Here is a 57,671-nt window from a genome sequence, read left to right as displayed (position 1 = left end):
TAGTCTTTGGCCATGTTCAAACCTCTGCGCATGTAACCGTGGCCCTGTGCACTTTGCGCCAATGAGTAACCGACATTACAAGCGTAGAACGGGAAACGAGACAAATTACTGAACGATATGGTGCCTAACATTTCATTAGAGTCAGCGTTAATCAGTAAACAGTAATAGCCTAGCCCCATTTTATGAAGCTCGTTTAACTTGATCAGTCGCTGCGCCCAACTCGCTCTATCAAAGAACGCGTCTTCGCGAATCGGTTCCCAAGGTTTCAGATACTCTCTGTTAACCTGAAAGTACTCGCTGATCATGCCAGCATCATCGATTTCAGCCGTGCGTAGAATCAGATTACCATCATGCTTATAAATGCGCTCTGGTGTGCTCAAATCTTCCATAATCTTGTTCTTATTCGATCAGTTCTTTCTGATACCGTAATCACGAAGCTTATTCGCAATTGAGGTATGAGAAACATTCAAACGTTTTGCTAGCTTACGGCTTGATGGGAAAGACTGATAAAGCTTCTCTAGAAGCTGAGATTCATAGTCTTTCATGATCTCATCGAGCGAGCCGTCTAAGCTCAGGTTCGCCATTCCAGCCGTCATTGTTTCAAGCTGTGGCAAGTGGAATTGCTCAACCGTTAGCGTGTCTGAATCCAACTCTGTTAGTGCGCGTAGAACCATGTTGTCTAACTGACGAATGTTGCCCGGCCATTGGTAATTACCAAGCTGGTCGACTAACTCTTGAGTCAGTTTTGGTTTTAACATACCTAACTGCTGCGCGTACTTTGCAACGAACAGTTCCAACAGTGGCGCTACGTCGTTTGAGCGTTCACGCAATGCAGGGATAGACAGAGTCAGTACATTCAAGCGGTAAAACAAATCTTCACGGAACGAACCCGAGTCGGCTAATTCAGAAAGACGGTGGCGCGTTGATGCAATAATACGAACATCCGCGTGCATCTCTTCTTCTTCACCAACACGACGGAATGAACCATCTTGTAGGAAACGCAGCAGCTTGATTTGAAGATGCGGGCTCATCTCGCCAATTTCATCTAAAAATACGGTACCGCCATTCGCTTGTTCGAAAATACCTTTATGACCTTGCTCATGGTTGAATGAACCCGGCGCATGACCAAACAATTCCGTTTCCGCTACGTCATCAGGCATCGATGCACAGCTTAGAATCAAGAATGGGAAAGACGATCGATTTGAACGGTTATGACACGCTTTCGCCAGCATCTCTTTACCCGTACCTGTATCGCCTTCAATTAATAGAGGCTGATCCAGCATAGCCAATTTCCTAGCTTGGCTGATCAAGGCTTTATGGCGATTAGAGACACCAACAAAGTGTTCAAAACCCAGGTTGTTCTGTTCTGGGATTGAATCTGGCGAGTTCATCTCTTGATTACAAGAGCGAATCGTCATTACTGCGCTTGCCAGTACCGCTTCGTTGACATCACCACCAAGGTAAATCGGCAGGATCTCAATAGAGAAATCTAAACCATCTAACACGACAACTTCACGATGACGCGTTACATCGCCTTCGATCCAGCGAGCAAAGTTAAAGCTAGGAACAAACGTCGCTAGCGGTTCACCGATGACTGCGTCTTCTTGCTTATTAAAAAGGTTCAATGCAGCGTGGTTAGCCATATCGACTGAGCCTTTAAGGTCAATCGCAATCACAGGATCAGGTAGGTTTGCCAGCAGAGCAATCAGCTCTGTGTTATGCCTTTCGCTTGGCATAAATTGGATTTTACGTACATCCTTCACACCTGAAATTCGGCGAATTTCAGCCATAAGTTCACTAAAAGCATCAAAATCAATATCAGGGCAGTTTAGATAAATAATACCTTTAACATCAATTTCGATTCCTCTTAAATCAATGCTTTTTGAGGCCAAGATATCGAGCAACTCACGCGTTAAGCCGAGTCTGTCTTCACACAATACTTCAAGACGCACAAATAGTCCTATTATAGGTGTCAGGATAAGTTGACAGTAGTGTGGATTAAGCTCTGAGTTCAGTCAAGAAGAAGAGTTATCATATATCTATTCAATTTTTAGATATCAACACCTTAGAAAGATCTAAAACCATTCACCACACTTATCAACATTTCCAACCGTAACACCTCGCAACATCCCCTTACTTTATAAATGGTTATTTTATGGAACTAAAGTCAAATCACCCATAGCCTATATTCTTCCGTATAAAAACATCGGCTTAAATATGAAATACTCTAAACTATTCCTCACAATAATCAGTACCTTCTCTGCGTCTAGTTTTGCAATGACTTCTTTCGATACAAGAAGTGTTGGCATGGGCAGCACTGGAGCTGCGTCAGCCTCTTACCTAACATCCAGTTTTCATAATCCTGCTTTAGCGGCTCGTTATAAAGAAGGAGATAACTTTGGGTTAATTCTTCCCGTTCTCGGAGCAAGGGTTCATGATGCAGATGACATGATCGACAAGTTGGATCACTTCCAAGATATTGATGAACGATTGCAATTTGATCCCGGGAATGAAGAACTATTAGAGGAATGGCGCAAAGCTTTAAAACAACTAGATAACGGAAACTTAAACGTAGAAGCTAATCTAGGTACAGTATTCGCTATTCCAAATAAACACCTGAGCACCAACTTCTTCATTAAATCTCAAGTAGCCACCATTGCTAGATTCAATGTGAATGATGATGACTTACAAAATGATAACCCTACAGATTCAGAACTGCTCTCAAGTGGTCAAGCGGTTGGTATAGCAATTGTTGATGTAGGTTTTACTTTTGCTGATACATTTACTTTTCAAGAACACGATTTTATGTTGGGTATTTCACCCAAATACCAACGAATTTATGGTCTGAACTACGTTGAAACACTGGATGATTTAGATGACGACTTTGATATTGAAGAGGATTACGTAGAAAAATCCGCATTCAACATAGATTTTGGTGCTGCTTATGAATGGGGAGATAACACCATTATTGGGTTGTCTGCTAAGAACCTCCTGTCACAAAAGCTAAAAACTAAAACTCACATGGGACAAAAAGCAACGGTACTTGTTGAACCAGAATATGTATTAGGTATTTCCTATGATAAATCGTGGTACAACCTTACAGCGGATATTGATTTAAACGCCGTCAAGCACTTTAAAGAGTACGACTACAAAACTCAGTATGCAAAAGTGGGCGCTGAGCTTGATGCATTCAGTTGGGCTCAACTTCGTTTAGGCTACATGCATAGTTTAACTAACTATGCAGATGACCTAGCCACTGTAGGCTTAGGCTTTAAACCATTCGGTATCTTTGGATTCGATTTAGCGGCACAAGCAGGCAAAGATAATAACTACGGGGCTTCTGCTCAGCTCATCATGCATTTTTAGTCTCTGCCAAAAGAACAATTTAAATAAACCGCACCCATTTTGTGGGTGCGGTATTGTTATTTGAGAGTGATACGCTTTATTTCAGATAGGACGGCTTTGCGGAGGCCTGCCAGTTTTACTTTTCGTTCGTTATGCCAAGGCATAGGACGCAGCAATGTCATGGCTTTTAAGCCCAGTCTTGCAGTAAGGATACCGACACCTAGCCCCTGCCCTGCTCGAGCTGAGACTTTGCCTGCAAGATCCATCGAGACGAGATCCATACTTGCATCAATTGCGAGTTCACTGGCTCCCGCTGCTGCCATGTTGATTAACACCAGTTTAAATAGCTTAATGCGAGACCAGTAGCCAAGCTCAATGCCATACACATCAGCAAGCTTGTCTATCATGGTGAAATTTCGCCAAGCCACCAACAACATATCAGCCGCCGCCAATGGACTCACCGCGACCAAAGCCGCCGATTCGGTCGAAAACTTAGTGACGATTTGAGTCGCTACTTTGTCTTGTTGACTCACGACTAACGCATCGTACATATCCAACACTTCTGCATCACTGTGTGCAGGGTTAATGCTGTTTCGCCACTTATCGTACGAAGGAGACTCAGCGATAATGCCGCCTTGCTTGGCGATGTTTTCACAGAACGCTTTGCCCTTGCCGACACTTTGACTTTGGAGTAGCTCTTCACTCTGCTCTTGCACACTAAAGTGATCTTTAAGTGAACGCAGTTTCCACAGCTCTTTGCCTATTGCGCCTAAACCCAATGAAGCAATGGCAGCAATGAAGCCTGCCCAACCTAACGCCAGCCAGTCAGCCGATTGAATCGCGGTAATGACCGAATCAATTGCCTGCCATCCAACTAGGCCAGAGAAAGCGACCAATAAACCCGTTCCAAACCACTTCTTCTTTTTGCTCGGTCGAATCACTTGTTCCAATTGCTGCTCAGCTTCACCATCAAGATCAGCTTTCACTTGCGGTGCGACAGGGACAAATTTCTCTTGCTCTGTGAACAGTTGTTGAGCGCCTAAATCCGGGCCAACGTCACTCTTGTCTTGCTCATCAAAAGAGGTCTTCAACGGTTCATTAAAGACCTGCTTTGTTTTTAATTCACTCATTTTGATTGCCTCAATTACTTCAACTTGTCGCCAATGAGATACTCTAAAACCTTGTCGACTCTTAGATGTTGGCAAGGCTCATCGGAATGTTGCTCCATCGGTCTAAAGCTCGTGAAATCAAACTGGTTGGTTTCCCAATACTGTTTGTTGGGCAACTTACGCGGCACCTCTCCCGGATACATGGTTTGAGGGACATTATCCAAAGTCACACCTTGCAACGCCGGAACATTGTCTGAGCCAGACGAGATATAACCCGCGCTGGTCGCTTGAATAGACGCGATACTCATACAACTCATGTCGATGTGTTCAAACGCCGCCTGCTGCCAAGCCGGATGTACCATCTGTTGTAACAGTGACACCAAGTTCGGATGTTGATCCGGTGTCACGTGGTCAGCCTTGGTAGCTGCAAACAAGATCTTGTCGATCTTCGGCGCAAATAAACGTCTTAAGATATTGCTTCGACCGTACTTAAAGCTCTTAAGTAACTGTTCTAACGCGCCACGCATATCCATGAAAGAGTCATAGCCCGCATTAAGTGGCTGTAAGCAATCCACCAACACGATTTGTCTGTCGAACGTCGCGAAGTGATTCTTGTAGAACGCTTTGACGACCTTCTGTTGATACTCTTCATAACGCGCTTTAAGTACCGCATAGTTACTTGTTTTTGAGAACTTACCCTCAGGTGCGATGCACGGGAAGAATTGCAACACAGGCGCGCCTTCAAGCTCACCGGGTAATACGAATCGACCCGGTTGTACCCAATGCAGCCCGTTACTTTTACAAGTATGAAGGTACTGAGTGTAGCTATCGGCAATCGCGACCAGTTTCTTTTCGTCCGCTTCTGTTAGCAAATCGATATCACCACGCATTACGTTCCACTGTTGCGAGTAAGTTTCTCTGTCGCCTTTCAATGCGGCAAACTGAGATTGGCTCCAGGTATCGAAGTCCATATCCAGTAACGGCAAATCAAGCAGCCATTCACCTGGATAATCGACAATATCGAGATAAAGGGTGCTGTTTTTACTCAGTAGCTTTTTCGCGCCCTTCGCAGGCTTATATTTGATTGCTAGACGAATCTCACTGACATCACGCGTTGGCACTGGCCATTCTGGTGGCTGTGCATTCAACGACTCCATCGCTTCATCATAAGAGAAGCGTGGAATCATCATGTTGTGTTGCGGGATACGCTTTGCGCCAATAATTCTTCCATCTCTCGCCGATGCAAGCAGTGGCAAGTTTTTGTGGGTAGACGTATGAAGAAGCTGATTAACCAGCGAAGTAATGAATGCTGTCTTACCCGCACGAGAGAGCCCCGTGACCGCTACTCGAATATGAGAATCCGTTCCTCTGCTTATAAAGTCACTCATTTCTTGAGTTAGGTGTTTCATTTGAACGACTCCGTGATAGTTAGGCTAGCTGGTTATGATAATAGAAAGGCAAGCCTATGTTCTTTCCCCGTTGGGATAGTTTGTATGCTTTTGCTTATGTTGATGAGTATGCAATACACATTCTTAATGCTAGATGAATAAAAGCCCCTGACTACATTCATAATCAGGGGCTTTAGAATTTTTGCACGATATCCGACGTCTAATCGTCTTCAATCAACTTGTAGATAACAAACAGTGCAATCTCTGCAATTAGCCAAAGCGCACATGTAATCGTCACGTATTTATTATCAAAGATACTGATCCCTTTCAAGATCAGGTCGTAGCCAACAAAAGCACCAATCACCACTGCCAAGATAATCTGTAGGATCTGAATAAAACGAGGCATTCCTCTCTCCTATGTTCTTATATCAAACTATGTGTTTATCACTATATCATTGATAATAAGACAAAAGTGCAGATAATGCTGCACTTTTGTCTTTAACTTTCTGTCAAAAATTGCAATTCAAACGCTGAAGTTAGCGACAATTACGATTTTTTGGCGTCGATTAATTACGCTTTCTCAGCTTCAGCAATCTTCACTTTCCACGTGTCAGGGCCGATCTGGTGTGCGTTCACGCCGCTAGAGTCAACCGCTACCGTTACAGGCATATCTTCAACTTCAAACTCGTAAATCGCTTCCATACCGAGATCTTCAAACGCAACAACGCGTGCTTTTTTAATTGCTTTTGCGACTAAATAAGCTGCACCACCAACCGCCATTAGGTAAACCGCTTTGTGCTCTTTGATTGATTCAACCGTTGCAGGGCCACGTTCCGCTTTACCGATCATGCCCATAATGCCAGTTTCGTTCAGCATCATGTCAGTGAACTTATCCATACGTGTTGAAGTCGTTGGGCCCGCAGGACCTACCGCTTCATCACCTACAGCATCAACAGGACCCACGTAGTAAATGAACTTGCCTTTGAAATCAACGCCGTCTGGTAAGCCTTCGCCGCTTTCTAGCATGCCTTGAATACGTTTATGAGCAGCATCACGACCGGTTAAGATCTTACCTGACAGAAGAACCGTTTCGCCGGTCTTCCACTCTTGTACGTCTTCTTTAGTCACTTCATCAAGGTTAACACGACGTGTATTTTCGCCCGCTTCCCAAGTGATGTCTGGCCACTCTTCTAACTTAGGTGGCGTTAGCTCTGCTGGGCCGCTGCCATCTAGTGTGAAGTGAACGTGACGCGTTGCTGCACAGTTCGGGATCAAACATACAGGCTTAGAAGCAGCATGAGTTGGTGCTGTTTTGATTTTTACATCAACCACAGTAGTGAGACCGCCAAGACCTTGTGCACCAATGCCAAGCTTGTTTACACGGTTGAAGATGTCTAAACGAAGCTCTTCTTCTGCGTTCTCAGGACCTTTCTCGATAAGCTCTTGGATATCGATGTGTTCCATCAAAGATTCTTTCGCTAGCACAGCTGCTTTCTCAGCCGTACCGCCGATGCCTATACCTAGCATACCCGGTGGACACCAGCCTGCACCCATTGTTGGCAGCGTCTTCTCTACCCATTCTGCAATATCATCAGAAGGGTTCAGCATAACCATCTTGGTTTTGTTCTCAGAACCGCCGCCCTTAGCCGCGATTTGAATTTCAACTTTGTTGCCTGGAACCATATTAACGTGGACAACCGCTGGTGTGTTGTCTTTGGTATTAATACGCTTACCTGCAGGGTCCATTAGGACAGATGCACGCAATGGGTTATCTGGGTTGTTGTAAGCTTGACGAACGCCTTCATCAACCATCTGTTGTACTGTTTGATCCGTTTCCCACCTAACATCCATACCGATGTTCACGAAACAAGTAACAATACCCGTATCCTGACAAATTGGACGATGGCCTTCCGCAGACATGCGCGAGTTGATAAGAATCTGAGCGATCGCATCTTTAGCTGCTTGACTCTCTTCTTTCTCGTACGCTTTTTCTAGGGCTTGGACAAAGTCTAAAGGGTGATAATAAGAAATGTACTGAAGTGCGTCAGCGACACTGCTGATCACATCTTGCTTACGAATAACCGTCATTGCATGCCTCTTTATTGTTCTGGTTCCATGTGGGTTCACAGTTTGACTATATGTGCCAAATCGAATTAGGTGGTTTAGCTTTTTATTGTGTTGAGCTGTATTTAGTTGCTTTAGCAATCGCTTGCATAGCTTTAAACTAAACCACTTGGATTACTCCGTTCTAATCAAGAACCCATTTTATTTTCAATTTATGATACTCTTGCTTCCTCTCACACGCCATGCAGTGATCGAACTCTTTGTCACAAATTAAACAAATGAATAACAACGAATTTCGCTCTATCCAAATCAAGCCGCTTGAATATCAATCAACTTTAGCTAAACAGCTGTTTTCCCATATTGAAAACCTGCCGTGGGCAATGCTATTACGCTCCGCTTCAGAAAGCCACGTTGATAGTCGATACGATATTTTAGTTGCTCAACCCATCGCCACCTTCGAGACAATCGGTGCAGAAACGACCGTTAATGTTAATGAGACGTGCGAGGTTTCAGACTCTGATCCTTTCGAACTACTCGACCAATATCAGCAACAATTATTGCCTGCGACTAAAGAGCACACTCAGTTGCCATTCGTTGGCGGCGCTTTAGGCTATTTTAGCTATGATTTAGGGCGCAGAGTCGAGACACTTCCATCACTCGCAAAGCGTGATATTGAAGCACCTGACATGGCAGTTGGCTTGTATGAATGGGCTGTTATCGTTGACCACCAATTGAAAACGGCGTGTATTGTCGGTAGCAATATCGATGAACATCATGATTGGCTAATGCAGCAGATGGCTCAATCACACCTATCACATGCGCCCTTTGGGTTAACCACACCGTGGCAATCCAATATGAGCGAAGAGAGCTACGCCACTAAGTTCGATAGTGTTCAAGAGTACCTGTTATCCGGGGACTGCTATCAGATTAACTTAGCTCAGCGCTTCAATGCCCAATACCAAGGTAGTGAATGGCTGGCTTATGACAAGTTAGAACAGTACAACTCAGCGCCCTTTTCGGGTTTTATCCGTTTGGCCGACTGCGCAATCATCAGTGTTTCGCCAGAGCGTTTCTTAGAACTCAAAGACAACGTCATTGAAACCAAGCCAATCAAAGGCACACGACCTCGTTCTGAGGACCCGATGATTGATAATGCCAACGCGCAAGACCTAGCAAGCGCCGATAAAGATCAGGCGGAAAACTTGATGATCGTCGACCTACTTCGTAATGACATTGGCCGAGTAGCAAAACCGGGCACAGTGCATGTACCAAAGCTCTTCGATATTGAAAGCTTCCCTGCCGTGCACCACTTAGTGAGCACGATACGAGCGGACCTTGATGACCAATACTCTGCAACTGACCTTCTGAGAGCCTGTTTCCCTGGAGGCTCGATTACTGGCGCACCAAAAGTTCGCGCGATGCAGGTCATTGAAGAGTTAGAACCGCATCGACGTTCAGCGTACTGCGGCAGTATTGGCTACATCAGCCGAAATGGCAGAATGGATACCAGTATTACCATTCGTACATTAGTCGCCGAGAACAACACGCTTTATGCTTGGGCTGGCGGTGGTGTGGTATTTGATAGTGATTGTGCTTCTGAATACCAAGAAACACTGGATAAGCTGAGTCGAATTCTACCGGTACTTGAAGATTGCTAAACCTAGTGTCATTAACTGCGAGTTCCGCGACTTAATGACGAGTTCCGTAGCTTAACGGCTAGCAAAAGTTCGATATAAAAAGAAACCGAAGGATCGTAAGATCACTTCGGTTTTTTAGTCTGTAAGTTAGAGTACATAACTCACAACGCTTTATTCGCGTGTTTAAGCGACCTTCACCGCTGAGACACCCCACTTCTTGAGCATTTCTTTAAGATCGTTGGCTGTGTAAGGCTTACTCAAAATGTCATCCATTCCGCACTGAATACAACGTTCTCGCTCTTCCAGCGTCGTTCCGGCGGTGAGTGCCACAATAGATTTAACGTAACCCTTCTCTCTTAGCTTCTCTGTTGCTTCAAACCCGTCCATAACAGGCATTCTGCAATCCATGAAAACAATGTCGTATTCATTATCTGAAGCAAGCTCAAAAGCTTCTACACCATTGCTCGCGGTAGCAGGTTCAATCTCATGTTTACGTAACATTTGTTGGATGATGATCTGGTTCATCTTAATATCATCAACCACCAGCACTTTAAGCAGTGACAATTCGACTTCAGATTCAAAGCCTCTGGCGACACTATCACTCTCTGCTGGTACATCGACAACCTGAAGAGGAATCGAGATGGTAAACGTAGTGCCTGAGCCAACAACACTGGTCACCCCAATCACGCCATTCATCAAAGCCACCAGCTTGCGACAAATCGCTAAGCCAAGCCCAGTGCCCTCATAATTTCGGCTACTTGAGTTGTCAGCTTGTGTGAAAGGTTCAAACAGCGTCTTATGTGCTGATTCAGCAATTCCGACTCCAGTATCTTCTACAGAGAAAACAAATTGGTTTTTGTCCCATTCGATATCGACATTCACATGTCCTTCTTCTGTAAATTTAATCGCATTACCGATTAAGTTCACAAACAGCTGAGTGATGCGCTCTAAATCACCTTGGAAATGGGAGGGAACATTTGACGCAACACTGATATTAAATTCAAGCTGCTTCTCGATTGCTCGATTGACGAAAATACTATCAATCGTGTTTCGCAAGTCATTCAGGGCAAATTTCTTTGGAATAAGCTCTAACATCCCTGCGTTAATTTTGCTGTAATCCAATAGATCATTAATGATGGTTCGGAGAAACTCTCCAGATTGGCTCAGGTTGTTCACTATCTCACGCTGAGAGCTATTCAGTTCGGTATCACTGATCAACTCGGCACTGCCTAGTAAGCCATTAAGTGGAGTTCTTAACTCATGGTTAATCATCGCCACAAAATCACGAGTTGCCCTTTCGGACTCTTCCGCTCGTTTACGTGATTCAATATTTCGGTTGATTGCTAGTTGATGGGTTAAGGCACTGCAGATAAGGTCCGTGACCAACAACAGTTGGCTTTGGATAAACTCGTAGTCTTGGTCTAACAATCTGACTCTGACGATTAACGCACCAACTATGACTTTTTCAACCTCTAAGGGCACGGTCAGTAGGTTGTCTTGCCAATGAGGTTCTTGAATGTCTTGCTCTAACACCTCGACAGTCTCATCGCCATAATCATAGGTCTGTAACTGAGGGATGAGCTTGGGAGGTAGAATCAAACGACTGGCTTCGATTAAGTAACTGTTAGTCACGTTGGTCGTTAGTTCAGATAACATGACATCATCGAGATCATTTCTTAGAAACGCGCGCCCAAAATCAATCAACAGGTTGTCGATTTGTTCTTGGAATTCAATGCGGCGTATATTCGCGTTGGAGCGCTTTTCTAACTGACGCAAAGCAAGCTCAAGCTGTTGGTTAGCCTCGAACAGTTCGAGGCTCTTCTGTTCCAACAATCCTTCAGCCGCTTTCCTTGCCGCGATTTGACGCTTAAGCTTCTTCTCTAGGGCAGATGCCAGATCCATATTACTTTTCTACTTTGAGATTAAACCTAACCACGCTTTGGTCATCATTTTGTGGCGTCATCTCCACCGCGATAGATTCACCGTGGTATTCAGCACATCCTTCAATAAGCCCTAAGCAAACATGAGACATACACCTTGCGCTTTTGTAGTCAAAAACAAGTTGTGCTTCGTTCGTGGTGATAAAACTGAATTCAGGTGGCTCAGCATCTGGATAGAGCTTCTTCACTTCAACATGAATGTAACGCTCTACGTGCTGAATAAATTGAAAGGTGGTATTGCTGTGAGCAAGGCTCGCTTTATTCGGTAATGAGGCCAGTAAGTTCTTAAATACAGACTGCCCAAACACGCGTTGTAAGCTTGCCGCATCAATATCGGTTTTCTTACTCAAGTTGATAATCAACCTGACAAGGTCTTTGTGGTCGTAACTGCCGACCGACGTATAGATCCCTTCATCTTCTGACATTTCTAGAACTTCTTCCAAAAGCTCTAGCCCAAACTTGTCTTCAACAAGCTCTAAAAATTCGGTGAATATGATTCCTTTCATCTCATACCTTTTCTTCTATTTCTTTTTAGAATGGTCCACTAAGTTATTGTTATCAAATTCTTAAACAAAAAATCTACGTTTCGTCACCCAATTTTATGACATGGGTAACGCTTACTCGCCTGTATGCACATATTGAATATAGCAAAAATCGTCATTTTGAGGAGATTCATCGGTAAACAGCCTCTCATGACGCCCAATTGATAACTAAAAGAGGGAAAGTGAATGAAGAAAAACTCGATATTGGTAATCAACCCACGGTTATGTCTATACTTAAAATCATAATAATCAATATATTGGCTTGATATGAATAAAGAAAACTTCCTTCAGCAATTCCAACTTAACCCTACCGTTGGCTATCATCCTGAGTCAGTAGAGCGTGTTTCGCACATCAGTGGCGAGCAATTACGTAAAGCGGCAGTGGTGGTAGGTTTAGTTGAAAGAGAAGATGGTTTACATGTCATTTTTACTAAAAGAGCGGCTCATTTAAAGCATCACCCCGGCCAAGTCAGCTTTCCTGGTGGTAAACACGAACTTTCTGACCCTTCTATGCAATTCACTGCACTCAGAGAGCTCCATGAGGAGGTGGGAATTCGATCGGATCAAGTTAAAATTGTTGGGCAATTACCTGCATTGAGTACTATTAGTAAATTTTCTGTGACGCCGATTGTTGCCATGGTCGATCCTGACTATGAAGCCATCATTGATGAGAACGAAGTTGCCTCAATTTTTGAGGTGCCCGCTACCTATGTTTTAGACCAAGCCAAGTTACACAGCCACACTGTTAACTTTAAACAAATCAAGCATCGTGTTTTTGCGATGCCCTTCCAAGAGCACCTAATTTGGGGCGTTACGGCGCAAATCATCCAATCGCTGCAGCAACACGTACTGCAACGAATCACATAGCAACTACGTTTTGTTTAATCTCTGTTAACAAAATCCAGACTTTCTATGGAACAGATTTATTAATGCAATTTTACGCAAACGTTTCCCTGGTATAAATCTATACAACCCCGCCTTTCGCATAAATAAAACTAATACCAGGCATAAACATAAATCACATGTAGCACGCTATTTTCGTGATCAAAAATTCGTTTTTCGCATATCATGTGACACGCCGTTTCATTACATGATTTAGATCTATTTTTTGCAGAAGAAAATTCTGCAGAATTGGCGCCGACTTATTTCCTGTTCCCAAAAAATGAGTAATTTAACATGAACACAACAACTTCTTCGGCAAATGCCGTTAAAGATTCAAGCAAGTTTAACTACAAAGATTTTACCTGGTGTTTATCACTATTTGGTACAGCAGTTGGTGCTGGCGTACTATTTCTTCCAATCAAAGCTGGTGCGGGTGGTTTTTGGCCATTAGTTATCCTAGCTCTAATCGCGGCACCAATGACTTGGTTCGCACACAAATCTCTAGCTCGTTTCGTACTGTCTGCTAAAAACCCTGAAGCCGATATTACAGACACAGTTGAAGAACATTTCGGTAAGACTGGCGCAAACATTATTACTTTTGCTTACTTCTTCGCTATCTACCCGATCGTTCTTATCTACGGTGTTGGTATCACAAACACGGTTGACTCTTTCTTAGTAAACCAAATGGGTATGGAATCCATTCCACGTCCTCTTCTTTCTGGTGCACTTATCCTTGCTATGACAGCGGGTGTTGTATTCGGTAAAGAGTTGATGCTTAAAGCAACTTCAGCGATGGTTTACCCACTAGTATTCATCTTACTAGCGTTATCTTTCTACCTAGTTCCTGATTGGAACACTTCAATGATGGAAACAAGCCCAGAATGGTCAGCAATGCCTTCTATTATCTGGCTTGCGATTCCAATCATCGTGTTCTCTTTCAACCACAGCCCAATCATTTCACAGTTCTCTAAAGAGCAACGTCGTGTATACGGTGAAGACGCAGTTAAGAAAACTGACGCGATCACTGGCGGCGCAGCAATGATGCTGATGGGTTTTGTAATGTTCTTCGTATTCTCTGTAGTGCTTTCTCTATCTCCAGAGCAACTAGCAACAGCACAAGCACAAAACATCTCTGTTCTTTCTTACCTAGCTAATGTTCACGAGTCTCCACTTATCTCTTACATGGGTCCTCTTGTAGCGTTTGCAGCGATTACTTCTAGCTACTTCGGTCACTTCCTAGGTGCTCACGAAGGTCTTGTTGGCCTAATCAAGTCTCGCTCTGGTTCTTCAATCAGCACGATTGAGAAAGCATCTCTAGCATTCATCGTTGTTACAACTTGGATTGTTGCGGTAGTTAACCCAAGCATCCTAGGTATGATTGAAACAATGGGTGCTCCAATGATTGCAGCTATCCTGTTCCTAATGCCTGTATTCGCGATGCAAAAAGTACCAGCAATGGCTAAGTACAAAACTTCAGCACCTGTGCAGATCTTTACAGCTTTATGTGGTCTAGCGGCTATTAGTTCTGTAATCTACGGCGCTCTTTAATCTCCGCTACTTTTTATAAGATGACATCCATCTTATATCGCGAGATTAGACAAAAAATATAATGATAATAAATGAGCCTCCCTACTCGACGTGGGAGGCTCTCTTTTTGAGGTAATCGCTATGATTAGTGTATTTGATATCTATAAAATCGGTGTTGGTCCATCGAGCTCACACACAGTTGGACCAATGAAAGCGGGTAAAGAATTTATTGATGACCTACGTTCAATGGGAAAATTGCGCGACATCACTAAAATCACCGTGGACGTATATGGATCACTATCACTGACAGGGAAAGGTCACCACACAGATATCGCAATCATCATGGGTCTTGCTGGCAATACTCCTGAGCGTGTTGATATCGACTCTATTGCTGGCTTCATTGCTCGCGTAGAAGAAACTGAACGTCTACCTGTTGGTATGCACTGTCATACTGTTTCATTCCCACGCGATGGTGGAATGAACTTCCACACTAGCAACCTTTCTCTGCACGAGAATGGCATGAGCATTCATGCTTGGGTTGATGACGAAGTAGCATACTCAAAAACATACTACTCCATTGGTGGCGGTTTCATCGTTGACGAAGAGAACTTCGGCAAAGAAGAAGAAAACCCAATCAAAGCACCTTACGAATTCACAACAGCTGAAGAGCTGGTTAATCAGTGTAAAGAAAGCGGCCTTTCTATCAGTACATTGGTTATGAAAAACCAAGCGGCTTTCCACTCAGACGAAGAGTCTCGCACTTACTTCGCTAACATCTGGAAAACTATGCGTGAGTGTATGGATCGCGGTATGAATACTGAAGGTATCCTGCCTGGTCCACTACGTGTTCCTCGCCGTGCAGCAGCACTTCGCCAACAGCTAATGACTTCAGAAAAAACAACCAATGATCCAATGTCGGTTGTTGACTGGGTAAACATGTTTGCTTTCGCAGTAAACGAAGAAAATGCAGCTGGCGGCCGTGTAGTTACGGCACCAACAAACGGCGCATGTGGCATCATCCCTGCTGTATTGGCTTACTACGATAAGTTCATCCAAACAGTGACAGAGAAAGATTACATCCGTTACTTCGCAGCTTCTGGCGCGATCGGTGGTCTTTACAAGCGTAACGCTTCAATCTCTGGTGCTGAAGTTGGCTGTCAGGGTGAAGTTGGTGTGGCATGCTCTATGGCTGCTGCTGGTCTTGCTGAGCTTATGGGTGGTAGCCCTGAGCAAGTATGTATGGCTGCAGAAATCGGCATGGAGCACAACCTAGGTCTAACATGTGACCCAGTTGCTGGCCAAGTACAAGTACCATGTATCGAGCGTAACGGTATTGCTGCAGTTAAAGCAATCAACTCGACTCGTATGGCGCTTCGTCGCTCTTCTGCTCCTACTGTTTCTCTAGATAAAGTTATCGAAACAATGCTAGAAACAGGTAAAGACATGAACGCTAAATACCGTGAGACATCTCAAGGTGGTTTGGCTGTTAAGGTTGTTTGTTAATCATTCTGAATTAATAAACCGATAATAAAAAAGGAACGCCGCGGCGTTCCTTTTTTGTATCTGAAGCTTTTGGAGCTAAAGCTTGGTGACTGATTGATTCAACCGACCAAATTGTTTTGTTAAATCACTTGCGAGATAAGCAGGAAACAACCAAACAGCAGTGAGAACAACATCATTGCGCTGCCACCTTCTGCTCGGTATCGGTCATCAGCAACTTTCATGAAGCGCTGCTTGTGAACCATAACCAGAGGAACAAACACCGCTAGGAACACCAAGATGATGCCTGCGTAATTCAGCACTTGTAGGAACTTGTCTGCAGCAAGCAATGAACCCGCCAACGGCAAGATAAAGCTAATGCAGTACGTTACCGCTGTATTTTGGTTGAACATGTCTTTGTTCTGGTTGAACAACGCCATTGCTACGCCAAAGAAAGAAGTCAACAACGCCAAGCCAGTGAAGGTAGACAAGACGTTACCCACCCAAGGAGACTGAGCCTCAAACGCCGCCATCAAATCTGATACGTTCTCAAAGCTACGGAATTGCTCTTCACTCAAGTTACCCACTACCGCAAACAACCAACACAAGTAACACACTAATGGGATCAGAGAACCGATGATCACCATGTTACGCAGCTGTTTGTCTGTCGCTTCGTGGTTGTAAGAAACCAAGGTTGGAATCACCACCATAAAGCCAAAGCTCGTAAACAGGATGGCACTGGTTTTGATTAGGTCAACGTGGTCATGGCTGGTTACCTGCATCAAGTTTTCTTGAGTCATGCTCGGCGCTAAGAAGGCCATGGTTGCAAACAAACTAGCAAGCATCACGAAGAACAATGCTCGATTGAGCTTATCAATCACACCAGTACCACTTGCGACTACTGCGCCAGCAAGCAAGGTAAACACGGTTTGGCTGGTAGTCGCGGTAATTTCGACGCCAAAGTTAGACAGTAACTTACTCAGCAAGTCACCTGCGCCCAGAATGTAAGCCATTAATAGGCAAATCAACAACGCGTATAGCAAGCCGTTGGTAAGCAACTGACCTTGTTTACCCAAGGTTTTTCGGGCAATAGAGTTTAATCCTAGACCGCCACCCGCTTTGATGGTCGCTTCTAGAAGTAGTAATGCTGCGTAAGTCGTACCGAAACAGATCAGTACCATAAGCAGTGTGCCGTAAAGCAATCCGAATTGAGCTAATACCATTGGGATCGCAAGCATACCAGCACCGAGAGCGGTACCAGCGATAATTAGGGAGCTACCCATCATTTTAATATTCATTGTTTTTAACTTATTTGTTTAGTTTTTATAGATGTGAGTCTTCGTTCATCGAGCGGATGACAAAGGAGTTCAGATAGAAATAAAGTTATAAAACGAATAACAATAGGAGCGATAAGCGGTAAAGAAGCGTGCAGAGACGTTGTCGAACAGGGCGTTCAAAGGGGAGCTTGTCTTAAAAGAGGTAAAACGAGAAGCGTGAGTAAGCATTAACTGATGTGGTGAACCTTCCGTAGGTTCAATAATCGGTGATGTAATCTTGAATTTCATGTATGTGTCCAATAAGTCACATTCCATAGTATTTGAAGCAGCGTATCCGTTGCTGCCCTACCTCTATCATAGAGGTCTTTTCATCTTATCGAATGAGCCTCGAAACACAACGCTATAACCACAATTTTTGCTATTAAATTGAACAAAACAACCATTTGGATATAAATTGACCACTAAGTCGTCTAAAACAATAGTCTTTATTGATAAAAGACAAGCGGACAAATACATCGAGCTAATTAACAACCTAGGCTTTTCTAATTATCAGCACAATCAAAACTCGATGCTGCACTTCAATTTTCCCAAAACAACAGTCTGTTTTAAGAACAGCGAGGAGCTTGAAGCGCGTTCCATTTCAACATCAGACACGACACAAACTCGCTACATCACAGAAACATAACCACAACCGGAGTATGGTCACACAATTCGTTATACCCCATAGGTGGTAGGGATTCTTACTAGTACAGTATTTGCGTCATTATAATTAATAAAAACAAACACCTTATGCGCTCAACAATCACCTTCAAAATCCTAGTAGCCCTCGCCATCGTGTTCACCTTTTTGCTGGCAATATCGACCTATTTCCAATATTCGCAACAAAAGCAACTTGTAAACTCAGTGTTAAGTGAGCAGCTTCACGACAAAGCAAGTAACTACTTCGATAGCCTCAATATGATGATGCTCACCGGCACCATGGCACAAAAAGAGACCCTTCGTCAGAAAGCACTGGCTCAAGAAGGCATTGAAGACGTTCGTGTTTTACGCGCCGACGCTGTCAGCAAGTTATATGGCCCAGGTAATGACAACCAAACACCGGTTGACGATATTGATAAACGAGCGCTAGCGGGCGAAACCGTTATCGAACCTTTTTCTGCTGATTGGGGCAAAGGCTTGGTGATTGCTCTGCCAATGAAGTCGAGTGAAGATTACCGAGGAACCAATTGTGTCGCCTGTCATATGGCAGCAGAGGGGGAAGTCTTGGGTGCGATTCGCCTCGAATATAACCTCAACCATGTTAACTCGCTGATCAACACTCAAACCATGGCTGCTATTGGCATTATGGCGGTGATTTCGTTTGCCGGATTTGTGCTTACGATGGGATTAATTCGTAAGATTATCGTGCGCCCGCTGCAACAGACTTCTCGCTTTATGACCCAAGTCAGCAACGATAAAAACCTATCCACTCGCCTGCCGGAACAAAGCAAGGATGAGATTGGCACGCTGGCTAACTCCATCAACTCGTTCATGGGAACCGTATCCGACAGCTTAGAAAAGGTACAAAACACCTCGCACAAACTGAATGCGTCTGCCAACCAACTGACTAGTGTCGCGCAAATTACCGAGCAAGCCGCCAGTGACCAGCAAAGCGAAACCGCCGAAGTGCAACATAATGTCGAAGGAATACAGGCACAGCAAGTCAATGTAGAACAAGCGACTTTAACAGCTTCAGAGCTTATCAATCACACCGCTGATGTGGCGTGTAAGAGTGCCAACCAAGCACACGAAGCAAGCAGTGAGATAAAAAACCTCGTTAGCAGCATAGAAGAAGTGAAACACAAAATACTGACACTCAATGAGCAAACCGGAGAGGTCTCTTCAATATTGAGTGTGATTCGTGGCATTGCTGACCAAACCAATCTTCTGGCCTTGAATGCAGCAATTGAAGCGGCACGTGCGGGAGAACAAGGTCGTGGGTTTGCGGTGGTGGCAGATGAAGTTCGCCACCTTGCATCGCGAACCGCAGAAGCAACAGGCAGCATTGAGTCAATCATTCATCAATTCCAGCAAGGCAGTGAAGAGTCGCTAACTTCTGCCGATCGCGTTTGCGAACAAGCTCATCAAAGCTCAACCGATATCGACGCACTTTCAATTGAAATGAATGGTGTGGTCGAAGAGATGAAACAAGTCTTGGCTCACGCACAGAATATTCAGCAGCAAACACAATCCACCACACAAGCGACTCAAGATGTTCAACAAAAGGTTGAGACCATCACCTCTCACGCCAACAACACGTCGCAATCTGCGGCTGAAACTCGCAACATCAGCAATGACTTAGAAGAGCTGTCTGATCACCTTGAGTCACTGATTAATCAGTTTACTTTGTCGAGTACAAAGAAGAAGTCATAGATCGCCAACAAAAAAGCGCTCAACAATGAGCGCTTTATCTTCATAGCAACGTCTAATTCAGGCTTTCAGGCTTTAAAAGAACCGTAAACCAAGATTAGTGCGTAATGGAAACCGCGGTTAAGTCTTTATGCTTGTGATACATCGCGTGTTTGACTATCAGATTCGCACTCACGCTATCCATTCCTGACACTTCAACGTAAGCCCCTTTTTTACGGAACTTGAACACAACCTTATCAAGCGCCTCGACCGAGGTATTATCTAAGAATGACGCATCCGATATATCGATGGTCACTAAAGAGGTCGCGTTGTCATAATCAAATAAGTCGACAAACGCATCTGACGAAGCAAAGAAGACATGGCCTTTTACTCGGTGAATGGTGTGCATTTCGTTTGTCACGACTTCATCGGATATAAACACCATGGATTTGCTGGCATGTGCATAAAACAGAGCCGACAGCACCACGCCAACCGCAACACCTATCGCTAAGTTATGAGTAAACACCACCACCGCCACGGTTGCTAGCATGGTTACATTGGTTGGCAGTGTGTGATCTTTAAGCTCAACAATGGAACGCCATGAGAATGTGCCGATAGAAACCATGATCATCACAGACACTAAAGCCGCCATCGGTATAAGCTTCAACCAATCAGAAACAAACACCACCATTAGCAACAAAACAACCCCTGCGATCATGCTGGATAATCGGGTTAAGCCGCCTGATTTGATGTTGATGACCGACTGACCGATCATTGCGCAGCCCGCCATTCCACCAAATAATGAAGCAACGATGTTCGCAACGCCCTGCCCTTTACACTCATTGTTTTTATTGCTTTCAGTATCAGTCAGGTCATCGACTATGGTCGCTGTCATCAAGGATTCCAACAAGCCAACCAGAGACAGAGCAATCGAATATGGCAGGATGGTTGCAAGCGTCTCAAACGTGAATGGAATATTAGGAATCAAGAACACAGGCAGTGAATCGGGAAGCTTGCCCATATCGCCAATTGTTCTCACATCTAAGCCGAAGAGCAAACTAATGATTGTCAGAGCAACAATCGCGACCAGTGGGGAAGGTATTGCACGACCAAACTTGGGAAAATAAGGAAGCAGATAAATGATCGCCAAACCCAAAGCGACTAACACGTAAACGCTTGACGGGAAGTTGATTAATTCAGGAAGTTGAGCCATGAAAATTAGAATGGCGAGCGCGTTAACAAATCCAGTAATCACCGATTTGGAAACGAAATTCATCAGGTTACCAAGCTTGAGATACCCAGCTGCGATCTGAATGACGCCAGCTAGGAATGAAGCGGCGAGTAGATATTCTAATCCGTGCTCTCTCACTAAAGTGACCATTAGTAGCGCCATAGCGCCTGTTGCACCGGAAATCATTCCCGGACGACTGCCAACCAAAGCAGTGACGACACAAATACAGAACGAGGCATAGAGCCCTACTTTATGGTCAACGCCTGCAATAATTGAAAATGCGATGGCTTCAGGGATCAATGCTTGTGCAACCACAATCCCAGATAATGAATCTCCTTTAACGTTTGATAACCAGTGTTTTTTTAAATAATTAAGCATGTAATTCTCTTTTACTTGTACAGCCAGTCCTGCCTTGTTGAGACATAATTTGATCGACTGTTTTTCTTGAATGAGCGAGCGCTCGAAAAGTGCGGGGGGTAGAGAGAATGCAGGGGTTAAGGCGGCGTAATTAACACTTAGATATTAAACTCCTCTTGTTGCTTTAGTGGGAAATTAAGAAGGTGATCAAGTCCAAAATGACTGAATCCGCGCCAATGTAGAGTGAGTCTCAACACAATCACACTCCCATTATTGAAAACAAAGGTTTCGATTACGCCATGCTCGTTCAGCAGCTCACATAGGGTGAAAGGTAAGGCTGACGCTAAGATCGAACAAAAAACACACCCTCAAACCTATTTATCGTCAGTAGACACAATATTTCTTTCACCAAGCAAGAATAAAGGTTGAAGCTGTCGGTATGACAGGTAATATGTTCAATCGATTTAAAAAGTTTATACAACTTAATGTTTCGGCTAATTATTGTGCAAATGTATATTTATTTGCAGCAATGCCAGAGACTTTGAGTTGAATTTGTCCCTCAATGGAGAATGAAATCAACATGACTTACGCGCCTGTAACAGACGTACTTGGCGGCAAGCTAGCGGTAGACAGTGAAGTAACTGTTCGCGGCTGGATCCGTTCACGTCGTGATTCCAAAGCTGGAATCTCTTTCCTTGCCATTTATGACGGCTCTTGTTTCGACCCGATTCAGGCCGTGGTTCCTAATAATCTTAATAATTACGAAAACGAAGTATTAAAGCTAACAACTGGCTGCTCTGTTGAAGTAACGGGTAAGATTGTTGAGTCTCCTGCGAAAGGTCAAGACTTCGAACTAGCAGCAACTGACGTTAAAGTTGTAGGCTGGGTTGAAGACGCTGACACTTACCCAATGGCTAAGACACGTCACTCTATCGAATACCTTCGTGAAGTTGCTCACCTACGTCCACGTACAAACGTGATTGGCGCAGTAGCACGTGTACGTAACTGTCTATCTCAAGCGATTCACCGTTTCTACCACGAGCAAGGCTTCTTCTGGACTTCTGCTCCGCTTATTACTGCATCTGATGCAGAAGGCGCAGGTGAAATGTTCCGCGTTTCTACGCTAGACATGGAAAACCTACCACGCACTGAAAAAGGCGACGTAGACTTCAACGAAGATTTCTTCGGTAAAGAGACGTTCCTAACAGTATCTGGCCAACTTAATGCTGAAGCTTACGCTTGTGCACTAAGCAAGGTTTACACGTTCGGTCCTACGTTCCGTGCTGAAAACTCAAACACAAGCCGCCACCTAGCTGAGTTCTGGATGGTTGAGCCTGAAGTTGCGTTTGCAGACCTTAACGATGTAGCGAAACTGGCTGAAGACATGCTTAAGTACGTTTTCGCTGCTGTTCTTGAAGAGCGCCGCGACGACCTAGAGTTCTTCGCTTCTCGCATCGACAAGCAAGCAATTACTCGTCTAGAGCAATTCGTTGACGCTGACTTCGCACAAGTTGACTACACTGACGCAATCCAAATCCTACTAGACTCTGGTAAGAAATTTGAGTTTGACGTTGAGTGGGGCATCGACATGTCTTCTGAGCATGAGCGTTACCTAGCTGAAGAGCACTTCAAAGCACCTGTTATCGTTAAGAACTACCCGAAAGACATCAAAGCTTTCTACATGCGCTTAAACGACGACGGCAAAACAGTTGCAGCAATGGACGTACTTGCACCAGGCATCGGTGAAATCATCGGTGGTGCACAACGTGAAGAGCGTCTAGACATTCTAGACGAGCGTATGATTGCTATGGGTATCGACCCTGAGCACATGAGCTGGTACCGCGACCTACGTAAATACGGTACAGTGCCACACGCTGGTTTCGGTCTTGGTTTCGAGCGTCTAGTATCTTACGTAACAGGTATGGGTAACGTTCGTGACGTGATTCCATTCCCACGTACACCACGCTCTGCAAACTTCTAATTCGAAACCTATTCGATATTAAAAGTTAAGAACAAACAAAAACCTCCGCACTTGCGGAGGTTTTTTTATGTTCGGAATAAAACGAGTCCAGATGCTTCTGCGTGCCACTATCTGAGACTCATTATTTCAACAGCTAATCCACATCTTGGTCGATAGCGTATTTTATTGCAAGACCGCAAATTGCCATCATAACGAATGGGATCGCGGCAGTGGTGTATTCCGCCCACGCCATATCAGCGAATGCTTTTGCCAGCAGTACGTGGCCGAGAATAAGCAGAAGCGCACACACAATAGCGACAATAATCAGCTTAACTTCATTTCCCATAGTCATTTTCAACATAACGGTATCTCCAATATTTGGTCTACCGTTATTGAATCACAACTCTTTGGTCAATTAGGCGTACAGTTACCCCACAAACAACCCGTACAGTTGGAATGATTGTCTTTTTTATGAGGGACTTAAGGTTTTACGAGTGCGTAAGTTGATGTGCCAGTTTGCCAAGCCAGATGAGCGCCTGTTCTTTCTCTTCTGTCAGTTCATAAGAGAAGTTCAATCGTATCGCGTTATCCACTCTGCCATGCTCACTAAACAGATCGCCAGATGCAACGCTAATACCTTGTTCGATAGCCAGTTGATGAAACTGTTGGCTGTCGAATTTTTCAGAAAAGCGAATCCATATCAAGTAACCACCAGCCGGCTCTTCAATCTCTATTGAATGCGGAAAGTACTGCTTAATGACATCGATAAATCGCTCTTTCCTGACGACAAGGTTTTTACGCAGTTTACGAAGGTGATTGTCGTAGCTTTCATGCGTTAAGAAATGAGCGACACCAAGTTGAACAGGAGCGCTACTCGATAACGTAGAAAGAAGCTGTAACTTTTGAATCGCGTCGTTAAAACGCGTGTTCACAACCCACCCTACTCGATAACCAGGACACAAACTTTTTGAATACGACCCACAAAGCAAGACGGAATCGGTCTTATCGAAGGCCTTTAGTGGCTTCGGCTTATGCCCTTCGTAATAAAGATCGCCATACACGTCATCTTCAATAATGTAGGTTCCATGCTGTTCTGCAATCTCTACCACACGGCGCTTTGCCTGTTCCGACAAACTGGTTCCCGTTGGGTTTTGAAAAGTCGTCATCAGCCAACACGCTTTAACATCTTGGTTTTGTAGCGCGTTTTCAAACTGCTCTATATTCAACCCATTGATTGGGCAAACGTCCACTTCGATAGGGTTAAGCCCGAGCCTCTCGACAGCCTGCAGAGCACCATAGAATGCGGGAGACTCAATCACGACGTTATCACCCGACTTGGTGACCGTTTGCAGGCTCAAGTTGAGCGCCTCCATAGCACCCGACGTAATCACGATGTCTTGATGATTAACCGTAATCCCTTGCTGCAGATAACGCTGTGCGATTTGCCTTCTCAAGGACTCACTGCCCGGTGGCAAATTATTTATCACACTCGCGCCAGTCATCTTCCTACCCGCGCTGGCAAGGTTTCGAGTCAAGGTAGGTAACGGGAACAGGTCAGGATCTGGGAATGCAGAGCCGAAAGGAATCACACCTTCGGCTGAACTCGACTTCAAGAAATCAAATAAGCGGTCATTAATGGCTTTCTTTTCACTAACGAGTGGCTGTGCGTAGTCAACGCCGTCCAGCCTTGGCGCTACAAAGTAGCCCGACTGAGGTTTAGCGATGATCCACCCTTCGCTTTCTAGCAACTGGTAGGCTTGTAAGACAGTACTATTGCTGACGTTGTAATTTCGACAACTCATGCGTACCGAAGGGATCTTCTCTCCGGATCGCCACGTATTGTTGGCTATCTGAGTTCGAATATCCTTTGCAAGCTCTTCATAACGCGCCATCTAATTGTACTACCTAGAGAAATTCTGTGAGCCGGTGATTTTATCACTTACGCCAACAACTATTGCTGCTATCCATATGATCGCACCTAATTTCCACAATAGTGTGAATTGGTTCACAGATAACTTTGTAAGCTTTGCTAAGTTTGTACCCAAGGTAGGAGCTAAGTTGGCTTTCTACCTCAATAATTTGATGTAACCCAAAAACATGCGAGATAACAATGAAAAAAATAGAAGCAGACCAATTAAGTTATAAAGGAGAGTCAAACGGTGTTCACAGTTGGACAACACCGAGCGGTCAGCCATATTACTGGCACCCAGATTGGCTCCATATTGCTGAAGATGCGACAGGCTCACATCCAAAGCAAAAGATCGATGTCGAACAAGACCAAGCACCAACGGAAAAACACGCGGTGTCTGCTATTCTGAAACACATCAACCAATGGGCTGCAGACAAACTAGCGTCTCACCCTGAGATTGAAACCGGCTCAATCGAAGCTGAAATCAATCTCAAAAAGTAACGGGGTAAAGTAGATAGCAAACTCAATCACTCGCGATTCTAACCAGTACACAGACTGAATAGCCTCGAACCTCGACCGAGGCTATTCAAGTATCTTCATAAAAATGCTGCAATAACCCCCACCTAGCTAACAAATCTCTAACACAAACCAGTTTCTTGTATCAATCCACGAAAGCTATCGATAGAATTTCCGGTCTTATTCACGTCACTTATGCTAATCATTCGCAATTCTAAAGTCGTGAATCAATGAATGCGTAAATCTAATAAGAATGAGAACAAAGGCTTACCGATGGATACTTCAAATTACAATCAATCGCTAACGACTAAGTTATACGTCATTGCTGGCGTGCTGTTTGGCACCTATGGCAGTCGGGTGTGCCCTATGCTCGATAGCTTAACGACGTTAGAGATTTTCACACAAGTCAGTATTGTGTTTATCTTATTATGGCTCGCACGTCGTTACCCATTGGCGCAACATACCTTGGTCAAGCAAGGCCGATTCGCGCAACTCGATACCCTGCTATTTTTTGCTGCAAGTGTGCCTTTCGCGCTCTACTACAACTTAAGCTATGAATTCACCATAGATAGTAATTTGAAGGTGCTGTTTGGCATGAGTCTATTCGGCTTCTTTACCGGAACCATTCTTCAATTGAATGCCAAGCTCAGCCAAATGGATAAAATGGAGACGACTGGACAATTCGACTTCCAACTGGTTGGTGAAAGAAGTTCACTGGTCAAGCAGATGATAGGCTTGGTTATCGTGCTTCTGGTAACACTAACCACCATGCTAACTATGATCGCCGTCAAAGACATCTTTTGGCTAGAACATAACCCTGACCGCTTATTAGATGGCACCGGCAAGATCAGCGTGATCAAAGAGTTTATTTATCTGGCTGTGGTACTGGGTGGCTACGCGATTACCATTATGACGCTTTGGAGCAAGCTAATTAAGCGCATTCTCCTAAGCCAAGAGCACGCATTAAACAAAGTCACCAATGGCGAGCAAGGCGTTCGCTTACCTATTTTCGGCTACAACGAGCTTGGCTCAATGGCATCTATGACCAATACCATGCTTGATAGCCTCGAAACGGCACAAAACGAAGTCAAAACGACCCGTGACGTTGCGATCGTAAGTTTGTCTGCGTTGGCCGAATCTCGAGACAATGAAACCGGTGCTCACATTCTGAGAACCCAAGAATACGTAAAGGTACTCGCACAAGAGCTCAGCAAATCAGAAACCCACTCAAGCTTGTTAACACCAAACTACATCGAGTTGCTCTACAAATCTGCGCCTTTGCACGACGTGGGCAAAGTGGGTGTGCCTGATAGCGTATTATTGAAACCGGGTAAATTGACGGACGAAGAGTTTGAGATAATGAAAGGTCACCCCGCGATTGGTGCTGAAGCGTTATCTATTGCAGAAAAGCAGTTAGGAAGTAGCTCTTTCTTAAGAGTCGCAAAGGAGATATCTCTGACTCACCACGAGAAATGGAATGGCAGCGGTTATCCTAATCAGTTGTCTGGTGAAGATATCCCGTTATCTGGCCGTTTGATGGCATTAGCCGATGTATATGATGCGCTAATATCGAAACGCGTTTACAAGCCAGCCTTTACTCACGAACAAGCTAAACAGATCATCTTAGAGGGTAATGGGACGCATTTTGACCCGCAAGTTGTCCAAGCTTTTCTGGCAGTCGAACAAGAGTTTGTTTCGATTGCCGCGACCTACAAAGATGGCAAAAATGTACCAAGTGAACTCGAGCGTGAAAGCTTTATTGCTCAACCAGCCTAATCCATATAAAAACCACTAACTTCTTGCACCCTATAGGTTAATCCGTAGGGTGTTTTGTTATCAAATACCCTCTTTAGTCAATAAATCTGATTGAAATGGATTTTTTTTGGCCTTTCTGTTCACTTCGTATTGTCTTAAAAATTCCATACAGGTATAACTACCCATAGATACTATCCCCTCTCAATTGACATGGATGAAGATTATGTTTGAAAAAGTGTTAGCTGCTCCCGCCGATCCTATCCTCGGCCTTACTGAAGAGTTTAAAAAAGACTCTCGTGCAGAGAAAATCAACCTTGGTGTTGGCATCTACAAAAATGAAGCTGGCCAAACGCCTGTACTTAAAACAGTAAAGAAAGCAGAAGCTGCACTTCTTGAAAGCGAAAAAACCAAATCTTACCTGACAATTGAAGGTACCGCTGAGTACGGCCTAGCGGTTCAGAAGCTTCTTTTCGGTTCAGACGCAGAGATCGTAACGTCTCAACGCGCGAAAACTGCACAAGCTCCTGGTGGTACTGGTGCACTTCGCGTTGCTGGCGAATTCATCAAGCGCCAACTAGGCGATGCTAAAATCTGGATCAGTAACCCAACTTGGGCAAACCACAACGGCGTTTTCGCTGCTGCGGGTATCGAGACAGCTCAATACAGCTACTACAACGCTGAAACAAAAGACAAAGACTTCGCAGGCATGGTTGCTGACCTAGAGAAAGCTTCTGAAGGCGATATCGTTCTTCTTCACGGCTGCTGTCACAACCCAACAGGTATCGACCCAACAACTGACGAGTGGGAAGTGCTGGCTAAACTGGTTGCTGAGAAGAAACTGCTTCCTTTATTCGATTTTGCTTACCAAGGTTTTGCAAAAGGCGTTGAAGAAGATGCAGCTGGTCTACGTATTTTTGCTCAATACAACAAAGAGATCCTTGTTGCTAGCTCGTTCTCTAAGAACTTCGGCTTGTACAACGAGCGTGTTGGTGCATTCACTCTGGTTGCTGAATCAGCAGACGTAGCAACGACAGCATTCTCTCAAGTTAAGAGCATTATCCGCTCTATCTACTCTAACCCACCAGCCCACGGCAGTGCTGTCGTTACTCACATCCTTGGTGATGCTGATCTACGTGCTGAATGGGAAGCAGAAGTAGCAGAAATGCGTGACCGTATCCAAGAGATGCGCGAGCTATTTGTAACAACACTGAAATCAGAAGGTGTTGATGCAGACTTCACATTCATCGAACGTCAAAACGGCATGTTCTCTTTCTCTGGCCTAAGCAAAGAGCAAGTAACTCGCCTAAAAGACGAATTCGCAATCTACATTGTTGGTTCTGGCCGTATCAGTGTTGCTGGTATGACTAAGTCAAACATGGGTCCTCTATGTAAAGGTATCGCTGCGGTTCTTTAATCGAAAAGCGAAACCTTTATTTGCAGACCAATAGATATGCAAAAGCCAGCAATCAAGCTGGCTTTTTTGTGTCTGCCTCTTTGTATATAAGAGCTATTAGGGCATGTAGCCTTTTCGTTACTGGCTAATACTCTAGGAAAAATTCCACACCTAGCTCATTAGTACGCTCGCTACGAATTTTACCTTCACCATCTCGATGTTGGTATGACCCACCAATCGCAAACTTGTTAGTCACTAGATAGCGTAAACCTAAGTGATAGATCTCTTCATCAAACAGGTCACTTCGATTCACTTGCACGCTGCCGTTGGCAATCCAACGTTTCGCAAAGCCATAGTTAAGCTCAGCTTTTACCCCTTGGATGAACTCAGTGTCTGAAGATTCAGTTCGGTTGGTGTCATTATTTTCAACCTTACCTTTAGTGATACCAAGCAGGTAGTAAGCCACTATATCTAAATCTGTCTTAATGCTGTAACGGTAACCAACACCTGGCATCAGTGTATCAATTCGAGTTGTGGTGTCATCAGGGTGAATGAAGCGTGCGCTATAGTCTCCCAGCAACAACCAATCATCCGTCATCGCGTAACTGACGCCTAATCCATACGACGAGGCATTGTTATTACTGCCTGCATCTTCATTTAAACTGCCCGAATGCGCGGTGGCATAAATATGGTCGTAATCCAAAATATCCACCGCGTTAGTGTCCGCCCACAAACTTGGAGAAAACATAAAAACCGCAGATACAAAACTAAGCTTCCACTTCGACATTCCTATCATCCTTAAACTGTCACTCCATTAATTGAAAGGTTAGTCTATCCATAAGACTTTAAAAAGGTTTTAGCTCACAGATTGATTTGTGACGGCAAAATATTATCAAATGTTGTACCATGAAATCATACAAACCAATGGATGATCATTATGGATGCTGAGTTATTAGAGATTCAAAACTTTCTGGCACAATACCCCCCTTTCACAGAACTCCCTGAGGAGATGTTGGCGAAAGTGACCAGTAGCGTGGAAATTTCTTATTACCGCCAAGATACCCCTATCATTCACTTTGGTGATCAAATTCATGACTTATACATCGTTCGAAGTGGCGAAGTCGAAGTCTACCGCCGTAAAGGCGAACTCTATAACCGCCTGGATGAAGGCCACTTGTTCGGTCAAATGGGCCTACTGACCAACAACAAGGTGCGTTTCCCAGTTAAAGCCACCGAAGATACCCTGCTTTACTGTATTCCTGAGCCTATCTTCCAAGAGCTCTACGACAACTACGACTCCTTTGCCGATTTCGTAGAAGTAGAAGATAACGCGCGACTGCGCCAAGCCAACTCAGACAGCAACGACGCTAACGACTTAACGACATCCAAGGTTAAAACGCTGCTGACCAGCGAAGCACCAATGATCGAAAAAACGCGCACGATTCAGCAAGCTGCGACCATGATGGCACAGGATAATGTTTCCTCTTTGTTGATCATCGACCCAGAAATCGTTGAAGATGATGAAGATGACTCAACACCCGTGATTGGCATCATCACCGACCGAGATTTATGTACTCGCGTTTTAGCTGAAGGGCTTGACCCATCGGATGAAGTCTCTAGCGTAATGACACCTGAGGTTATCTCTCTCGATCACAATGCTTACGTATACGAAGCTATGATGACCATGCTTCGCTATAACGTGCATCATTTACCAGTGCTTAAAGATAAGAAGCCGATTGGTATTATCGAAGCGACCGATATTGTTCGTTATGAGTCTCAAAACTCGCTGTTATTGGTAAGTAGTATCTTCCAGCAACAAAGTATCGAAGATCTGAAGGTGCTTTCCGAGCAAGTAAAAGACAGCTTTGTGCGCTTAGTTAACGAAGATGCCAACGCCCACATGGTGGGTACTGCAATGTCGGTAATTGGTCGTAGCTTTAAGCAGCGAATTATCGAACTGGGCGAAGAGAAATTGGGCAAGTCGCCTATTCCTTACTGTTTCCTCGCACTGGGCTCTATGGGGCGTGATGAGCAGCTGCTGGTTACCGACCAAGATAACGCAATCATTCTTGATGATACCTACGACGAGAAAAAGCACGGTAAATACTTTGAGGAGCTGTCGACCTTTATTTGTGATGGCTTAGATCAGTGTGGCTATGTGTATTGTACTGGCGATATCATGGCGACTAACCCAACGTGGCGTATGACTCGTCGACAATGGGAAGAGTGCTTTGCCGATTGGATTGATGATCCAAACCCGAAAGCACTGTTAAATGCTTCAATCTTCTTCGACTTAGATGGCGTTTATGGTCGTCTGAAATGGGCCGAGCAATTGAACAGCTTTATTGTTCGACGCGCACGTAAGAACAATCGCTTCTTGGCGTGTCTTGCACGTAACGCACTCAACCGTACACCTCCGCTCGGCTTCTTCAAAGATTTCGTGATGGAGAAAGATGGCCGTCACAACAACTCTATCAACCTTAAGCGTCGTGGTACTGCGCCACTCGCCGATTTGATTCGTGTTCACTCGCTCGCGGTAGCGTCTCGCTCTAAGAACTCGTTCGAACGCTTAGATGACATTATTGACGCCGGTATTCTGCCAAAAGGCCGAGCTCAAGATTTGAAAGATGCGATGGAGTTTATCTCTCTGGTTCGTATTCGCCACCAAGCACACGATGTCGACAACAACATCGAGCCTGATAACAACATCGAGCCAGAGAACCTGTCTGACTTCGAACGACGTAACCTAAAGGATGCATTCCAAATATTAAGTAATGCGCAAAACTTCCTTAAGTTCCGTTATCAAGCCAGCAACAAGTTTAAGTAGGGCCTATGAACAAACTATTCAGATCACCTGCGGTCGATTGGCCATTTAAGTTTGCTCAGAAGCTTGAACGAGCGAGAGACGAGCGCTTAAAGCACTTTTATAGCCAGCCTCTTCCTGCGCCTGATACGCCACTTTCAGAAGTGATGTTTTTGGCTGTCGACTTTGAGACAACGGGGTTAAACCCAAACAAAGACGGCATCATTACCATTGGTTTAGTGCCATTTACGCTCAATCGCATCTACTTGCGACAAGCCAAACACTGGACTCTAAGACCAAAACAGAAACTTGAAGAAGAGTCTGTCGTGATTCATGGCATCACTCACAATGACATCATTGATGCGCCAGACCTTAGCGAAGTGTTGGGCGAGATCTTAGAATCAATGGCGGGACATATCCCTGTGGTTCACTATCGTCGTATCGAACGTGACTTTTTGGACAATGCATTGAAAGTGCGACTCGGTGAAGGCATTGAGTTCCCAGTCCTCGACACGCTGGAGATTGAATCTCAGATCCAAAATAAACTGGCTGGCGGCTTGTGGAATAAGCTAAAAGGTAAGAAGCCGGCTTCAGTGAGACTGGGTCAGAGTCGTCGTCGATACCACCTACCCGACTACACGCCACATCATGCATTAACTGATGCTATTGCGACCGCTGAGCTACTCCAAGCGCAAATTGCTCATCACTTTGACTCTGAGATGCCTCTGAAGAGTTTCTGGCTCTAGCTGAGTTACGTAAGCTAAATACAAACACAAAGCCCATCAACTTTCCATTGGTGGGCTTTTTCATTTTTATCGTCTGTGTTTAAGCAACGGTTGGCCCGACTAAGCGCATTTCCCATAAGCGTTTAAACATATTATAACGTCACACCGCAGCAGTTCCGCTCTAATGGACGTCGAAAATCGTGATCGCTATTTGTCAGCGTGATTGGCATTATTACTTCCCAACCACAGACAACGTTTGGTAATAAAGACGCTTTTGCTGATACATATTCTCATCAGCGACTGAGAACAATTGCTTAACGTCTGTTGAATCACTAGAGGCTGCACCAATCGAGAATCTGACAGGAATAGAGATACCCGCTTTAGTCTCGATTGCCTGTTGCTCCTGAGCAATGTACAACTGCTCAGTCATCTTTGCGACATTGAGCGAACTCGACTCACCAGACGTTAAGGTAAGCACCGCAAATTCATCTCCACCCAAACGGTATAGATTACTGGCAGGTGTCAATTCGTGGCTGATTACGTCTACGCAGCGCTGTATCAGATCATCCCCGATCTCATGCCCATGAACATCATTGGTCGTTTTCAAGCCATTGATATCAATAATGATCAAAGAAATCTGATTTTGATTGTCGTTAATGCTGCGTTTACTGAATTCGAGATCTTCATTAAAAGCTTTACGATTCAAACAGCCAGTCGGCATGTTAATCCGTGTAATATTTTCGAGCTCTAGCCAACCAGCTAACTGTTTTTGGTACATGTCAAAAATCAGAAGATCTTCTTCACTGAGGACATCAAATGAACTTGAACAAAAATACCCGATCGCCGTCCCCTGTGAGTCACAGAGTATCAGGTCAGCCTCGCCAGTCCGGTTAAAATGAAACTGAATCGAATGTTGAACAAGTAATGTCTTTAACTCTTGATCGACCATTTGAGGAATCAACCGATATTCAGCCGCGTGTCTTGATGATGCAAACTGAACGATCTTCAAAATACGATGCTTCTGGGATTCTTCACGCGCGAGCGAATTAGTTAACTTGCTGGTTTTCTCTTCGACTAAGTCCTCTAGCTGAACATTAAATCTTTCGAGTTTATCGTTACTTTCGGTAAGCTCACGGACTTGATATTGTATGCGACCCCACAAGGTTTCCAATAAACGACTCAGCGTGACGAACTCTGTAAAACGATGTTCATCCACACTATGAGTCGGTGACTGGTTATGCGAATACGACGTAACAGATTCAGCCAACAAGTTTAACTGCCCTGAGAACCAGCGGCTTAGGAACAGAGCAAACACAATCGAGATGGCAAGCGTCGCCACCAATATTCTGACAAAGACCACCTGAGCTTGTTGCATCTCTAATAAACGCTCACTGTCGGAAATATGATGTTTGACGTTCAGTACCAATTTGTCGGTAAAGAATGTGCTGTCGATAGAGATAATGTTCGCACTTTGTTCAGAAGATTGAGCATCCGTTGAATCAATATAGTTAAACTCAACCGACTCATTTTGATAAAGGAAAGGCGTCACTTTAGTCTTAAGTCTGTCATACCCCATAAGAACCACAAGATAACCCTGCGGCGTGTATGTAGAACCTTCTATCAAACGATAAGGTAAAATCGGCGCGACAAAAGCGATACCTGCAGCGGCATTATCCGCCACTTCAGTTTCGGTAAACTCGGTGTGGAACAATTTCCCTTGCCCATAAACCGATTGAGGACGTTTCAAGCTTTCTAATAACTGGCTCTGCTCAAAATGGTACAAGCTGCCTTTGCTGTCATAAATGGGCTTCCAGTTTTGGTCCAGAATATAAGTCGCGGACACACTCTCCGCTAGCGCATTGAAGCTATCCATCTTGTCCCAAACAACACTCGAGAAAAAGATATTACCACCCGCTTTAATCAATGATCGGTCATGCGAATACCATTGAGTTAGGCTCGCCGTCAGCTTAATTTGCTCTTGTACGGTTTGACGAATACCGGTCGTAGAGTTGTCCAGCTTGGTTTCTTTTTGCTCTAAAGAACTTTGGTTTTGTTTATTGAGAATCAACTGTCCCGCTAGGTAAACAGGAAGCATTGAGCAAGCCAGCAACACCAAGCCCATGGTGTATTTTAATGATAGCTTCAATCTCTTACCCTCATATTCGCCGAGTAATATTGAACAAAATCATTGTAAAACTTATGCAGTTCACTCTTTGGCATCCCTGACTTGTAACGCTGATACGCCCGAACCGATGCCTCCCAAACGATCGCCATCTTATAGTCACTCGACATCATTTGCGATGCTTGAAACTCATCGTACATATTTGAAAGTGTCTGGTTACCTTCCTCAACACGGCGTTGATTAACCTCATAAAACGGCGAAACCATGGCACTCGAGTGAGCTAAATAGGTGAAACTGTTTGATTGCAGGTATTGAACGACTTCTTTCAAAGCCAATTTCTTATCTGGGTTTTGCATGCCTTTTTCCGTGACAGCAAAAACCTTTGCGCCACTAAATGAAGACATACTTTCACCACGATAGGTCGGCAACGAATTGATGTACAAATCTCGACCAAAGGCGGCATCGAGTTCGCTGAACGCCCAATCACCGTCAATCAAAAACTCGACTTCCCCATTGATGAACCTCTGCCTCGCGCAAATATCGCTGCACGATGATTCGATGACTTTTTTCTGCTGCAACATGTCGATGAAATCAAAGATAGCAACTAACCCTTCACCATTAACATTCTTCGACGATAATAAGTCTTCAGAAAAAAGCTGATAGAAAGCTAGATAGAAGTACATGTTTGGATTGGGAAAAAGCACGCTCACTTGATCGGACTGAGCAGAGCGTTCAATTAAGCTCTCCCATGTCACGACTTGCGCTTGAGGCTTGCTCGAATACAGAACGACTTGGTTTCCAATACCAACCGGTAACGCCTTAAGCTCACCGTTGATGACCACTGCATCGAGCGCTTTTTTCTCATAGCGTTGGGTATCGACCCAAGCATCAGGAAGCGTCGCTAAATCGATATATTCAGTTAGACCTAAGAAGTCAGAAGGAACCCAGATGGCGTCGGAAAAGGTATTGTCTCTAGGATCAGCAACAAGCAGTTCAGAACGAATACTGTTGACGTCAAACGAACGAATTTCTACACGATGATCAGTCATCGCTTCGATATGTTCTTTTACATAATCGGCCGTTTCATAATTAATACCAGCCCATATTTCAAGTGTGGACGAACAAGCAACGGCCGGAAATAGCATCGCAAATAGACTCAATAACCTCACACTTGGTTCCTTGTGGTAAAAATTAGACGTTGGATTTTAATCGCCCATCAATAAACCGGGCGATGCGGCTTATCGCTCACTGCTCATGATTAGAGACCTAGCTTTGGGCGACACGTTATATAGTAAAAAGTGCCTAAATAACAGTTGATACTCTCGCTTTAAGAGAAAGGTCTGCTCATTCTGATACATCCGTCATATCTCTGGATGACTGTTCTTACAATAAATCAACATACCATACCCTTTATTATTAACGACAAAAAAAATGCCGCAAAAGCGGCATCTATCTCGTTCGGTGCATTCGACACAATAAAAATCAAATAAGCAATTTATCAGTCAAAGCCCTATCATCGATTAAGCGTATTTCTCTTCGAAATCTTTCATGAAGCTAACCAGCGCTTGAACGCCTTCCAGAGACATTGCGTTGTAAAGTGAAGCTCTCATTCCACCTACTGCTCTATGGCCTTTCAGTGATTTCAGACCTGCAGCATCAGCCAATTCTAGGAACTTGCCATCTAACTCAGGTTTCGCCAGTTGGAACGGCACGTTCATTCTAGAACGGTTTGCAGTGTGAACATCGTTTTTGTAGAAAGCTGAGCTATCGATTGCATCGTAAAGCAGCGCTGCTTTCTCTTTGTTCACCAACTCCATCGCTTCAACGCCACCTTGAGCTTTCAGCCACTTGAACACAAGGCCTGATAGGTACCAAGCGTACGTTGGTGGTGTGTTGAACATTGAGTCTTTTTCAGCAAGTACTTTGTAGTTCAGAATACTCGGCAACACGTCGTTTGCGAGTTCGAGTAGATCATCACGTACGATTGCAATGCAGATACCCGCAGGGCCGATATTCTTTTGCGCGCCCGCGTAGATAACACCGTACTGAGACACATCAATCTTACGAGACAGAATGTTAGATGACATATCCGCTACGATTGGCTTATCCGTTTGAGGAAGCTCGCTGATTTCAATACCATCGATGGTTTCATTCGGACAGAAATGTACATACGCAGCTTCCGGGTCAATTTTCCAATCTTTAACTGGAACAACCGCTGCTTTACCATCAATTGACGTCTTCGCGTTGAATACATCGATTTCGCAATATTTGCTCGCTTCAGTCACTGCACTTTCTGCCCAGTAACCCGCATCAATGTAAGTCGCTTTCGTCGCATCACCTAAAAGGTTTAGAGGAACAGCAGCGAATTGAGCACGAGCGCCCCCCTGACAGAAAAGAACTTTGTAGTTGTCTGGGATGTTCAGAAGATCACGTAGGTCCTGTTCGGACTCGTCAGCAACTTGAATAAATTCCTTGCTGCGATGGCTGATTTCCATCACGGAAGTCCCTAAACCATTCCAATCAATAAAGTCCGCTTGCGCTTGTTTCATTACCGGTTTAGGCAGTGCAGCTGGGCCAGCACTGAAGTTGAATACGTTATCTAATGTAAGTTCCATGGGGATGATTGCTCCTGCTAAATAATAACTATGCAAGTAATACCATGTTTTGCCCAACATAAAAACAACAAAAGAGGTCTTAAGACCTCTTTTGTTTTGTACCGTATAAAATGTTTAAGCTTAACCTGCTAAATCACCCTATCAGTATTCACGCCTGCTCTGTTTATTGAACAAAAACCGGCGTAAGTAGAGCGATTAATGGAATTTCTTGTCCATTTTCGAACACTAGGTTTCCATTTTCTAAGTCAGCGCTGATTTCATAACCACTGTCTGTTTCCTTGATCATTTCCATCACAAGCAATTCATCGATACCTTCACGGATGAATGGATACTCTTCAACAAGTTCATTTGAGAAGCTAGAGTGAACGTTGCCCGTTAATGCAAGCATGATCATCGAAGGGTTGCTGCTGATGTTTTCGGTCCCTTCCGGCACGCTCACCAACCACTTAGATTCGAACTGTCCCTTACCTAACTCTAACGACATGTTGTTCATTGAAAGGTCGAAACCTTTAGCAAACAGGATATCGATAAATGGAATGATCTCTGCAACGTCTTCTTGCGTCATCACAGGATTAGATTGGTAAATCTCAAAGATTTTCTCAAACGACTCGCTATCCAACTTCGACATTTCAAAATCGACGTTTAGGTTGTTCAACTGGCCTTCACTGGTCTCGATGTTTGCGATATCCAGCTTGAGGTTGCTGCGCAGACGCTTAGTTGCTTCATCTAGATGTGATTCAAAATCGTACTTAGAATTTTCAATGGTCATGAAAGGCTGCATTGCAGAATCTGAAACCAAGAAGCTATCGATAGTAAAATTCTGAGTACCTAACCAGTAGCCTTTCGCTTGTTGGCCTGAACCCACACCTTTCAGATTAGACAGCGTTACCTCTTCACCGGTTTCAAAATCAATTTGAACTGAAGGGATTGAAAGCTCGTAATCAACTTGGCCTAAAACAGTCGCATGGCCAGAAAGATTCGATTTAGTGATCGAGACCGAAGTCCCATTCTCATCAGAACCTTGGTGATTGAACTGGCTTAACTCAAAGTTAAAGTCAGTGTTGCCGTTTAGCTCAGTACTAGTGGTCAGAGTTAAAGGCAGAATATCGGTATTCTCAAACGTCGACAGTGCATTTAGACTCACCAAACCATGGCTAACCGCACTATTTATGACAAACTCACTCGGCAACCCATCAATCGCAAGTTGCTCTTTCAGGTTTTCATCCATCACAGTTAAACGAGTGGTTACGTTGGAAGACAAGTAACCTCTATCGTATTCCACGATCTCAGCTTGAATGCTTGAATTGTTAAGCTTTGCAACGCCATCGGTAATCGCATTTTGTCCAATTTGCCCAACCGCTAGCGGCCAACAAAGTGCCAGTGAGATTGCTCCGCCAATAGCACCAATTTTTCTTAACTGTTCCATGAGTTCTCTTTCTACACGTGTCTATTTTTTTTAGTCTAACCCATCAGTAGCAAACAAGAAACATTGAGTTAAATCAGTCTATTGCTCGATACTTCGATTGCCTCAATAAATTAACGGCTAGCTCTCATCCTTATTCGGCGGTTCTTGCTAGGCTAAAGACGTCGCTACTATTAAGGTTGAGCTGTGAATCAATACGCTGTTATCTGTTTGGACAATAATCCGGTTAGCATTGAAAGAATACGTTCGGAGCTGGCTCCGTTGGCTTCTGTATTCGATATTTATACTGCCGAGAACATAGAAGACGCACATCACGCATTAGAAGATATTCATGATCACAACCAAACCGTTGCCTTGGTGATCACTCATCATCATTCTGAATTTAATGGCGTGCAATTCCTGATTGAACTTCAACAGCTGCCCCATAGTAATACCGCAAGAACGATATTAGTCAGCGCTTCGTCAGACATTCAATCCATTTTAACCGCTGTGAATGAAGGTAGGCTCAACCACTGTTTAACCAAACCGGTTCAAGATCAGGTTCTGTTCAAATCAGCGCAAAAAGAGCTGACCTCTTTTGTTATCCAATACGACTCAGAAAACCTGCTCTCTTACAGCGATGCATTGGATCAACAACGCTTACTCAGAGCGCACATTGAGCAAAAGATTCACTCTTTCCAATCGGGTTTCATTCACGACTACCACCAGCTTTCTGATAATGCCCTTGCAGAACGTGTCGTCAGTGCCTTACAAGATGTGTTTTCAAAAGATGACAAAACTAAGGCCATTCGTGACTATTCCCCCGAGCATCTACTCACTGTGGAAGGCGAAGACAATCGCTTTTTATGGCTGATCATTGAGGGTGAAGCAGCTCTTTATAAGAAAGATGAACTTGGGCAACAGCGGGAAGTGGTACGTCACTCCAAAGGGAACATTGTTGGCGGGATGTCATTTGTAACAGGCGAGCCTTCGTTTTCTACGGCGATCACCCTAACGCAGACTCGCGTTATCAAACTGGATAAAGATAGCTTTGCTCAGGTGATGCATTCAAACAATACCCTGCTGCCTTTATTTACCAATCTATTGCTCCGTCATTTTAATCGACGTTTGCAACGCAGCATCACCAATAAGATCAAACTGCAGCAGACACTAGAATCATTAGAGTCTGCACATCAACAACTGATCGAGAAAGAGAAAATGGCGATGCTCGGGCAGCTAGTCGCGGGAGTCGCACATGAGCTGAATAACCCGATTGCTGCCATATTAAGAAGCATCGAAACTCTGTCAGACCATCTCGACCAAATATTGGCAAACCTATCCGTTCCAGAGTCCAATAAAGGGACTGACGTACTGGCACATTCAAAGTTAGCTAAGCCACTATCAACAGCCCAAGAAAGACAGCTCGTAAAGCATCTTACGTCGACGATTAATGACCGTGCTTTAGCAAAAAAAGCCGTGAGACTAAACCTAAGCCAAGACTCTACGGTTCTAAACACATTAAAGGCGTCCCCTGTCGCAGGCAAAGAGCTGCTCAATGACTTAGAGCATTACCATTATGTTGGAAACTCTATCCGCTCAATTCAAGTGTGCAGCAAGCGTATTGCCGATATGGTCAAAAGCTTAAAAAGCTATGCTAGAGAAGATGAAGAAGTTCGCCACTACACAGATATCCACGAAGGGCTTGAAGATACCTTAGTGATCTTCGAAAACAGGCTTAAACACCACCAACTCGAAAAGCATTACGATACCGACTTACCGCCTTTATTGTGCCAGTCGCTCTCGCTGCAACAAGTGTGGACCAACCTTATCTCCAATGCGCTCGATGCCCTATCTGAACGAGGAAAAGTGACCATCACCACTTCTCAACAGACAAAAGGCGACGACGCGTTTCTTGTGGTGCAAATCTCCGATACTGGCCACGGCATTGCCAAAGAAGACATCAACACCATTTTCAACCCAAATTTCACGACTAAAAAAGAAGGCAACTTTGGTTTAGGGATTGGGTTATCCATTTCTCAACAAATCGTTTCGGCTCATCAAGGGTTTATTTTGGTGGAGTCAGAGGTAGGCAGCCATACAAACATGCAAGTGTGGCTTCCGTTCAAACAAGAAGGAGCACCTCATGAATAAGTACCTAATTTTATGTGTCGATGATGAACCTGAAGTTCTCAATAGTGTCCTTCAGGACTTGGCGATATTTGAAGAGAACTTTCTGGTTGAAGGTGCAGAGTCGGTCGATGAAGCCAAGCAAGTAATCAAAGAAATGGGACAAGATGGTATTAAGCTCGCGTTAATCTTATGCGACCACATCATGCCAGAAGAAACCGGCATTGATTTTCTGATCGAACTCAACCAACACGACGCTACTAAACCAACGCGTAAGCTGTTGCTCACCGGGCAAGCTGGGCTAGAAGATACCGTCACAGCCATTAACAACGCAGCACTTGATTTCTATATTTCAAAACCTTGGCAAGGCGACCAACTGAGAGACACGATTACTCAACAATTGACTGACTATGTCATTGCCAACGACAAGCAATTGCTAAACTGGACTTCCATCTTAGATACCGAGCGCATACTGACTTCAATGGCGGATAAACGCACCAGTTTTGGTGAATAGCACTGATTGGTTAATGGATACTGAGAATAGCGTCATCCGATATAAAAACCTTCCGAATGTATACAAATTTTGGATAATTCGCTCGTCTATTTTTCTCATTCGCCCTAAACATGAGATCTCCGTTACATACTGAACCTTAATTTGCTTGTTTTTTAACTAAATGAGTAAGGTTTTACATTTTAAAGGATTACTTTTCCGTGAGTTAGATTAAACTGTCTCAATGTTTATGGTTTGCCGATTTGTCTCAAACCAAAGGAATTAACACTAATATAGGTTTACGGTCGTTATGCGCAAAATTCTACTTACTACCGCTATGCTATTGGCTTCTGGTCAAGCACTAGCTGTTGATGAACAACCACAGGTAATGAGCAACTTTAACTATGATTACTTTGAAGCACGTATCGGTGCTAGCCCAGTAACATTTGGTGGTGCGTTCAGTAAGTCCATTCACCCGAACGCTCACGCTATAGCACGTATCGATTCAGAATTTGAAAGCGATTACGACTCAGCTGTAGGTCTTGGTTTCCACGCTCCATTAAACAACTGGGCAGACCTAACAGGTGAAATGCTAGCTCGCATCGTTCAACCTGAGAACTCAAGCTCTACTGATATCGGTATGGAAATCAACATTGGTGTTCGCCAATGGCTTGGTCCACAACTAGAAGTTGGTGGTAAAGGTGGTTACGTTTCTATCGATGACAACGATGATTGGACAGGTTCTGTTTACGCGCGTTTCCACTCTACAGAGCTTTTCTCTTTAGGTGCTGAAGCTCGTATTAACGACTTCTACGGTGACCAACTTATGTTCACTGCTCGCTTCAAGTACTAATACTTAAAGCTCAAGCCCTAGCAAATAAGCTCTCTATGAGCACTTAGCCTTTTGATACTTAGTCTTTTGATACTTAGTCTTTTAAGAAATCCGGCTAAGACAGAAACAAAAAAACCGAGGACATTCCTCGGTTTTTATTTATTAACAGTAATCTTAAGCATATAAGGTAAACTTCTTTAGTGGCAGCTCTTTAGTAATTGCTGCTTGCGTGGCTCTTGTAATAGTTTCCAGTGAATACCATCAATTGCACCCGCAAATTTCCAAAGTAGTTTTAGGTCAACATCGTTTCCGTACGCTTCGCGAACCTTATTAAACACTTCAGGTGCGCCCAACTGCATAAACATTGAAACATCATCCACACCCGCCTTTTTAACCATGCGCTCTAACGTAAGCTGCATGTTTGGTAGATCTCTTAATCTACGGCTAGCTGATGACTTTTTGAAGCTACGCTGCTGAATTGAATTATCGATTGAAGTACGAATAATACTATCCAATTCAGGATGTTCACAGGTAAACAGATCCGTAATGTCGTAATAGTTTACGGTTGCTGTTGTCTGCTTCTTTACATGACGATACTTTTCACAATCAAGATCGGTCAGTTTTTTATCTAATGATTTTCCACCTCTAATGAATAAACAACCTTCACTCAATAAAGCGAACATAGCGTCATTTTGAAAGAGGCCAATACCTCCGAACATAGAACGTTTTTGATGCTCACCAAATTGATTCACGTAATTAATAAATGCTGTCTCGGTCATATCCGTTGATCCTTAATCAAATTACCCCGATTAGGTTGATCACCAGACAAGCAGCTTGTTATGCGAAAATTTTAAATCTATTTTGTTATTCTATAGGTGAATATTATGGTTTCGTTTTTCACCTTTAAATAAATCATACTTCGAAAAGAAAAATAAGTCTGGACTTAGTTCACATCAATCAATTGAGTATTCCGGTTTTTCATGATTGACTTCACAGTAAACTATCAAACCATGCTTGAATTTGGACACCTAGTGATACACCGGTTCAAATTATTAAAGGTTATGTAGACGGGTGAGTATTGCCTCGCAGCATCGTGGCTTGTAAAATGGCAGGACAGACCTGTTTTTACTTTTTATATGAATCATTTATCGTTTTTCTGGCTACCTCAAAATAAGACTCTTCTCTTAAAGGGTCTAGAATCAGAGTTTGCCCAACTTGTTGGACATTCTATCTCAGCGGGAAAAATAACACTTCCTCCTATCCCTAACGTTGTACTGAAGATTCAATCGCTTTGTACCCTTGAATCAACTGGGATTGCTGACGTTGCCGAGTGCTTACTCGAAGACCCAGGCCTCGCTGCTGTTGTCATTCGTGTGGCTAACTCTGTCGTCTTTAACAGACGTAATATTACTTGTGTTGATATTATGACGGCGGTGTCGCGCCTTGGCATATTAAGAGTACGTGACATCGTGACGGCTCAGGCTATTGAGCAACTCAAACACTCAGTCAACCTCAGTAAAGAATGTAATAAGGTATTGGTTCAGAGCGCTTCTGTATCAAAAGAGCTGGGCGCTACTATGGTGCTTGTTACCAACAGCTTCAAAGAGCTCTCCCCTACTGAATACCGTTACCTTGAGCATGAAAAATCGCTGCTTGTTGGATTACTGGCTGATATTGGTTTGTTCTGTTTGGTTAGCGAATACCACCTCTACCTCGAAAATGGCAATTACCTAGATCACGACATCGCTCTACAAATCTTCCAAGGCCAATGTTCTGCTACCAGTAAATTGGTGCTTAACCGTTGGGGCTTCGACAGCGACTTTATTGATGTGTGCAGCAATACCATCAATAACCACGAACAGCGTGAAGTCTCTTACTTAGATATCGCTCGAATCGCTAACCACCTGCTGATGTTCAGAAACAAGGATGAGAACATCGATGATCACGAAGTTGAACTTAACGTGACAGGTGCAGAGGTGCTTTATAAATTAAGCAACTTGAGCAAGCATGATTTTAATGCAAAGCTAAGCGACGTGATCAATACTAGCGGCTTCTAAGTCACTGTTAAATTACAAGTAAGTGTAATATGAAGTAAATGCAATGGGGAAAGCATGTTTACAGGGATGATCTTTATATTTGCGCCACTCGTCGTGGGGTATCTTTTTGCAATTTCGAACGCTCAGACATTAGAATTTATCAACCGCTCAACATCGCGGTTGATCTACGTGATTCTGGCGTTAATGGGACTAAGCTTAGCCGCCCTCGATAACCTAGGCAGTAACCTGCAGACAATCCTTCTATATACCGTCACTTTCTTTGTCTGCTTAAGCGTATGTAACCTAATGGCACTGCCCGCTATTGATAAGTTATTGCCACTCAAAACCGACAGTAGCAAGAAGAAGCTTCCCCTCTCTTCTATGGCGATGGAATCTGCAAAACTCATCTTAGTGGTAGGTTCAGGGCTAATCGCTGGCTTAGTGCTGCCTATTGGCCTTGATTGGGTTGATACCGCAAGCGAATGGATTCTGTTTGTTCTTCTATTCTTTATCGGCATTCAGCTGCGTAATAGCGGACTCACACTTCGTCAGATCTTACTCAACAAGCACGGTATGGTTATCGCAATCACCATTATCATCACCTCAATGTTAGGTGGTGTAATCGCGGCTTACATCCTAGATATCCCTCTGTTCAAAGCCTTGGCAATGTCTTCTGGATTTGGTTGGTACTCTCTGGCTGGTATCTTAATGGGTGACGCCTTTGGTCCTGTCTATGGTGGCGCTTCTTTCATGCTTGAGCTGTTAAGAGAGTTAGTTGCCTTGGTACTGATTCCAGTGCTAATTCGCAGCTACCCATGCACTTCCATTGGTTATGCTGGTGCGACTGCGATGGACTTCACCTTACCGGTCATTCAAACAACAGGCGGCGTTAGATGTGTGCCTATCGCTATCGTCAGTGGCTTTATCCTCAGCTTGCTTGTTCCGATATTGATGTTGTTCTTTGTATCTCTTGCTAACTAGATCGCAGGAATAGCGTTTGTTTTAGATTAGAATGCAACTCGAATACCAATGCCCAAGACACCGATACAGTTACCGAAATAAAAAGACACTAAGTGTCATTGCTCAACAAATAACGATCACGGTAACCTGTAACGACAAAGTTATAAAAAGAATAAACTTACAAAAGGAACCACTATGAAACGCCTTTGCGTCGCATTACTGCTAGCTTCAACTTCTACTTTCTCTTTTGCAGCAGATTCAATGTCTGAGACAAACCAGTGCCAAGCAAAAAAATATGATGCGTACATCGACGCTTCTTTGAATTGGTATGCCGACCTTGCTGCATTAACCTCTGAGCAATATCCAGAGCTAACAGAAGTGAGTGAGTGGTTCCTAGAAGGTCGTAAGCACCACTTTGAGCTTAACCGTGCTGCGGTTCACTACTACTTAGTAAACGACTCAAGCAAAGTGGCAACAGAGCAACCTGTAGAAGGTTGGTTGCAACTTGAGCAACACGACATTAAAACGCTATCAACACGTGATGATGAGCTTGGTAAAATCGCGAAAACAACATTCGATGACCGCCAATCAACGCCTCACGCTCAAAACTACGAACTACGTTCTGCCTTTGCAGAGCTGCTTAGTCACCCTAAGCAAATCGACTCAGCGCTGCAGCGTTACAACCAGTCGATCAGTAAACTTGAAGCGATTAAGTGTAAATAACCCCGCATTTAATATGCTTTTTTGAGAAGTTGGATTTCATAATTAAGACGGGACATTGTTCCCGTTTTCGTTTAGATTGTCCCGCTCGCGTCAATATTAGAAAAATAACTCGCTTGCTATGGTTACGGAACAAAAAACAGCAGATGTTAGCTTCGACAGTCTTCTACGTATCTTCACGGTACCTGAAGGCCCAGATTCAACACTCACTCAAATTGAAGACAAACTTTCACGAAACCTGAATCAATTCTTACGTGAACATATTGTGGCTGAAGAAAAGCCGCTACGTGAAATTGAGAAAGATTTTTCAAATGCTCATATCCCAGAGCAGCCTGAGTTTGTTTCTGAACATACTGAGCATCTCCTCGATTCTCTTGTGTCTCATTCGGTTCACACGTCTTCGCCAAGTTTTATTGGCCATATGACCTCTGCGTTGCCGTACTTCCTGATGCCGCTTTCAAAAATCATGATTGCGTTGAATCAGAATCTAGTAAAAATCGAGACCTCAAAAGCTTTCACTCCCCTAGAACGTCAAGTTCTGGGCATGTTACATCGCCTGATTTATCAAGATAGTGACCAGTTTTATTCTCGTTGGATGCACAGCGCAAACCACTCTTTAGGTGCGTTTTGTTCTGGCGGTACCATCGCGAACATTACAGCGCTCTGGGTTGCACGTAACAACGCACTAAAAGCGCAAGGTTCGTTCAAAGGTGTAGAAAAAGAAGGCCTGTTTAAAGCCATGAAGCACTACGACTACGAAGGCCTTGCCATCTTAGTCTCTGAACGTGGCCACTACTCTCTGAAAAAAGCCGCGGATGTCCTTGGTATTGGTCAAGAAGGTCTAGTGTCTGTTAAAACAGATAACGACAACCGTATTTGTACTGATGATTTAAGACTCAAGATCGAGCAGCTCAAGCAGAACAAGATCAAACCTTTCGCCGTCATTGGTGTGGCTGGTACAACCGAAACCGGTAATATCGACCCGCTAAGAGACATTGCTGAGGTGTGTGCCGAATCCGATTGTCATTTCCACGTTGATGCAGCTTGGGGCGGTGCGACTCTGATGTCTAACAATCATCGTCACCTACTTGATGGTATTGAACTGGCGGATTCAGTCACGATTGATGCGCATAAACAGCTTTATATCCCTATGGGTGCGGGTATGGTTCTGTTTAAGAAGCCAGATGCGATGACTGCGATTGAACATCATGCTCAATACATTCTTCGTAAAGGCTCAAAAGATTTAGGCAGCCATACGTTAGAAGGTTCTCGTTCAGGTATGGCAATGCTGGTTTACGCCGCAATGCACATCATTAGCCGCCCAGGTTATGAACTGCTGATCGACCAAAGCATCAACAAAGCGCGCTACTTTGCCGACCTAATTAAAGATCAGAGCGACTTCGAGCTGGTTTCAGAACCTGAGCTTTGCCTACTGACTTATCGCTATGTCCCTGAGTCAGTCAAAGCGGCACTGCTTAAAGCTGAGCCTGAACATCGTGTCGAACTGAATGAGTTGCTCAATGAGCTGACTAAGTTTATTCAGAAGAAGCAGCGTGAAACAGGTAAGTCTTTCGTGTCACGTACACGCTTAAACCCTGAAGCATGGGTACATCAGCCAATCATCGTTTTCCGCGTGGTATTAGCAAACCCACTAACAGGCAATGACATTCTTTCGTCAGTGCTTGAAGAACAGCGTGAGATCTCTAAACTAGCACCAAACTTGATGGGCAAAATCAACAAACTGGTTACGCAAATCAACGCATAGTCATTCAATTTTAGTTGCATCAAATTGAAAATTTCTTTCTTTTTGATGTAACTAAGCTGTCAGTTCATACCCATTTTGCATTCTTTTTGCTCAAACTCTCTTCCAATTCTGTAGTTTTCTAAAATTTTGTTGAGGTTTGTCATATTCTTAAGCATTCATGCCCTGTTTTTGTATTAGTAAATAGTATGTTGGGTTTATACTGACTCTATGGTGCTAGTTAGCTTGATATCTATTTGACGCAGCAGTATTTACGAAACCGAATATACATCGGCTTTGTGTTTACTGATATTTGCTTCAGCCATACCCCCTGGTAAAAGATATTAACTAGCAAGTTGTTCTCTATACCCTTGTGAACACTATGAATACATTAGAAAAAATACAAAAAAACCTGGAAAATTTCAGCAAGTCTGAGCGCAAGGTAGCCGAAGTAATTATGGCTTCCCCTCAAACTGCAATTCATTCTAGCATTGCTACCTTAGCTAAAATGGCTGACGTGAGTGAGCCTACAGTTAACCGCTTCTGTCGTCGATTAGACACAAAGGGCTTCCCTGACTTCAAACTTCACCTAGCTCAAAGCTTGGCAAACGGTACACCTTACGTGAACCGTAATGTTGAAGAAGATGATGGTCCAGATGCTTATACGCATAAGATTTTCGAATCAACTATGGCTTGTCTAGACGTTGCTAAAAACAGTCTAGACGCGATGCAAGTAAACCGTGCTGTTGACTTGCTGACTCAAGCAAAACGCATTTCGTTCTTCGGACTGGGTGCCTCTTCTGCTGTCGCCAAAGATGCTCAAAACAAGTTTATTCGTTTTAATATCCCAATCACATGTTTCGAAGACATCGTGATGCAACGAATGAGCTGCATTAACTGCAGTGATAACGACGTTATTGTTCTTATCTCTCATACTGGCCGCACTAAAAGCCAAGTTGAGATTGCAAACTTAGCGCGTGAAAACGGTGCGACAGTTATTGCTATCACAGCAAAAGATTCTCCACTGGATAAAGCGAGCTCGTTGTCTATTTCTCTGGATGTTCCAGAAGACACTGACGTTTACATGCCAATGGCAAGTCGCGTTGTTCAGATGACGGTTATCGATGTGCTAGCGACAGGCTTTACGCTACGTCGTGGTTCTGGTTTCAGAGAGAACCTAAAGCGCGTCAAAGAGTCACTTCGTGATTCACGTTACGAGAAGTACTCTCAGTTCTAATCTGCTTAGTCATGAACTGAAAACAGATGACCAGAGAACAAGTTGAATTAAAAAAACGGAGCCTAGAGCTCCGTTTTTATTTGTCTGTATAAAATGACTTATACAACGAACAAGTTTAAGACCGTTAGATAGTCCAACTATTGCCCTTCTCAACCACGCTGTTTTCGGACGCATAAGAATTGATAATGGTAAAGCTCGACTCGACAGCTGGCTCTTGCCCAATTTGATTCATTGAAGCTCCCTCATGATGCCCTTCTCTACAACTGCACTTCTCGCATACTTGCTTCAAAATATGCACGAGCCTCTCTTGGTTAAGCGGCAAAGGGTTTCCTTTAATCGCCACTGATTTGAGCGCGTCGGCAGACACCTCATCAAACTGGGCTTCACAGACACCAAATTCCAACAAGTTGGGTAACTTAAGCGTATCAAGCACTTCCGATAACCAAGAAATTGCCTCCTCTTCTATTGCTTCTACGTTACCTGTTATTATCTGAGCGATTCGCTGATAACGCGCTAGGATGTCGCTTCTTTGCTGCTCTTTTGCAACGGCTATGTTCTCCAACATCACAAACGGCGCTAAACGCGCGGTAATCACACTATGAGGCGCAGAAATCTTACCTCCTAGTGCGGAGGCTAAACCATGGGCTGCGCCAAGCTTGGCATTAGTTATCGCCATACCACCGAGCATAGAAGCGAAAGCAAGATCAGAACGCGCTTGAGGCTCATCATAAACACACGCTTTAACCACAGAACCACTCAACTTACGCAGCCCTTCTTCACAAATCATATCGGTTAACGGATTCGGTTCACCACACACGTAGGCTTCCATTAGATGAGTAAAGGCATCCATCGCACCTCGCCCAGATAGATATAGATTGGTTCCATGAGTTAGGGTTGGGTCGACAATCGCAACGTCGGCCAGCATGTCTGGGCTTCTCAGGCTGATTTTTACTTGGTCTTGGCCTGATTTCAGCACCGCGTTTTTAGTGACCTCGGCGCCGGTACTCGCTGTGGTTGGAATTGCGATAAACGGAAGAGGTTTGGTTTTAAGAGGAACATTACGCCCGACCACTTCAACATAGTCATATAAATTGCCTTGATTAGGTAAAACCGCAGCCAACGCTTTGCCCATATCGATGGCGCTACCGCCCCCCATGGCGACAACCATATCTGGCTTAAATCGACGAGCAGAAATAGCCGCCTCTTCAACCATTTTGATATTAGGTTCACCGGAAACGGCAATGTGCTGATAACGCATACTCTGCGCATCAAGATAGTCAGTAACAATTGAAGTGCGCTCTAATGTATTGCCTGTAACCAATAGCACGCTGTAGCCATATTGATTAAAGAGAGACAATGAAGCGGAAAGTGCTCCATCACCAAAGATGATCTTTGTAGATGTCATAAATTGAAACATGGTGCCTCCTGCGCCTATGACCGAACAAAACTGCGAACTCTTGGTTATTGGAATTTAGCCTTTATATAGTGCATCAGTATTAAGATGCCTCGTTCTGTATGCGCTTTTTTTGACGAGGTGCAACTTGTCGCATTAAAGATGGATTAATGTCGTATTCTTAGGGGTAATTCACACTCTTAAATTAAGGGTAATCAATCTGAATACCCATCAGAAATCAGCATGGATCCTTTTTGTGACCATTATTTGCTCTGATAGACAAAACCTATTGTATTAAGAGGTAATTCCATCTTTATTTCCCCATGGCATTGAGGCATAGTTGTTTTTATGAAATTTTGAGTGGCATTCACTAAAGAATAGTTAACATAATCGAGTTAACGAGCCTCATCCCGTATTTAGGAGAAATTAAATGTTTGTAGTTATTTTTGGTCGCCCTGCTTGCCCATTCTGTGTTCGTGCAAAAGAGCATGCTGAAACTCTTAAAGCTAAACGCGATGACTTCAACTACCGTTACGTTGACATCCACGCTGAAGGTATCAGCAAAGCTGATCTAGAGAAGACTGTTGGTAAACCTGTCGATACAGTTCCACAAATCTTCATCGACCAAGACCACATCGGCGGCTGCACAGAATTTGAAGCATACGCAAAAGAAAACCTAGGTCTTTTCGACTAAGCTAGGATTTCTCAAACGAGAATCAGGGCTAAAGCCTTAAACAGCTGACCCATTTAGGCGTTAGACTGTACGATTTATAGAAAGCCCGCTCACTGTAGCGCCCAGCCAAATATCCGTTCAGGTTCAAGCAATAATGCTTATCCGAACGGCATTAGCTCACTGTAGCGGGCTTTTTTATGACCAGTTTTCATACGGAATAAGAATAAGGTCAAAATCAAGTAAATTAACAAAATATTGCTTATAATTTATTTATATTTAGATACAATTCACCTCTCAAACTTACCCTGTGTTCCACGCCAATTATTGAGCGACCACCGTGAATATCGACGTTGTTTTTCTGTTAGAACAAAACCCCATTCTCCTCATCTTTGTTGTTTTATCGATTGGATTAGCCATTGGTAAAATTCGTTTCGGTAGCCTCCAACTTGGTAATTCAATCGGTGTTTTGATTACTTCCCTTATCATGGGACATCTTGGCTTTTCTTTTAACGCAGATGCGCTCACCATTGGTTTCATGCTGTTCATCTACTGTGTTGGCATTGAAGCTGGACCAAACTTCTTCGGTATCTTCTTCAGAGACGGTAAGCACTACCTCATTCTGAGCCTTGTGGTACTTTCTACCGCAATTGCCCTAACCTATTTCAGTAGTCATTACCTTGGCCTAGGCTTTGGTTTATCTGCAGGCATGATGGCAGGTGCCTTAACAGCAACGCCGATATTGGTAGGTGCTCAAGATGCTCTGAATTCTGGGCTTGCAGAATTACCAAGAAACATGGACTTGAGCCTGATTATCGAAAACCTTTCAGTCGGTTACGCGATGGCTTACTTGGTTGGCTTAATCAGTATGATTATGTTTGCTCGCTTGATTCCAAAACTTCAAAAAGTGAACCTACACGACTCGGCAGAGCAAATCGCCCAAGAACGTGGGTTAGGCGCTTCAGGTCAGCGTAAGGTTTACTTGCCCATTATTCGTGCTTATCGAGTGGGACCAGAGCTCATCTCTTGGACTGACGGTAAGAATCTGCGTGAACTGGGCATCTATCGCCAAACAGGCTGTTACATCGAGCGTATTCGACGTAATGGTATTCTTGCTCATCCAGATGGTGATGCAATTCTGCAAGAAGGCGATGAGATCGCATTGGTTGGTTTCCCAGATAGCCACGCTCGTCTAGACCCAAGCTTCCGTAACGGTAAAGAAGTTTTCGACCGTAACCTTCTCGATCTGCGTATCGTGGAAGAAGAGATCGTCGTTAAGAGTGACAGTATCGCAGGTAAGCGCCTATCAGACTTAAACCTGTCTGAATACGGCTGTTTCCTTAGCCGCGTAGTACGTGCTCAGATTGAAATGCCGATGGACTTAAACATCGTGCTTTCTAAAGGTGACGTCCTACAGGTGAGTGGTGAAAAGAGTCGAGTGCACGGCCTAGCTGAGAAAATTGGTTTCATCTCAATCCACAGCCAAATGGCGGATTTGATGGCCTTCTGTAGCTTCTTCATTTTGGGTATTTTGTTTGGTTTAATCACCATGACATTCGGTCAGGTATCGTTTGGGCTAGGTAACGCGGTTGGCCTGCTTCTATCGGGCATCATGCTTGGTTTCCTACGAGCGAACCACCCTACTTTCGGTTATGTGCCTCAAGGTGCTCTGAACATGGTCAAAGACCTCGGTTTGATGTTCTTTATGGTCGGTATCGGCTTGAGCGCCGGTGGTAAGATATTTGAGCACTTAACCCAAGTTGGCCCACAGGTAATAGGTATTGCCCTAGTAGTGAGTGTGCTGCCAGTATTCTTCGCTTACTTGGTTGGCGCTTACGTATTGAAGATGAACCGAGCTTTGTTGTTCGGTGCAATCATTGGCGCGCGAACTTGCGCTCCAGCGATGGACATCGTAAATGACCACGCTCGCTCAACGATTCCGGCTCTGGGTTATGCGGGTACTTATGCGATAGCCAATATATTGATGACCTTAGCAGGTACTTTCATCATCATAATTAGCTAGCATCTGCTGCATTAAAAGCAGCCAAGCTTAGATATTTCGAATGCACTAATTCACTTTGGGTTAGTGCATTTTTTATAACCTGTTTTAAGCGGTTCAAGCCTTCTTCCCCACTCCTGCTCTTAACTCTCTTCATCCCTTATTTCTACTCTTGTCCCCCTTCGAATCGCGGTAGCCGTATCCGCTCTTAAATCTCTTCGCATCCCGCCACTCGAATCCCATATCTGCTCTTAATCTCTTGAACCAAATAGCAGACAAAAAAATAGGCGCTCAATGAGCGCCTATTTCGTTTAGATTCGATAACTTGAATTAGATGTCAGCTACATCAAATTCAACAGCTGGGTTAACGTCAGCTTCGTAATCAACACCTTCAACACCGAAACCAAATAGCTTCAAGAACTCTTCTTTGTACTCTACGTAGTCAGTCAGTTCTTTTAGGTTCTCAGTTGTGATTTGAGGCCATAGGTTACGACAGTGATCTTGAATGTCTTCGCGAAGCTCAAGGTCATCTAGACGTAGACGGTTCACTTCATCCACTTCTGGCGCGCTGCCGTCTTCTTTGTATAGACGTTGGCTGAACATACGGAAGATCTGTTCCATACAACCTTCGTGAATACCTTCTTCACGCATCTTCTTGAACACCATAGCGATGTAAAGAGGCATTACAGGGATTGCAGAACTTGCTTGAGTCACTACAGACTTAAGAACAGCAACGTTTGCAGTACCGCCAGTTTGGCCTAGCTTCTCGTTCAGCGCTGTCGCTGCACGGTCTAGATCCATCTTAGCTTTACCTAGTGCGCCATCCCAGTAGATTGGCCACGTTAGTTCAGTACCGATGTAGCTGTAAGCAACCGTCTTACAACCGTCCGCTAGAACACCAGCTTCAGAAAGAGCATTGATCCAAAGTTCCCAATCTTCACCGCCCATTACAGTAACAGTGTCTTTGATCTCTTCTTCAGTTGCAGGCTCTACGCTTGCTTCGATGATTGTGTCTTTGTTGGTATCAACCGCAGTTGACGTGTACGTTTCGCCGATAGGCTTTAGAGATGAACGAATTACTTCGCCAGTCTCTGGCATTTTACGCACTGGAGACGCCAGTGAGTATACAACCATATCGATTTGGCCTAGATCTTCTTTGATCAGGTCAATTGTTTTCTGTTTCGCCTCGTTAGAGAAAGCATCGCCGTTCAGGCTTTTTGAATATAGGCCTTCTTCTTTAGCAAACTTGTCGAACGCTGCTGAGTTGTAGAAACCAGCTGTGCCAGGCTTTTTCTCAGTACCGGCTTTCTCAAAGAAAACACCGATAGTTGAAGCGCCGCCACCAAATGCAGCCGCAATACGTGAAGACAAGCCGTAGCCACTTGAAGAGCCAACAACTAGTACACGTTTAGGTGCGTTTGCGATTGGGCCTTGAGCTTTTGTGTAAGCAATTTGTTCTTTTACATTAGCTTCACAACCGACTGGATGTGTTGTAGTACAGATGAATCCGCGAATTCGAGGTTTGATGATCATATTCAACTTCCTTAAAAAATCAGGTTAAGGATAAAAGTTTCGTACGCAAATGGCATCTAATTTCTGTAAAAATGTGGCGAAAATGCAAGTGGTTGGAGCACTCAGTGAATATTTGCTGACTAAGTCACCATTTGTTAACGCCTCTATTGCAACTTCTACGACAAAAACAAAAAAAGGCACCTAATAAGGTGCCTTTTGTCATTTCTTTATCTAAGCAACGCTATTTAGCTTAGGTTTTAACTCTTTTCGCGTCAAAGTTTCACTGTAATCATGACTGAAGTGGTCAACTTGAATCGCTGCGTAGCGAAGTTTGTCTGCTGCAATGATTTGGTCAACTTCGTCTTGAGTAAGAACATCTGCCGCCAGTGCTTGAGCAAGTTTATCTTGCAATAGACCTTTACGAGCCACTTTGCCCTCTTTCACTGCTTTGAAGATCTTACGTTCGAGAGGCTTGATGCTGTACATCGCATTGAACGCATTCTCCATTAGGCCAACACTATCCTCTTCTTCTTTGCCTATGTAGCAAAGGTGAGTTAGACGTTCACGGTGTGCACCCGGAGTCATCAAGCTTTCTGCCAGTTGTACCGTTAGATTATCACTTGGTTTTTCAAAGTGGTTACCGACAGGGAAAACTAGACCTTTAAGTACTTTACCTACCATCTTGTTCGGGAAGTTTCTGTACGCTTCTTGTAGCGATTTAGCCGCGTTATGGAAACAGTGTTGAACCGCGTAGTGTACGTAGTCTAGGTCAGCTTGTTGACGACCTTCATCTTCATACTTCTTAAGCGCTGCAGACGCCATGTATAGGTAACTTAGACCATCACCTAGGCGTGCAGAGATAAGCTCTTTACGTTTCAGTTCGCCACCTAGTGTAAGCATTGCGAAATCCGCACTCACTGCAAGCGCACGGCTCAAGCGAGTTAAGTCTTGGTAGTAAGGCTTCGTTGGACCGCTCATATCCGCTTTAATGAACTTAGAGCCTGTCAATGCCGCACCGAACGCACCAAACGTGTTCTTAGTTGCGTGAGAGATATGCTTGAACAACAAGTTATCGAAATCCTTCGCACCTTGCTTCTCATCTGGGTTTGCTGCCGCTTCCATTTCGCTTAGCACGTATGGGTGACAACGTGTCGCACCTTGACCGAAGATCATCAGGTTGCGAGTTAAGATGTTCGCACCTTCTACTGTGATAGCAACTGGAATACCTAGGTAAGGCGCAGCTAAGTAGTTCATTGGACCATCTTGAATTGCACGACCAGAGTGGATATCCATTGAATCATTCAGGATAGTACGCGCCATTTCTGTCATGTGATATTTCGCGATAGCCGTAACGATACCCGGCTTCTCTTTCATATCGAGTGAAGTAGTTGTTAGTGTACGAGTCGCTTCTAGTAGATACGTTAAGCCACCAATACGACCTAAACTCTCTGCAACTCCTTCAAACTTACCAATCGACATACCGAACTGCTTACGAACATAAGCGTATGCGCCGGTCGTTTTCGCCGTTAGGTGGCCCATCGCCGTGCCAAGTGCGGGTAATGAGATACCACGACCTGCAGACAGACATTCCACCAGCATACGCCAGCCTTTACCTGCGTAATCGGCACCACCGATTAACCATTCCATAGGAATAAATACATCGTGACCGCGTGTTGGACCATTCATAAACGCAAGACCAAGTGGGTCATGACGCTCACCAATCACAACACCTTCGTGGTCAGCCGGGATTAGCGCACAAGTGATGCCAATGTCTTCTTTGTCACCCAGTAGCTTTTCTGGATCGTGCAGTTTGAAAGCCAGACCAAGTACCGTCGCCACTGGTGCTAGTGTAATGTAGCGTTTGTTCCAGTTAAGCTTGATACCTAGCGTCTCTTTACCTTCGTGCATGCCCATGCACACAGTACCGACATCAGGGATACCACCCGCATCAGAACCCGCTTCTGGGCCTGTTAGTGCGAAACATGGGATATCTGTACCGTCAGCAAGACGAGGTAGCCAGTAGTCTTTTTGGTCTTGAGTGCCGTAGTGAGACAGCAGCTCACCAGGACCAAGAGAGTTTGGAACCATTACTGAAACCGCAGTACTGATACTGCGAGTCGCAATCTTAGTTACGATAGTTGAGTTAGCGTGTGCTGAGAATTCACGACCGCCATACTCTTTCGCAATAATTAGCGAAAAGAAACGCTCTTTGCGTAAGAAGTTCCACACCTCTTCAGGAAGGTCTCGATCTTCTTTTACAATTTGGTGGTCATCAAGCATAGCGAGCAAGGTTTCAAGCTCATTATCCATGAACGATTGCTCTTCTGCTGTCAGCTGAGGTTTTGGGTATTGGTGCAGCTTAGTGAAATCTGGTTTACCAGAAAACAGCTCTCCGTCCCACCACACGCTACCCGCTTCCATCGCTTCTTTCTCGGTGCTAGATAGTGGTGGTAGTACTTTTTTAAAGAGTTTAAAAGCTGGGTCACTTACCCATTTTTGTCTTAGAGAGCTCATAGTTCAGATCCTTTTGTTCACTATATTGGTTGTGAATGTTTCGCTTTTTATTGTTTTATTCTTCTGCTGACATGCCTGCGGCTAAATATGGAATAAGAATATCGACCACTGCCTTAGCATCTATCTTTCTGTCATAGTCATTCTCTGCAATTTCTACCAGAGCCTGACTTGATGCCATGGTGAATACACAAGTCCCTAGGGTGAAGTGTAATCGCCAAAATAACTGTTCTTGAGTGAGGTTCGGATTCGCCTTCATTACAGATGTCGTAAACAAAGAAAGTACTTCGCTGTAGCGAGTAGTAATGAACCAACGCAAGTGTCCTTGCACATCCGTATAGCCTCTGCCGATAAGTAACATGAATCGGCTTGTACCATTTGGCCTAACATCATTAAGTGCTCTTAGTGGCTGTCTCAACGACTCAAACACGTCACTCATAGAATACGTTTCGTTCAAGTTTAAGTTCACTAATGCATCTTGCAGTGCTGGCATAAATGCTTCTAAGTAACGATTGAGTACCGCACGAACCAGAGTCTTCTTATCGCCAAAGTGATAGTTCACTGAAGCTAAGTTGACATTCGCTTTACTCGTAATCGTACGTAAAGAGGTGTCATTAAAACCGTGCTCAGCAAATAAGCCTTCAGCCACATCTAAGATTTTGTCTTTGGTTGTACTTCTTGGTGCCATTTCAATCACTCGTATTAAACAACTGTTTGAAATATACGCTTAGTACATTTATTTAACAAGCAAGCAACATCACATTTTCACAAATTGGTCGTACCAGTTAATAAAGCTCAGCACTAAACGATTGAATCGCTGTGTGTTTATAAAAAAAGAAAAAATAATGAATTTTCTTGGAACTGAAATGGAAATGGAGAGTCCTAAATTAGGTAGAAAACAGCGTATTTAGAAGTTTAACAGGCCGTCAAACTTGTTCTTCTCACTGCTTTCTTAATTACTGCATTTTCCTTATTAACTCCTATACTTGTATCCGCCCAAACCACGTTGGTTTGGGCTTTTTTTTGGTTCATCGCGGCTTTCCGGGGAAAGCCGCTTTTATCTTCAAGAAGAAGTAG

The 57,671-nt window shown here is 44.1% G+C and carries 44 protein-coding genes (1 of these 44 running past the window's edge); 22 read left to right on the top strand and 22 right to left on the bottom strand.

Annotated elements, in window-relative coordinates; genetic code table 11:
* Both rimJ and tyrR read right to left on the bottom strand, forming a co-directional pair.
* Window positions 1–389: the 5' portion of a ribosomal protein S5-alanine N-acetyltransferase gene (gene rimJ, locus A6D97_RS08355; RefSeq protein ID WP_065584184.1), read on the bottom strand. 199 nt of this gene lie to the left of the window's left edge; the window shows 389 of its 588 coding nt (coding positions 1–389); the start codon lies at window positions 387–389; its stop codon lies beyond the left edge, outside the window.
* Window positions 390–407: 18 nt separating this feature from the next.
* Entirely contained in the window at window positions 408–1,952 is a 1,545-nt protein-coding gene (tyrR, locus tag A6D97_RS08350; RefSeq protein ID WP_065584183.1) for a transcriptional regulator TyrR, read from the bottom strand.
* 325 nt (window positions 1,953–2,277) lie between these two features.
* On the opposite strand from tyrR, the gene traF reads away from it, so the two are divergent.
* A complete protein-coding gene (gene traF / locus A6D97_RS08345) occupies window positions 2,278–3,366 on the top strand; it encodes a conjugal transfer protein TraF (RefSeq protein WP_170791815.1) in 1,089 nt (362 codons plus the stop codon).
* Between the two features lie 56 nt (window positions 3,367–3,422).
* Here traF and A6D97_RS08340 read toward each other — a convergent pair whose 3' ends face one another.
* The 4 genes from A6D97_RS08340 to A6D97_RS08325 all read right to left on the bottom strand — a co-directional run bounded on the left by A6D97_RS08340 (window position 3,423) and on the right by A6D97_RS08325 (window position 7,930).
* The gene (locus A6D97_RS08340; RefSeq protein ID WP_065584181.1) at window positions 3,423–4,475 is read right to left on the bottom strand and encodes a TIGR01620 family protein; all 1,053 of its coding nucleotides are present in this window, start codon (window positions 4,473–4,475) and stop codon (window positions 3,423–3,425) included.
* A 14-nt stretch (window positions 4,476–4,489) separates the two neighbouring features.
* Window positions 4,490–5,863 carry a YcjX family protein gene (locus tag A6D97_RS08335; protein ID WP_065584180.1) on the bottom strand — a complete coding sequence of 458 codons (1,374 nt, stop codon included), beginning with the start codon at window positions 5,861–5,863 and terminating at the stop codon, window positions 4,490–4,492.
* A gap of 199 nt (window positions 5,864–6,062) precedes the next feature.
* Window positions 6,063–6,248, bottom strand: a complete 186-nt coding sequence (locus A6D97_RS08330; protein WP_004734731.1) for a hypothetical protein — start codon at window positions 6,246–6,248, stop codon at window positions 6,063–6,065.
* Window positions 6,249–6,412: 164 nt separating this feature from the next.
* The gene (locus A6D97_RS08325; RefSeq protein ID WP_065584179.1) at window positions 6,413–7,930 is read right to left on the bottom strand and encodes a fumarate hydratase; all 1,518 of its coding nucleotides are present in this window, start codon (window positions 7,928–7,930) and stop codon (window positions 6,413–6,415) included.
* Window positions 7,931–8,184: 254 nt separating this feature from the next.
* Here A6D97_RS08325 and pabB point away from each other — a divergent pair, with 254 nt between their 5' ends.
* Window positions 8,185–9,564, top strand: a complete 1,380-nt coding sequence (gene pabB / locus A6D97_RS08320; RefSeq protein ID WP_065584178.1) for an aminodeoxychorismate synthase component I — start codon at window positions 8,185–8,187, stop codon at window positions 9,562–9,564.
* Between the two features lie 162 nt (window positions 9,565–9,726).
* Here the strand turns inward: pabB and A6D97_RS08315 are convergent, their stop codons facing one another.
* Together A6D97_RS08315 and A6D97_RS08310 are read right to left on the bottom strand one after the other, a co-directional pair.
* Window positions 9,727–11,445: an ATP-binding protein gene (locus A6D97_RS08315; RefSeq protein ID WP_065584177.1), complete on the bottom strand. Its 1,719-nt coding sequence runs from the start codon at window positions 11,443–11,445 to the stop codon at window positions 9,727–9,729.
* A gap of 1 nt (window position 11,446) precedes the next feature.
* A complete protein-coding gene (locus A6D97_RS08310; RefSeq protein ID WP_065584176.1) occupies window positions 11,447–11,989 on the bottom strand; it encodes a heme NO-binding domain-containing protein in 543 nt (180 codons plus the stop codon).
* A gap of 303 nt (window positions 11,990–12,292) precedes the next feature.
* Here A6D97_RS08310 and A6D97_RS08305 point away from each other — a divergent pair, with 303 nt between their 5' ends.
* From A6D97_RS08305 to A6D97_RS08295, 3 genes are all read left to right on the top strand, one after another.
* Window positions 12,293–12,892 (top strand): CoA pyrophosphatase, encoded by a 600-nt coding sequence (locus A6D97_RS08305; RefSeq protein ID WP_065584175.1) that lies wholly within the window; start codon window positions 12,293–12,295, stop codon window positions 12,890–12,892.
* A 309-nt stretch (window positions 12,893–13,201) separates the two neighbouring features.
* The gene (locus A6D97_RS08300) at window positions 13,202–14,455 is read left to right on the top strand and encodes an aromatic amino acid transport family protein (protein WP_010441402.1); all 1,254 of its coding nucleotides are present in this window, start codon (window positions 13,202–13,204) and stop codon (window positions 14,453–14,455) included.
* 120 nt (window positions 14,456–14,575) lie between these two features.
* Window positions 14,576–15,937 carry an L-serine ammonia-lyase gene (locus A6D97_RS08295; protein WP_065584174.1) on the top strand — a complete coding sequence of 454 codons (1,362 nt, stop codon included), beginning with the start codon at window positions 14,576–14,578 and terminating at the stop codon, window positions 15,935–15,937.
* A gap of 119 nt (window positions 15,938–16,056) precedes the next feature.
* Here the strand turns inward: A6D97_RS08295 and A6D97_RS08290 are convergent, their stop codons facing one another.
* Window positions 16,057–17,199 (bottom strand): aromatic amino acid transport family protein, encoded by a 1,143-nt coding sequence (locus A6D97_RS08290; protein WP_017060419.1) that lies wholly within the window; start codon window positions 17,197–17,199, stop codon window positions 16,057–16,059.
* A gap of 780 nt (window positions 17,200–17,979) precedes the next feature.
* On the opposite strand from A6D97_RS08290, the gene A6D97_RS08280 reads away from it, so the two are divergent.
* The gene (locus A6D97_RS08280) at window positions 17,980–19,602 is read left to right on the top strand and encodes a methyl-accepting chemotaxis protein (protein WP_065584173.1); all 1,623 of its coding nucleotides are present in this window, start codon (window positions 17,980–17,982) and stop codon (window positions 19,600–19,602) included.
* A gap of 94 nt (window positions 19,603–19,696) precedes the next feature.
* Here A6D97_RS08280 and A6D97_RS08275 read toward each other — a convergent pair whose 3' ends face one another.
* Window positions 19,697–21,187, bottom strand: coding sequence for a SulP family inorganic anion transporter (locus A6D97_RS08275; RefSeq protein ID WP_065584172.1), 1,491 nt, complete (start codon window positions 21,185–21,187; stop codon window positions 19,697–19,699).
* Between the two features lie 559 nt (window positions 21,188–21,746).
* Between A6D97_RS08275 and asnS the strand changes: the two genes are divergently transcribed.
* On the top strand, window positions 21,747–23,147 hold the full coding sequence (asnS, locus tag A6D97_RS08270) for an asparagine--tRNA ligase (RefSeq protein ID WP_017060416.1): 1,401 nt from the start codon (window positions 21,747–21,749) through the stop codon (window positions 23,145–23,147).
* A gap of 133 nt (window positions 23,148–23,280) precedes the next feature.
* Here the strand turns inward: asnS and A6D97_RS08265 are convergent, their stop codons facing one another.
* On the bottom strand, window positions 23,281–23,487 hold the full coding sequence (locus A6D97_RS08265) for a hypothetical protein (protein ID WP_004734707.1): 207 nt from the start codon (window positions 23,485–23,487) through the stop codon (window positions 23,281–23,283).
* Window positions 23,488–23,614: 127 nt separating this feature from the next.
* Window positions 23,615–25,018 carry a PLP-dependent aminotransferase family protein gene (locus A6D97_RS08260; protein ID WP_017065418.1) on the bottom strand — a complete coding sequence of 468 codons (1,404 nt, stop codon included), beginning with the start codon at window positions 25,016–25,018 and terminating at the stop codon, window positions 23,615–23,617.
* Window positions 25,019–25,236: 218 nt separating this feature from the next.
* On the opposite strand from A6D97_RS08260, the gene A6D97_RS08255 reads away from it, so the two are divergent.
* From A6D97_RS08255 to A6D97_RS08245, 3 genes are all read left to right on the top strand, one after another.
* Window positions 25,237–25,536, top strand: a complete 300-nt coding sequence (locus A6D97_RS08255) for a hypothetical protein (protein WP_017060414.1) — start codon at window positions 25,237–25,239, stop codon at window positions 25,534–25,536.
* 249 nt (window positions 25,537–25,785) lie between these two features.
* Complete coding sequence (locus A6D97_RS08250) at window positions 25,786–27,327, top strand: HD domain-containing phosphohydrolase (protein ID WP_065584171.1); 1,542 nt, start codon at window positions 25,786–25,788, stop codon at window positions 27,325–27,327.
* A 202-nt stretch (window positions 27,328–27,529) separates the two neighbouring features.
* A complete protein-coding gene (locus A6D97_RS08245) occupies window positions 27,530–28,720 on the top strand; it encodes an amino acid aminotransferase (RefSeq protein WP_065584170.1) in 1,191 nt (396 codons plus the stop codon).
* A 124-nt stretch (window positions 28,721–28,844) separates the two neighbouring features.
* Here the strand turns inward: A6D97_RS08245 and A6D97_RS08240 are convergent, their stop codons facing one another.
* Window positions 28,845–29,486 (bottom strand): outer membrane beta-barrel protein, encoded by a 642-nt coding sequence (locus tag A6D97_RS08240; protein WP_017065415.1) that lies wholly within the window; start codon window positions 29,484–29,486, stop codon window positions 28,845–28,847.
* A 150-nt stretch (window positions 29,487–29,636) separates the two neighbouring features.
* On the opposite strand from A6D97_RS08240, the gene A6D97_RS08235 reads away from it, so the two are divergent.
* Window positions 29,637–31,526: a DUF294 nucleotidyltransferase-like domain-containing protein gene (locus tag A6D97_RS08235; RefSeq protein WP_017060410.1), complete on the top strand. Its 1,890-nt coding sequence runs from the start codon at window positions 29,637–29,639 to the stop codon at window positions 31,524–31,526.
* A 5-nt stretch (window positions 31,527–31,531) separates the two neighbouring features.
* Window positions 31,532–32,248 (top strand): 3'-5' exonuclease, encoded by a 717-nt coding sequence (locus tag A6D97_RS08230; protein ID WP_017060409.1) that lies wholly within the window; start codon window positions 31,532–31,534, stop codon window positions 32,246–32,248.
* Window positions 32,249–32,459: 211 nt separating this feature from the next.
* On the opposite strand, the gene A6D97_RS08225 is transcribed toward A6D97_RS08230, so the two are convergent.
* The 4 genes from A6D97_RS08225 to A6D97_RS08210 all read right to left on the bottom strand — a co-directional run bounded on the left by A6D97_RS08225 (window position 32,460) and on the right by A6D97_RS08210 (window position 38,390).
* On the bottom strand, window positions 32,460–34,349 hold the full coding sequence (locus A6D97_RS08225) for a GGDEF domain-containing protein (protein ID WP_065584169.1): 1,890 nt from the start codon (window positions 34,347–34,349) through the stop codon (window positions 32,460–32,462).
* A 20-nt stretch (window positions 34,350–34,369) separates the two neighbouring features.
* The gene (locus tag A6D97_RS08220) at window positions 34,370–35,494 is read right to left on the bottom strand and encodes an extracellular solute-binding protein (protein WP_083190219.1); all 1,125 of its coding nucleotides are present in this window, start codon (window positions 35,492–35,494) and stop codon (window positions 34,370–34,372) included.
* 375 nt (window positions 35,495–35,869) lie between these two features.
* Window positions 35,870–36,964 carry a 3-phosphoserine/phosphohydroxythreonine transaminase gene (serC, locus tag A6D97_RS08215; protein ID WP_065584167.1) on the bottom strand — a complete coding sequence of 365 codons (1,095 nt, stop codon included), beginning with the start codon at window positions 36,962–36,964 and terminating at the stop codon, window positions 35,870–35,872.
* Between the two features lie 163 nt (window positions 36,965–37,127).
* Window positions 37,128–38,390 (bottom strand): DUF945 family protein, encoded by a 1,263-nt coding sequence (locus A6D97_RS08210; protein WP_065584166.1) that lies wholly within the window; start codon window positions 38,388–38,390, stop codon window positions 37,128–37,130.
* 183 nt (window positions 38,391–38,573) lie between these two features.
* Between A6D97_RS08210 and A6D97_RS08205 the strand changes: the two genes are divergently transcribed.
* The 3 genes from A6D97_RS08205 to A6D97_RS08195 all read left to right on the top strand — a co-directional run bounded on the left by A6D97_RS08205 (window position 38,574) and on the right by A6D97_RS08195 (window position 41,836).
* Window positions 38,574–40,517: an ATP-binding protein gene (locus A6D97_RS08205; RefSeq protein ID WP_017060404.1), complete on the top strand. Its 1,944-nt coding sequence runs from the start codon at window positions 38,574–38,576 to the stop codon at window positions 40,515–40,517.
* Window positions 40,510–41,007, top strand: a complete 498-nt coding sequence (locus A6D97_RS08200; protein WP_017065410.1) for a response regulator — start codon at window positions 40,510–40,512, stop codon at window positions 41,005–41,007. The genes A6D97_RS08205 and A6D97_RS08200 overlap by 8 nt, the downstream gene beginning before the upstream one ends.
* Window positions 41,008–41,293: 286 nt before the next feature.
* Window positions 41,294–41,836: a hypothetical protein gene (locus A6D97_RS08195; RefSeq protein WP_017065409.1), complete on the top strand. Its 543-nt coding sequence runs from the start codon at window positions 41,294–41,296 to the stop codon at window positions 41,834–41,836.
* Between the two features lie 176 nt (window positions 41,837–42,012).
* On the opposite strand, the gene A6D97_RS08190 is transcribed toward A6D97_RS08195, so the two are convergent.
* A complete protein-coding gene (locus tag A6D97_RS08190) occupies window positions 42,013–42,594 on the bottom strand; it encodes a TfoX/Sxy family DNA transformation protein (RefSeq protein WP_017060401.1) in 582 nt (193 codons plus the stop codon).
* A gap of 357 nt (window positions 42,595–42,951) precedes the next feature.
* On the opposite strand from A6D97_RS08190, the gene A6D97_RS08185 reads away from it, so the two are divergent.
* From A6D97_RS08185 to A6D97_RS08165, 5 genes are all read left to right on the top strand, one after another.
* Entirely contained in the window at window positions 42,952–43,872 is a 921-nt protein-coding gene (locus tag A6D97_RS08185) for an HDOD domain-containing protein (RefSeq protein ID WP_065584165.1), read from the top strand.
* Between the two features lie 54 nt (window positions 43,873–43,926).
* Window positions 43,927–44,832, top strand: a complete 906-nt coding sequence (locus tag A6D97_RS08180; RefSeq protein ID WP_017071961.1) for a lysine exporter LysO family protein — start codon at window positions 43,927–43,929, stop codon at window positions 44,830–44,832.
* Window positions 44,833–45,006: 174 nt separating this feature from the next.
* Window positions 45,007–45,534, top strand: coding sequence for a hypothetical protein (locus A6D97_RS08175; protein WP_017066066.1), 528 nt, complete (start codon window positions 45,007–45,009; stop codon window positions 45,532–45,534).
* Window positions 45,535–45,652: 118 nt separating this feature from the next.
* Complete coding sequence (gene panP, locus A6D97_RS08170) at window positions 45,653–47,296, top strand: pyridoxal-dependent aspartate 1-decarboxylase PanP (protein ID WP_017060397.1); 1,644 nt, start codon at window positions 45,653–45,655, stop codon at window positions 47,294–47,296.
* A 358-nt stretch (window positions 47,297–47,654) separates the two neighbouring features.
* Window positions 47,655–48,509: a MurR/RpiR family transcriptional regulator gene (locus tag A6D97_RS08165; protein ID WP_004734686.1), complete on the top strand. Its 855-nt coding sequence runs from the start codon at window positions 47,655–47,657 to the stop codon at window positions 48,507–48,509.
* Between the two features lie 124 nt (window positions 48,510–48,633).
* Here A6D97_RS08165 and A6D97_RS08160 read toward each other — a convergent pair whose 3' ends face one another.
* Window positions 48,634–49,926, bottom strand: a complete 1,293-nt coding sequence (locus A6D97_RS08160) for an iron-containing alcohol dehydrogenase (RefSeq protein WP_065584164.1) — start codon at window positions 49,924–49,926, stop codon at window positions 48,634–48,636.
* A 406-nt stretch (window positions 49,927–50,332) separates the two neighbouring features.
* On the opposite strand from A6D97_RS08160, the gene A6D97_RS08155 reads away from it, so the two are divergent.
* Together A6D97_RS08155 and A6D97_RS08150 are read left to right on the top strand one after the other, a co-directional pair.
* A complete protein-coding gene (locus tag A6D97_RS08155) occupies window positions 50,333–50,596 on the top strand; it encodes a GrxA family glutaredoxin (protein ID WP_009847069.1) in 264 nt (87 codons plus the stop codon).
* Between the two features lie 316 nt (window positions 50,597–50,912).
* Entirely contained in the window at window positions 50,913–52,595 is a 1,683-nt protein-coding gene (locus A6D97_RS08150; RefSeq protein WP_065584163.1) for an aspartate:alanine antiporter, read from the top strand.
* Window positions 52,596–52,901: 306 nt separating this feature from the next.
* Here A6D97_RS08150 and fabV read toward each other — a convergent pair whose 3' ends face one another.
* The 3 genes from fabV to A6D97_RS08135 all read right to left on the bottom strand — a co-directional run bounded on the left by fabV (window position 52,902) and on the right by A6D97_RS08135 (window position 57,282).
* Window positions 52,902–54,104, bottom strand: a complete 1,203-nt coding sequence (gene fabV, locus A6D97_RS08145) for an enoyl-ACP reductase FabV (protein ID WP_017065406.1) — start codon at window positions 54,102–54,104, stop codon at window positions 52,902–52,904.
* A gap of 210 nt (window positions 54,105–54,314) precedes the next feature.
* Entirely contained in the window at window positions 54,315–56,597 is a 2,283-nt protein-coding gene (locus A6D97_RS08140) for an acyl-CoA dehydrogenase (protein WP_017071963.1), read from the bottom strand.
* Window positions 56,598–56,652: 55 nt separating this feature from the next.
* Window positions 56,653–57,282 carry a TetR/AcrR family transcriptional regulator gene (locus A6D97_RS08135; RefSeq protein WP_017065403.1) on the bottom strand — a complete coding sequence of 210 codons (630 nt, stop codon included), beginning with the start codon at window positions 57,280–57,282 and terminating at the stop codon, window positions 56,653–56,655.
* Between the last annotated feature and the right edge of the window lie 389 nt (window positions 57,283–57,671).

The organism is Vibrio sp. ZF57 (genome assembly GCF_001691235.1).
GTDB classification, from domain to species: Bacteria; Pseudomonadota; Gammaproteobacteria; order Enterobacterales; family Vibrionaceae; genus Vibrio; species Vibrio crassostreae_C.
The sequence above is the reverse complement of the archived record's forward strand: the minus strand, read 5'-3'. Positions and strand labels throughout refer to the sequence as shown.

What these genes read in the sequence shown, in the direction of transcription:
- A6D97_RS08200 (WP_017065410.1), top strand. Translation starts at nt 40,510, where the DNA reads ATGAATAAGTACCTAATTTTATGTGTCGATGATGAACCTGAAGTTCTC.
- A6D97_RS08235 (WP_017060410.1), top strand. Translation starts at nt 29,637, where the DNA reads ATGGATGCTGAGTTATTAGAGATTCAAAACTTTCTGGCACAATACCCC.
- A6D97_RS08305 (WP_065584175.1), top strand. Translation starts at nt 12,293, where the DNA reads ATGAATAAAGAAAACTTCCTTCAGCAATTCCAACTTAACCCTACCGTT.
- A6D97_RS08300 (WP_010441402.1), top strand. Translation starts at nt 13,202, where the DNA reads ATGAACACAACAACTTCTTCGGCAAATGCCGTTAAAGATTCAAGCAAG.
- A6D97_RS08290 (WP_017060419.1), bottom strand. Translation starts at nt 17,199, where the DNA reads ATGATGGGTAGCTCCCTAATTATCGCTGGTACCGCTCTCGGTGCTGGT.
- A6D97_RS08295 (WP_065584174.1), top strand. Translation starts at nt 14,576, where the DNA reads ATGATTAGTGTATTTGATATCTATAAAATCGGTGTTGGTCCATCGAGC.
- asnS (WP_017060416.1), top strand. Translation starts at nt 21,747, where the DNA reads ATGACTTACGCGCCTGTAACAGACGTACTTGGCGGCAAGCTAGCGGTA.
- fabV (WP_017065406.1), bottom strand. Translation starts at nt 54,104, where the DNA reads ATGATCATCAAACCTCGAATTCGCGGATTCATCTGTACTACAACACAT.
- A6D97_RS08335 (WP_065584180.1), bottom strand. Translation starts at nt 5,863, where the DNA reads ATGAAACACCTAACTCAAGAAATGAGTGACTTTATAAGCAGAGGAACG.
- A6D97_RS08210 (WP_065584166.1), bottom strand. Translation starts at nt 38,390, where the DNA reads ATGGAACAGTTAAGAAAAATTGGTGCTATTGGCGGAGCAATCTCACTG.
- A6D97_RS08230 (WP_017060409.1), top strand. Translation starts at nt 31,532, where the DNA reads ATGAACAAACTATTCAGATCACCTGCGGTCGATTGGCCATTTAAGTTT.
- A6D97_RS08325 (WP_065584179.1), bottom strand. Translation starts at nt 7,930, where the DNA reads ATGACGGTTATTCGTAAGCAAGATGTGATCAGCAGTGTCGCTGACGCA.
- A6D97_RS08310 (WP_065584176.1), bottom strand. Translation starts at nt 11,989, where the DNA reads ATGAAAGGAATCATATTCACCGAATTTTTAGAGCTTGTTGAAGACAAG.
- A6D97_RS08315 (WP_065584177.1), bottom strand. Translation starts at nt 11,445, where the DNA reads ATGGATCTGGCATCTGCCCTAGAGAAGAAGCTTAAGCGTCAAATCGCG.
- A6D97_RS08225 (WP_065584169.1), bottom strand. Translation starts at nt 34,349, where the DNA reads ATGGGCTTGGTGTTGCTGGCTTGCTCAATGCTTCCTGTTTACCTAGCG.
- traF (WP_170791815.1), top strand. Translation starts at nt 2,278, where the DNA reads ATGACTTCTTTCGATACAAGAAGTGTTGGCATGGGCAGCACTGGAGCT.
- A6D97_RS08190 (WP_017060401.1), bottom strand. Translation starts at nt 42,594, where the DNA reads ATGACCGAGACAGCATTTATTAATTACGTGAATCAATTTGGTGAGCAT.
- A6D97_RS08340 (WP_065584181.1), bottom strand. Translation starts at nt 4,475, where the DNA reads ATGAGTGAATTAAAAACAAAGCAGGTCTTTAATGAACCGTTGAAGACC.
- A6D97_RS08220 (WP_083190219.1), bottom strand. Translation starts at nt 35,494, where the DNA reads ATGCTATTTCCGGCCGTTGCTTGTTCGTCCACACTTGAAATATGGGCT.
- A6D97_RS08135 (WP_017065403.1), bottom strand. Translation starts at nt 57,282, where the DNA reads ATGGCACCAAGAAGTACAACCAAAGACAAAATCTTAGATGTGGCTGAA.
- A6D97_RS08250 (WP_065584171.1), top strand. Translation starts at nt 25,786, where the DNA reads ATGCGTAAATCTAATAAGAATGAGAACAAAGGCTTACCGATGGATACT.
- pabB (WP_065584178.1), top strand. Translation starts at nt 8,185, where the DNA reads ATGAATAACAACGAATTTCGCTCTATCCAAATCAAGCCGCTTGAATAT.
- A6D97_RS08155 (WP_009847069.1), top strand. Translation starts at nt 50,333, where the DNA reads ATGTTTGTAGTTATTTTTGGTCGCCCTGCTTGCCCATTCTGTGTTCGT.
- A6D97_RS08245 (WP_065584170.1), top strand. Translation starts at nt 27,530, where the DNA reads ATGTTTGAAAAAGTGTTAGCTGCTCCCGCCGATCCTATCCTCGGCCTT.
- panP (WP_017060397.1), top strand. Translation starts at nt 45,653, where the DNA reads ATGGTTACGGAACAAAAAACAGCAGATGTTAGCTTCGACAGTCTTCTA.
- A6D97_RS08185 (WP_065584165.1), top strand. Translation starts at nt 42,952, where the DNA reads ATGAATCATTTATCGTTTTTCTGGCTACCTCAAAATAAGACTCTTCTC.
- A6D97_RS08265 (WP_004734707.1), bottom strand. Translation starts at nt 23,487, where the DNA reads ATGTTGAAAATGACTATGGGAAATGAAGTTAAGCTGATTATTGTCGCT.
- A6D97_RS08160 (WP_065584164.1), bottom strand. Translation starts at nt 49,926, where the DNA reads ATGTTTCAATTTATGACATCTACAAAGATCATCTTTGGTGATGGAGCA.
- serC (WP_065584167.1), bottom strand. Translation starts at nt 36,964, where the DNA reads ATGGAACTTACATTAGATAACGTATTCAACTTCAGTGCTGGCCCAGCT.
- A6D97_RS08260 (WP_017065418.1), bottom strand. Translation starts at nt 25,018, where the DNA reads ATGGCGCGTTATGAAGAGCTTGCAAAGGATATTCGAACTCAGATAGCC.
- A6D97_RS08140 (WP_017071963.1), bottom strand. Translation starts at nt 56,597, where the DNA reads ATGAGCTCTCTAAGACAAAAATGGGTAAGTGACCCAGCTTTTAAACTC.
- A6D97_RS08165 (WP_004734686.1), top strand. Translation starts at nt 47,655, where the DNA reads ATGAATACATTAGAAAAAATACAAAAAAACCTGGAAAATTTCAGCAAG.
- A6D97_RS08180 (WP_017071961.1), top strand. Translation starts at nt 43,927, where the DNA reads ATGTTTACAGGGATGATCTTTATATTTGCGCCACTCGTCGTGGGGTAT.
- A6D97_RS08195 (WP_017065409.1), top strand. Translation starts at nt 41,294, where the DNA reads ATGCGCAAAATTCTACTTACTACCGCTATGCTATTGGCTTCTGGTCAA.
- A6D97_RS08240 (WP_017065415.1), bottom strand. Translation starts at nt 29,486, where the DNA reads ATGTCGAAGTGGAAGCTTAGTTTTGTATCTGCGGTTTTTATGTTTTCT.
- A6D97_RS08175 (WP_017066066.1), top strand. Translation starts at nt 45,007, where the DNA reads ATGAAACGCCTTTGCGTCGCATTACTGCTAGCTTCAACTTCTACTTTC.
- A6D97_RS08255 (WP_017060414.1), top strand. Translation starts at nt 25,237, where the DNA reads ATGAAAAAAATAGAAGCAGACCAATTAAGTTATAAAGGAGAGTCAAAC.
- A6D97_RS08275 (WP_065584172.1), bottom strand. Translation starts at nt 21,187, where the DNA reads ATGCTTAATTATTTAAAAAAACACTGGTTATCAAACGTTAAAGGAGAT.
- A6D97_RS08280 (WP_065584173.1), top strand. Translation starts at nt 17,980, where the DNA reads ATGCGCTCAACAATCACCTTCAAAATCCTAGTAGCCCTCGCCATCGTG.
- A6D97_RS08330 (WP_004734731.1), bottom strand. Translation starts at nt 6,248, where the DNA reads ATGCCTCGTTTTATTCAGATCCTACAGATTATCTTGGCAGTGGTGATT.